Consider the following 47736-nt stretch of genomic DNA (forward strand, 5'->3'; position numbering starts at 1 on the left):
ATTGAATTCCACACGGTCCGTGCTGGCATCAGCTACAAGTTCAGCACCTACTAAAACCTGTCTTCTACAGAGACAGACAAGGCCCGGGCAAACACCCGGGCCTTTTGCGTTTCAGGTGGAGGAAAGAGGAAACGGTGCGGTCAGGCCCTCGAGAGGATCGCAGCAGCCAAGCGCCGGCGCGGGTATCGAAACGTGTGGGCGCCGCAGGCTCATGTGAGATGTAATGGAGCAGCGAGGGGCTCACGAACGGGTTAATGCTCCCAGTGAGGTTGCCTCAAAGAAAGAGCGCCCGCTCATGCGGCCGGGTGCTCAAGGAGCCGGCTCCTCTTGGGAAAAGCCAGTCTCCTCCTGCGAGAATATTTCGACGCCGTCTGTCCATTGAGCCAAATATTTACTCCACCAGGTCAGGATGCGCGGACCGGTCGTGCCCCGCATCAGACGGCCGGTCTATTGCCTCCAAGCATGGAAGTCGCCCTGGCTGAGTGTCCTGAACCGTCCTCGGCTGGGGCTTCTTACCGCCGTGCCCGCTGCCTACGTCTTAGATCCCAGCCGATCCGCCTTCCGGGCATCGTAGATGCTTGTGGCCGCGATAGTGAGCCCTGCCATCAGGCCGCACAGCAGCAGAAAGACCATAAAGCGGTTCTCGGCCCTTGTGCCCCAGATCCATGCAAGGTCAGCCAAATGTTGCATACGCCACTCGAACCAAGATGAGGGCAACGACGATAAACGGTTATCAGCCACTGGACAGGTAGACATCCGGGTCAGTAGTCTTTCGCCAGCCTGCTCATTGGGTAGGCCCATGTACTACCTTGAGGATCAAGAGCTAGCCGCTCTTGGTCCTACTTTTTGGCCCATGCCACTTGAGCCCGCTGCCCTTTTGAATATGCCGCTACTTAAGCTGCTCACGACAGGCGGTACTCATTTGATATTGAAGGTCTACGTCCGGCCAATGTCCGATACGTATGTAGGGATTATCGGTCATTGACGATATTTCGCAAACGCCACGATCTACGGGTCCATGACGTGATGAGTCTCGAGTAACACGATCAATCACAGGTAAGCTCGCCTTTGTGGCAAGGCGCAATCGTTGTGCCCAGGTCCAGGTCCTCATCTTGCATTCATGAGACCAATCCATGAGGAGTTGGCAGCGGCGAGCGCACGCTGGTACTCATGCATGCGCGTCATTTCAGGGCTGGGGCCGCTGCTCCTCTTGGGCCTCGTGCCCCCTGCGTTAGTTCGTTCCTTGTCATGCCGGGACCGGTACTGCGAGCCGCTCCTGAATGGCAGGACCTCAGAGCCCGAACAGCCTCTCAAAGAAGTTCTTCTGGCGCCTGGGGCGCCGCTGGGGTTGGCTCCTGCCGCTTTCGCCGGCATTGGCGTAGCGCGAATCCTGTCCAGCGCCACCCACACCCGGCAGGCCCACCGGCTTCTGATCCTTCAGGGCGATCTTCATGAAGTTGTGCCAGACGTCGGTTGGCAGGTTGCCGCCAGACACGCCCTTGGTGGGCGTGCTGTCGTCGTTGCCGAGCCAGACGCCAGCGACCAGATTGCCAGTGAAGCCCACGAACCAGGCATCCTTGTAGTCGTTGGTGGTGCCGGTCTTGCCCGCCATGGGCCATCCGGGCACCAGCGCCTTCTTGGCCGTGCCGATGACGAAAACGCTGTGCATCATCTTGTTCATCATGGCTACGACACTTGGATCGATGACGCGGCCCGGACTGTCCGACGTCGGGCGGCTGAAGAGGAGCTTGCCGTCTGTAGTCTTCACTTCAGTGATCACGTAAGGCACAACCCGGAAGCCCCCATTGGCGAAGGCTGCATAGGCGCCCACGAGCTCAAACGGCGTGACTTCCGAGGTGCCGAGCGCGATGGTGGGGTCGGTTTGGAGCGGGGAGGTGATGCCGAGGCGCTGGGCCGTTTGCACCACGGCCCCGGGCCCGACCTCCATGTTGAGCTTCACCGCCACGGTGTTGAGCGAGAGCGCGAGAGCATTGCGTAAGGTGATCGGCCCCCGATAGCCCCGGTCATAATTCTCGGGCTTCCAGCCGTTGATGTTGACCGGCGAATCCGTGCGCACGGTGTCGGGAGTAAGCCCCCGCTCAAGAGCCGTGAGATACACGAAGGGCTTGAAGGACGAGCCCGGCTGGCGGCGGGCGGTGGTGGCCCGGTTGAACTGGCTCGCCTCGTAGTCGCGGCCGCCCACGAGGGCTGTTACAGCCCCGTCTGGCCGCAGAGCCACGAAGGCGCCCTGGCTCACATTGAACTTCTGGCCCTTGGCGTTGAGTTCGTCCACCAGCACCCGCTCGGCTGCCGCCTGCAGGGACGGCTCAAGAGTGGTCGACACCACGATGTCGGAGTCGATGGTGCCGACGACGTCGTCGAGCACGTCCACCACGTAGTCAGCGGCATAATTGGCGGAACCGGCTCCTTTGGGACGCACGGGCTCGGTCGGTGCGCCGAGCGCTGTCTTGGTCATGTCCGGCGTGATGAAGCCGAGCTCGTTCATGGCCGCGAGCACGAGTTCGGCGCGGGCTTGTGCGGCCTCCGGGTTGCGGTTGGGGGCCAGGCGTGAGGGCGATTGCACGAGGCCTGCCAGAACGGCCGCCTCCGAGAGCGACACGTTGCGGGCCGACTTGCCATAATAGCGCTGGGCGGCCGCCTCGACCCCGTAGGCGCCGGCGCCGAAATAGACGCGGTTCAGATAGAGTTCGAGGATCTGGTCCTTCGAGTAGTTGCGCTCGAGCCAGAGAGCCAGGATCGCCTCCTGGATCTTCCGCGAGGCAGTGCGCTCCTGGGTCAGGAAGAGGTTCTTGGCGAGCTGCTGCGTCAGGGTCGAGCCGCCCTGCAGGCCGCCGCTGTTGCTCAGGTTGCGGTAGGCGGCGCGGCCGAGGCCCATCGGGTCGATGCCCCAATGGTCGTAGAAGCGCCGATCCTCAATCGCGACGAAAGCCTTGGGCAAGTAGGGTGGGAGTTCCTCTAGGGAAACCTCGCGCCCGCCCGTTTCGCCGCGGTTGGCAAGAAACGAGCCGTCGCTCGCCAGGATGGCGATGTTCGGGGGCCGTTTCGGCACGGTGAGCTGATCGATCGGCGGCAGATGTGAGGCGTAGTAGGCGACGATGCCGCCCAAGCCGATGACGCCGCACAGGCAGAGCCCGAGCCCGGCATAAACCACCTTGCTGAAGAACGAGCCGCCGCTTGTGCGCTGGGCCTTCTTGGGATGACAAGGCCCGTCATCGCCGGTTTGAGAGGCCCGCCTGGGCGCTACGGCCTCGCCCTCCCGATTCTCGGACGTGGGACAAGAATCCAGCTCCTGCGCTTCCGTAGCCGGCGCGTCGACAACCGGCTCGCGCCGGTCACATCCGTTCGCCACGTGTGATCAACCCCATTCATCCCATCGGTGCAATCGGGCGTTTCTGCCATAGGGGCTTGGCACAACCAAGCCCCGGAGGGGACATGCATGTCACTCCCCGAGACCCCACGCGTGAGGGCACGTTCAACTTAACTGAGTAAAGGCGGTATTCCGCTGTTCTCCGCTCTTCCGCGACTGGTCTAAGCTATTGAAACATCATGGCCTGCTTCGGACCGAAGCACCGGGAAGGGTAAGTAAGCGTAAATTGATGGTGCCTTGCAGGCCTCGCCCAGTGTCGCCATGTTCTTACTCCTAATCGAAGGGAAAGAACTTCCAGCGCACGGAAACGCCCCGGTGAAAAGCGTGACGGTCTTCAGCCGGGGCGTCTGTGGCTTTAGGGGGCTTATGCCACACCAGCTAAGCTAGGTTGTCCTGATCGACCCGCAACTGGACAAAAGAGGCGAGTCTTTATTCCTGCTTACGCACTCCGCATCGGGAGTTGCTCGGGCAAGGTAATGCCCTAATCGAGGGAGCCTTCCCCGACCTCTAGCTTAGGGCTTCAATCGCCTTGGCCGATGGATTAGGCTCGGCGCTTCAGCTAGGGGATCTATCCTGCCCTCGGTCCGCAGCTTGGGGTCGCCGAACAAAGGTCCGAGGAGTTCCTTGACGCGCCCGCTCAAGGTCTTGGCGCCGCCCCGATCCGATTTTGGTCCATCGCACCGCTCCTGAGATCTAGCCTGTTCCGAATTCGGATACCAGCAGCGGCTGCCTTCCTCTGAGATCCACACTCCTGCCGCAGTGCGCCATTAGCAAGGCTTTCCCGAGTGTAGGAGCGAGGAGAGGGATCAACGCGCGCTTACATCAGCTTCCTGTTTGATCCGCTGCTTCCGCTCTCCCGGCAAGTCTTGCTATGCGATCCGCCGCCTCAGGCAGGTAGTTGCAGATGCTGCTGCGCCCACATGGCGGCCTGGGTGCGGTTGCCCGCCTTGACCTTTCTCAGAATGCTCTTGATGTGGACCTTCACGGTCGCTTCTGCGAGACCGAGCTGACGCGCGATCATTTTGTTGGATGCGCCCTGCATGAGGCATCGCAGGATCTGGGCTTCCCTGTCCGACAGCCGCCCTACAAGCTCGACACCCGGGAACGGAGGACCTTCCTGAGCGTCCAGCCCGCTCCAATGGGGCTGCTGTTCGAGCAGAGCCAAGCCTATCTCAGCCGGAAGGAACGTCTCACCGTCGACAACCAACTCCAGAGCCTTGACCAGGCTGCTCCCACCCATGGCTGGGGAGCAAAGCCCGTTCAGGCCGGCTTGGAACAGACGGAGGACGGTGTTGGGCTCCAAATGGTCGGCCAGAACAACCACCCGGGCTGAGGGACACTGAGCCTTCAGCCGCTCAAGGGTTTCCAGATAAGCGTTGGGCGAGAGGCTCTCTCCCAGCAGGATGAGAACGCGGTCGCTCCCAGCAAAGATTGATATGTCCGACGTCAGATCGACGACATGATCCGTCAGAGCGAACGGCGTGTTGGATAGGATCAACCTGAGACCAGTGCGAAGAACAGTGTTGCGGCAGATCAACAGGGTCGTGGTACGCGGTACGGCATTATAGGCAATCGAGTGCGATTGCATCCTGACAACAACTTCTTGTCTCATAACTCAATGCCCCTTGGCCCCTTTAGCGGGTAACTCAATACTGTACCAAGAGCTTGCCCAGTGGTTTGTCCCGAACGGGGCAGCAACTGGGCACGGGTGGGTTAACTCTTTCGGCAGCCTGAACCTCAGAGGGTCACCGTCCGTAGGCTCATTGGCACCACAGGCCGCAATTTGCCAGGGTTAAGGAAGGCTCTAAGGCCAGCGTCTTAGAGCATAACGTACATCAGGATCACACAGCTCAGGCCGGAAAGTGCAAGGGCGAGCGTCACGATGGAGACAGCCTGGTTTCCAAACCGATCAAGCTCAGCCTGAGCCGCTTCGGGTTGGGCATGACGTTCCAGGTCAAGAAAGTTCATTGTGCCGCCTCAGGTCCGGATCCCCTCTGACATACAAACGCCGTGGTACTCCCTAAGGTTCAGCTTACAATGCTGAGAACGAACCTGAATGAGGGTTGGTTTCCGATCAACGCTGCGCCGCGTGATGGCACACCCGTAATTCTCTGGATGAGCGGCGAAGAGACCCCGCCGGAGGCCCCGGAGCCTGTCGGGTACTGGACGGCTAATCCGAATGCCGGCATCGGCTATTGGCGACTCTTCGGTGACCCACCCCGCTTTTGCGGGGATCGGCAGATCCGCGGCTGGCGCCCGCTTCTCCGGAGGGATGATACCCCGCGGTTCTCGGCAGAGCCTGGGAGGAACAGCACAAGACGGTGCGGCGGCACATAAGACGTTAACCCCGGATCATGAGGATTAGGAACGGCAGCCCATCTCCTTTGTTGGGGGTTCTATCAACCATTGGCAGATCTCAGCCCCATGTCTGTTTTCGAGCCTCGAATGGTGGTCCTCGTGGTCGAGGACGAAACCCTCGTACGCATGTTCATGGCCGACTTCCTGGACGAGGCCGGGTTCAAGGTCTTTGAGGCCGTCAATGCCGATGAGGCAATGACCGTTCTCAAAGCTCGTCCCGACGTTCAGGTCGTCGTCACCGACATTGAGATGCCCGCAGGGTCCATGAACGGCCTCACCTTGGCTCGGGCCATCCAGGAGCGTTGGCCGGAGATCGGGATCGTCGTCACGTCTGGTCGAGAGCGCCCCGGCCCCGACGACCTGTCGGACAGGGTTGCTTTCCTCGCCAAGCCCTACTTGCCCGACACCATCATCAACGTGATCCGGCAATTGGCCACCCCTCAGGTCGTGGAGCGGCAGTCTGCTCAGAGCGCCTGACGTCCCGTCTGCTGTCAGTGGACGACTGGATCCAGAGGGATCGACGCGAGGACTTGGCCGGATGGGGTTACAATGTCGAGCCGCCAGCCCTGATGCCATGACGCATCGAGGTCGAGCGCAGCCTTCCTGATGTCTTGGATGGCTAGGAGGGCCAGTTCCTGAGCCCTCTCCAAATCTAACACCTCAACGCCGACCTCATCCGGGATGATCTCGTGCTGGTTCACCAGATGGAAGTAGCAATGCATCGGATGCCTCTGGATCCATGCAGTCCCAGGCTGCTCAACCATGACTTTGACGGTATCGGTACTGCAAAGATATTGCTTTGGTAGCTACACACTGGCGAAGGGTCTGCCAATACCACTCCATGATGACCTCCATGGCGGGAATAGATGCTGGGCTCCCACCGTTAACGTAACTTGTGCTGGTCAGATCACTGGACGGTATGGCAGGGATGCTGACGACCGCAGCAGGTTGGAGACGTCGATCAAACTATGAAAACCGCAGCAGAATACAGCAAGCACGCTGAAGAGTGTCGGGTGCTCGCCAAGCAGATGCCCGATGGTGAGCAGAACAAGCAGCTTCTGGAGATGGCCAGAACCTGGGACGCCCTAGCCGCAGAGCGGGAAAGGTTGGTCCGAAACCGCTCCGAACTCGACACAGCGGAAGAGTCGAGCAAGGCTCGCATGTCCTCCATCCGCCAGTCTTAGGACTAGCTCATGTCGCGCTCCTTCTTCGAGGCTGGATGTCCGGGAACGAGATAGCTCTGACCTCAACCATTGTGATTGCGGCCTTTTCCATCCTGTTCGCGCTTGTCATGAGCCGGAAGAAACCTCCGCGTAAGGAGCCTTAACTTCGCATCGCAACAGTCTGGAACGCGCTTGCTGCTACGAAAAATTTACCATGGCTGCTTCAGGATACCTGCGCCGGGCGTGTTGCGTATCAGCCCGAAAGAGGCGGGGTTGTTTCGTCCTCCGCATGCGCCCTGGCTGAGGGTTCACGACTCCCCTTGGCCAGGGCCTCAGGCGCTCTCAGCCGGAGGTCGGCAATGACCCCTCGGTGAGGGCGCTTTCTCACGCGGATAGAGGCGAAACGGGCTCAGCTATTGCTACTCGCCTCTTGCTCTCCATATGGCCCTGCTTTCACCAGGTGTCTGATTGCTCATGATATCGGTCGCAGAGTACCGGCTACACGCCGCGGAATGCCGCAAGCTCGCCCGGCAGTTGCCTGTAGGCCTCCAGCGCGAGAAGCTTCTTGGGATTGCCGAGCACTGGGATGGGCTCGCACAGGCCCGCGAAGCACAACTGCGCAGGAGGTTAGACGCTAAGGCGGTTAAGCCGCCACCGAACGGGGAAACTTGAGGCTGGCGGCTCCAGGCCGGGGTCTCTATGGACAGAAGCAACCATTCGCCTGATCCCTGGAGGGACCGACTCCTCGACGATTAGGGGAGCATGAGAAAGCGTGAGGCTGCTTATCCAGCTGCACAGGGAGAAGAGGTTAGTGTCGGAGGGGATGGTCTTGGTAACCGTGGACGAGCCTCCCGACCCGCAGGCTGTCTAAGATGTGCCCCACGAAACCTTATGCTCTCGTCAGATAGGGACCAGAACAAGATCTGTATCCATTGACACGCTAAGGTAGCACGGATCGGTAACCCTTCAGATCGGGCTTGCGAGCTGAGCGCTCAAAACGAAGTAAGTTGATGCTCACGCGACCAGGTACCCGTTTGAAAGTATTGCATTAACCCGCCTTCTTGGACCGGTCCGGACAGTACGCTCTCTCAGGCAACACTTCGGAGAGCAGTACACTTCTCCATCGGTTGTTCAGCCCGCCATGATGGCTGTCGCTTTGCCCCTAAAGGCGAGATAAGGAACTCAACAAAATCAAGGGCAATCCTTGCCGCTAAATGTGAGATTTTGCCTATAAAATCGAGATTTTTCCCTCTAAAAGTGAGACAGCGTTTACAGGGGCGTGCGGCTGGCTGCGATGGAGATGAAACGGGACCTGACAGAGTTTGCCAAGGCCGCCTTGCTCCGGACCTATCACAAGGAAGCCCGTTTGCTCGCCACCGTCGATCGTATCGCGCGCCAGATACAGCACCGCGTTCACACGCAGGGATCAAAGAGCAGCGAACAAACCTGATCGGCATCTCGCCTTTAAGGGCAAAGAAAGTCGCTTTTCGACACCCAACGCGACGAATCTCAAAGTTAAAGGCAAAGTGACAGTCGCCCAACAGATCGACAGCGGGGTCTTTCGCATTGGGAACCGATCCTGCGGGGGGGGGCGTTTCCGCCATGCCCCCAAGGAAGGTGCTGTGGCCTGCATTCGCCTCATGCTTCGCTGCCTGCTCGTCGTGACGGTTGCCCTCGGCCTCGCGAGCGCCCCGCTGTATGCGGTCGCCCAGGCTACGGATGGGCCTGCGGTTGACCAGCCCCATCACGGGCATATGGTCATGGTCGACCAGGGATCCGCCGACCATGACCATGCGGCCCCAGCCCAGCCCCATGCAATGGGGCAGACCTGCTGTCACCCCGGCTGCGTCATGGCCGTCGTGCCAGGCTTTGCCGATCTGGCGACTAATCCTTTGCCGTGGGTCACCATTCCAATCCCTGGTGCCCCGGGTGTGGCACCGTTTGCTCCGTTGGGACTCGACCGCCCACCAAAACGGGCCTGAACCAGAGGCGGAGCCGACACACTCCCGTGATGGCTTCCGTTTGCCATAAGACCTGGCCTGCCGGCGCGTCGGGCGCCGTGCCTTTGCGGGCCGACAACTCACCGCGCCTTGAATTCAGGAGATCACCATGAACACTCGTACGCTTGCCCTTGCGGCCGCCTTCCTGTCCGCCGGCACCGCTGGCGCCTTGGCCCAGCAGACCCAGCCGCAGCAACAGATGCATCACCCCTCTGGCGGCCAGATGGCCATGTCGGCCGAGAGCCTGCCGGAGGAGTGTCGGACTGCGGTTCAGGCCAGCGGCCAGATGCAAAACATGCAGAACATGCCGGGCATGGACATGTCCGGCATGATGCAGAGCATGCAGGGCATGATGGCCAACATGAACGACGCCCAGAAGGGCTACATGCAGGCCATGATGAAGATGCACGGCCCGATGATGGCCGCCCACATGATCAAGGACTCCGACGTTGCCTTCATCTGCGGGATGATCGCCCACCACCAGGGCGCCATCGACATGGCCGATGTGGTCCTCAAGACGGGCGACAATGCCGAGGCGAAGAAGATGGCTGAGAAGACGAAGAAGGAACAGGGCCAGGAAATCGCCGAGATGAAGGAATGGCTATCCAAGAACGCAAAGAAGGAGGGCTCCCAATAGGGCAATTGAGCCCTGGCCGCCGATCGGCGGTGGCTCCTTTCCCATGCCGGGAAACGTGCAGGAGGGGCCGTTCGGCCCCTCTTGGTGTTGGCTTCGTCAATGATGGCTGGTTTGGGTGGTCCGGACAGCCTGAGGCCCGTGCGGATACTCCTTGTTGTGGGAGTGGGTCGAAAGCTCCGTCGCCTGAGCGGCTTCTCCGTCCGGGCCGTAGAAGACCCCGTGCAGGCCCCAGTAGCCAGAGACGAATACCACCAAGGCGACCGCCAGACCGGCTGGGACCCAAGCCAGGCTGCCAAAGCGCGGCAGGGAGCTCGGCACCTTCACGGTGATCGCCTTGGCCTCCCGGCAGGGATCGGCGGCCACCAGGAAGAGGGTTGCCATGATCAGGGCGTGTCCCACGAGGTCGATGCGGCCGAACGGGTACACCGCAGTGAAGAAGATCAGCAGCAGCGACACCGCCGAGAGACGGCGCACCAGCGGGGTCCAAAGCAGGCCGAAGCCCAGGGTGAATTCCGCAACGCCAGCCATCGGGATGAACACGTCACGCGGCATGCCGAAGGTCAGGAAGGGCTTCTCCTCGACAAGCGGGTAGAACCAGTTCGGATAGGCGAACTTCTCGAGCGACGACCACATGAGGGCGATCGCGATGCCCCAGCGCAGGGCTAGGAACCGGCGGGCCCGCCATTTCTCGTCGTTCGACGAAGCCATAACCAGATAAGCCGCGACACCGACGCCAAGCGCTAGATAGTCGAGCAGATGGAAGAGATCGTACTCGCGCAGCGCCACCACCCAGAGGGTAATGATGCCGGCGGCCGCGATCGGCATGGTCCGCCGCGAGAACACGCAGGCGGCGATCAGGAGCTGGGCCCACGAGATCAGCTCCGAATCCGTCTTGAGGTCAGGGGTGAGATAGATCCCGCCAACGGCGAAGATCGCGACGAAGAACGCCGCGGTGGACGAGCGCATGAAGTCGTCGGAGCGGCTCCAGAGAGGGGCGCTGATGCGGTCGAGGCCAGACAGGACCGCCTTGCCGGCAGCCGTGCGCTCGACCGCGAGGGTGGCGAGGAAGAAGGCCAGCACCAGGCCGATGCCCGTCCAGAACCACTGGTTCGTCAGCGTCGCGCTGATCGGCTGCGGCGAGGCGTCCACGATGTAGGGTGCGAACCACTTCACGTGGGCCTCGGCGGGCAGCGTCCAGGCCGCACCGGCGACCAGGGCGACGAGGCCAGACGCGGCCTTGTTGAGGGAAAATGGAACTCTTGATTTCGGCTCGTACGACACGGAGCCGCTCGTGGCGGTCACGGCAGGCATAACGTCCTCGTTACTCATGACTATTGTCTTCGAGCCGAGGGTGTAGGCGTGTTCGGCACCGCGGGAAATTCAGATCATGTCCCTAAGGTCACGCCCCTAAGGGATGTCCCGGAGCATGGGGCCAGCGGCAAGGAGGCCGCGTCAGATCGCACCCGTCAGGCGGCCCATGACGCCGGCCCCGAGGATGGCGAGGAGACCCCAGCACGTCCAGTAGGCCATCGGTTCCCACCAGACAGGCGGAGCGTCAGCTTGTTGCTCCAGACGATGCTTGTCGTACATGCCCCAGGCGTGGACCGCCGCACCGACGAGCAGGAGCGGAAGGCCGAGGGAACCGATGTGGCTGGCGGCCAGCGCCCCGAGACCGACTCCAAGGACGACCGCGCCGACACCCGACGTGAGCTCGGCCAGCCGCAGGCGGTCAGGCCTGGTGGCGGTCACTCGCTCTTTCCATGATGGCGGCCATGGCCCCCGTGCATGAACAGGTGCATCAGCGGGCAGGCCAGCAGCAGCAGGTACGGCAGGGCCGTCAGGATGTGGTCCGTGTGGGTTGCGAAGAGGTAGATCCCAAGGGCGGCCAGTCCGAGCGTGACGACCCAGCCTAAGGGTGTTCCGACCAGAAGTGTCCGCCAGCTTTTGGGCGACGTCGAAGACACGTTCGGTGTGGTGGTCATGGTAGGCCTCCCGATCAGGATAGGGCCAAGTCTAGGCCGCCTGCCGGGAACCTGCTTTGATCTCGCGCAAGTCCATGGCTCCAAGGGCCTCTTTGTCAGCTCGGTGGAGCCATGGACGACTGGATCAGGCGGGCATCAGGTCGATCACGCGCATGACCGCGGGTGAGTTGCTTTGGTTCTTGTCCTCCTCGAACGAGTCCTTGGCGCAGGCGAAGACGTGGCCAGCCTTGGCCGTGTACGTCTTGTCGCCCTGCTTGACCCAGACCTCGCCCTCCAAGATCTGGCAGATCATATCGTTCTTCATCGCCTCGTCCGGAAATCCGGAGCCCGGCGCGAAGACATAGTCGGTGACCACCGCCGTCTTGTACGCCCCGATGGCGATCGGCCACTTGCCGAGATCGACCTGACGGATGCCTGGCATGATCTCCTTGCCGGCATCCGGACCATACATCGAGGCCGCCGCTGCCGGACGCGACAGCCCCATGGCCGGAGCGAGGGCAACACCGAGGAAAAGAGCCGACCTGCGATTGAGGCTTTCCATGGCATCCTCCATCCCTGAGCCATGTGCCAAATGCACATGCAGCGGTCAGTTCACGCCCGGTCAGCCCAGCTGTCAAAACACATTCACAGGCGCACGGTCCGCAGCCGGATGGCATTGCCGATCACGCTGACTGACGACAGCGCCATGGCGGCGGCCGCGATGATGGGCGACAGCAGGATGCCGAAGAATGGATAGAGCACGCCCGCCGCGACCGGCACGCCGAGCGCGTTGTAGATGAAGGCGAAGAACAGGTTCTGGCGGATGTTGCCCATCGTGGCATGTGACAGCCGCCGTGCCCGGACGATCCCGGTGAGGTCCCCTTTCAGTAGGGTCACGCCCGCGCTCTCCATCGCCACGTCCGTGCCGGTGCCCATCGCGATGCCGACGTCCGCGGCTGCCAGCGCTGGGGCATCGTTCACGCCGTCGCCCGCCATGGCGACGACCCGGCCCGCCCGCTTGAACTTGTCCACCACGGCGCTCTTCTGATCCGGCAGGACCTCCGCCTCCACTTCATCGATCCCCAGCCGCCGGGCGACAGCCTTGGCGGTCGTCCAGTTGTCGCCGGTCAGCATCACGACCCGCACGCCCTCCGCCTTGAGGCCAGTCAGGGCTTCTGGCGTCGACGCCTTCACCGGGTCGGCGATGGCGATGGCCCCGGCCACCTTGCCGTCGACGCCGGCGAAGATCGCCGTGGCGCCATCCTCCCGCAGCCTGTCCGCCTGCTCCGCCAAAGGAGCGACGTCGACACCGTGCTCGGCCAGAAAGGCCTTGTTGCCGAGGACGATGCGGCGGCCGTCGACAGTGCCCAACGCCCCCTTGCCGGTCGGCGAGTCGAACTCGGTGACCGCTGCGGTGGCGATACCCTGCTTCTCCGCGGCGGCCACGATGGCTACCGCCAGTGGATGCTCGCTCGCCCGCTCCACGCTCGCCGACAGGCGCAGGACCTCGGCCTCGGTGAAGCCAGGGGCGGGCACAATGGCCGTGACGGCCGGCTTGCCCTCGGTGAGCGTGCCCGTCTTATCCACCACCAAGGTGTCGACCTTCTCCATGTGCTCCAGGGCCTCGGCGTTCTTGATCAAGACGCCGGCCTGGGCGCCGCGGCCGACGCCAACCATGATCGACATCGGCGTGGCGAGCCCCAGCGCACACGGGCAGGCGATGATCAGCACCGCCACGGCGGCCACGAGGCCGTAGGAGAACTGCGGCTCGGGTCCCCAGATCATCCAGGCGAGAAAGGCGAGCACCGCTACCCCGATTACGGCTGGCACGAAGTACCCGGAGACCTGGTCGGCCAAGCGCTGGATCGGGGCGCGGCTGCGCTGGGCCTCGGCCACGAGCTGGACGATCTGGGACAGCATCGTGTCGCGGCCGACCTTCTGGGCCTCGATCACCAATCCACCCGACTGGTTCATGGTGCCGCCGATCGCCTTGGCGCCGATCTCCTTGGTCACGGGCATGGACTCGCCGGTGACCATCGACTCGTCGACCGCACTGCGGCCGTCAACGACCACGCCGTCAACCGGCACCTTCTCGCCCGGCCGCACCCGGAGCCGGTCCCCGACCTGCACGGTGTCGAGCTGAACCTCCTGCTCGGTGCCATCAGGCATGATCCTGCGGGCCGTCTTAGGCGCGAGGTCGAGCAGGGCTCGTATGGCCCCGCTCGTGGTCTCGCGGGCCCTGAGCTCGAGCACCTGGCCGAGCAGGACCAACACTGTGATGACGGACGCCGCCTCGAAGTACACAGCGACGGCACCATCATGACCGCGGAAGGCCGCCGGGAAAACGTCAGGCGCCAGCGTCGCGACCATGCTGTAGACCCACGCCACCCCCGTGCCCATGGCGATCAGGGTGAACATGTTGAGGCTGCGGTTGACGAGCGACTGCCAGCCTCGCACGAAGAAGGGCCAGCCCGCCCAGAGCACGACCGGGGTTGCGAGCAGCATCTGGATCCAGTTCGACGTTTGCTGGCTGATGTAGTGGCTGAGGGCCGTCAGGTGGCCGCCCATCTCCAAGGCCACCACTGGGATAGACAGCACAAGGCCGATCCAGAACCGGCGTGTCATGTCGATGAGTTCGTGGCTCGGGCCGGTCTCGGCCGTTGCCACGACCGGTTCCAAGGCCATGCCACAGATCGGGCAGGATCCCGGGCCGACTTGGCGGATCTGGGGGTGCATCGGGCACGTGTAGATCGTGCCCTCCGGAACGGCTTCCGCCTTCCTCTCGGCTGCGGGCTCTGTGTATCTGGCCGGTTCCGCCATGAACTTCGACTGGCACCCGGACGAACAGAAATAATACGGCTTGCCTTCGTATTGGGCCCGATGGGTGGTCGTATGCGGATCCACCATCATCCCGCAGACCGGATCCTTCACCTTCCCAGAGTCTGCTGCGGGTTCATGGTGATGATGGTGCCCAGCATGGTCGCCATGGGCATGGGGATCATGATGATGCCCATCGTGGGAGTGGCGGTCGACGGCACGGTTGTCGGTCATGGCTCACCTCGCCTGATACGCTGGGACGGATGCTCGCCCTTGCCATCGTGGGAAGGTCAAGCTTCTCCAAGCACCGGATTACCGGCGGCTGCGCCTTGAGGCATTGATCCAAGGCAACGCGCGGCCGCCGATGACGGTCACTTTCCCTTCCGGATGCTGACGACGCTGATCTGGCCGTTCACGCGATCGGCCTGGAACCGAACCCGGTCGCCGGCCTTCACGCCCTTGATCACCGCCGGGTCCTGCGCCCGGAACACCATCGTCATCGCATCCATGTTCAGGTTCGGGATCGGCCCATGGTCGATGGTGATCTTCCCGGCGCCGGTGTCCACCTTCTCGATGGTGCCGGACACCATGGGAAGATTCGCCGCTGCGGCTGGCTGGGCCGAAGCCTGGGGTGCAGCCGATTGCGTTCCGCCGGTCCCGAACCTCACGACGGAAATCTTGCCGTTCACGCGGTCCGCCTGGAACTGCACCTTGTCCCCGGCCTTCACGCCTTGGAGGAGGGCAGGGTCTTGAACCCGGAACACCATGGTCATGGCGTCCATGTCGAGGTTGGGGATCGGGCCGTGATCGATCGTGACCTTGCCTGCGCCGGCATCGACCTTCTCGATGGTACCGGACACCATGGGGAGTTGGCTGGCGGAAGCCTGTGCGGCGGGTTGCGCCGGGACAGCAGCCTGCACCTGCGGGGCAGGGGTGGCAGTCCGCTGATCCAAGGGGCCGGATCCATGCGGCGGCTGGTCCAGCTTGGCGCGGTAATCCGCCTGGCGGTTGCGGACCTGCCACTCCTTCAGTTCGGAAATCTGCTTCTGTTGCTCGTCGATAATTTTCTGTGCGACCCGGCGGAGCTGCTCGTCTGCACCGTGCTCGAGCTGCGTCCGGGCGAGGAAGATCAGGTCCTCGTGGTGGGCGATGAGGAGGGCGGCGAAATCCTTGTCCGGGTCACCGACGAGCTTCATGTCCTTGAAGCGGTCGTCCATGACCTCGCGGACGCGCTCGTAGGCGGCCGGCGCCCCCGCGGCGGGCTGGGCCTGCGCAGTCCGGTCAGGGCCGATGGCGACGTTCGCCAGCATGGCCCCAAAGGCGGTGAGGGTGACGGTCAGGCGTTTCATGGCAGTCTCTTTCTTGAAGCGGGATGACCGCCTCGCGGAACGGCGGGTCTCGGACGCGTTCCGCAAGGCGGGGAGGGCCTTACGAGCCCTTCTTGATCGAGGTGACGGAGATCTGGCCGTTCACGCGGTCGGCGGTGAACTGGACCTTGTCGCCGGCCTTGATGCCCTTGAGCAGGTTCGGGTCCTGGGCGCGGAACACCATCGTCATCGGCTCCATGTCGAGGTTCTGGATGGCGCCGTGGTCGATGGTGATCTTGCCCTGGGCGGTGTCGACCTTCTCGACCGTGCCCGAGACCGTCGGCAGGCCCTGCGCGAAAGCGGTGCCGGAGAGGCTCAGGGCGGCGATCAGGCTGATGGCAATACGCTTCATGGGAAACTCCTTTTCGGATTGCGATGACGAGGGGATGGGAGACGTCACTTGACGACGACGGTGCCGTGCATGCCGGACTCGTAGTGGCCGGGGATCAAGCAGGCGAACTCGAAGGTGCCGGCCTTCGTGAAGCGCCAGACGATCTCGTTGGAACCCATTGGCGCGAGCCGCTTCCCGTTCGGGTCGTCGTGCTCCATGTCCGGGTTCTTCTGCATCTGGACCTTGTGCTTGGCATTGTTCTCGATCGAGTCGAGCATGAACTCGTGATCCACTTGACCGTGGTTCTTGAGCACGAACTTCACCTGCTCGCCGCGCTTGATCTCGACCTTGTTGGGCTCGAACAGCATCTTCGCGTCATCGGTCTCCTTCATGGTGACCTCGATCGTGCGGGCGACAGACTTCTTCGGGTCACCCGGCTCGCCGGCCGCGAAGGACTTGTGGGTGTGGCCGGGCTCGCCGGGAGCGGCAAGGGCCAGCCCGGTCGCCAGTGTTAGCGCCGCAGCGGCGCCCATGACGGTGGAAATGCAGGTCTTCATCGATAGCTCCTTTGGCATCGGTTTTGTCGGGATCAGTGATTGTCGTGGCCGCCGGCGGTGCGGACCGGGCGCTTGCGCGGATCGATGGCGCGGAACTCAGCCGCCTTCACACCGCTGTCGGGAGAGGTTGCACGGGCGGGTTCGGCGAGTTGCTCGCCCTTCCATTCGTAGGCGACCGTTCCTTCCGGGTGCTTGTACCAGCCCGGATCCTTGTAATCGTCGGCGGCGAGGCCGGGGCGCACCTTCACGACCGAGAACATGCCGCCCATCTCGACGGGCCCGAACTGGGCGAAGCCCGTCATCATCGGCAGCGTGTTGTCGGGAAGCGGCATCTCCATCGAGCCCATCTCGCCCATGCCGCTGTCGCCCATCGGCATGTAGCCCGGCGCCACCTTCTTGATGGCGGCTGCGGTCTTCTTCATGTTCACGCCGATGTAGGTCTTCACGTCGTGGCCCATGGCATTCATGGTGTGGTGCGACTTGTGGCAATGGATCGCCCAGTCGCCCGGCGCATCGGCCACGAACTCGAAGGCCCGCATCTGCCCGACGGCGACATCGACGGAAACCTCGGGCCATTGCGCGGTCTCGGGCACCCAGCCGCCGTCGGTGCCCGTGACCTTGAAGTCGTAGCCGTGCATGTGGATCGGATGGTTGGTCATGGTCAGGTTGCCGAACCGGACGCGGACCTTGTCGCCCTGGCGCACCACGAGCGGGTCGATGCCGGGGAACACGCGCGAGTTCCAGCACCACAGATTGAAGTCGGTCATCGTGTTGACCTTCGGCACGTAGCTGCCGGCCTCGATGTCGAAAGCGTTGAGCAGGAACACGAAGTCGCGGTCGACGCGGCGCTCGGCCGGATCGCGCGGGTGCACGACGAAGAAGCCCATCATGCCCATCGCCATCTGGACCATCTCGTCCGAATGCGGGTGGTACATGAAGGTGCCGGACTTCTGGCAGATGAACTCGTACACGAAGGTCTTGCTCGGCGGGATGTGCGGCTGGGTCAGGCCACCGACGCCGTCCATGCCGTTGGGCAGGAGCTGGCCGTGCCAGTGCACCGCCGTGTTCTCCGGCAGCCTGTTGGTGACGAAGATGCGGACCTTGTCGCCCTGCACCGCCTCGATGGTCGGTCCCGGCGACTGGCCGTTGTAGCCCCACAGGTGCGCCTTCATGCCGGGCGCAAGCTCGCGCACGACGGGCTCGGCGACGAGATGGAACTCCTTCCAGTCGCCGTTCTGCCGCCAGGGCAGGGTCCAGCCGTTGAGGGTGACGACGGGTTGGTAGTCCGGCCCGCTCTTCGGATAGAGCGGCGGCTGCATCGTGGCCTCGGTCATGATCGGCGCCTCGGGCAGGCTGGCGGCCTGCGTGCGTCCGCTGACCATGGAGGCGCCTGCGAGAGCCAGGCCTCCGGCGCCGAGAAAACCTCTGCGTGAGAGATCGGTCATTGCGTGTCTCCTTGTCAGTGTCCGCCGCCACCGCCGCTGGCGGCCGCAGCTGTGGTGGCTTCTCCGCCGCCTTCACCGCCGCCGGCCCCGCCGCCGATCAGGGCAGCCTTGAGGTCGGTAGACGCGATCCAGAAGTCGCGGCGGGCGTTGATGGCGTCGACGTTGCTGAGGATGCGGGTGCGGGCGTCGATGATGAGCTGGCTCACGTCGACGAGCATGCCGCTGTATTGGAGCAGGGCCTCGTCCTGGATTGTCTTCTGCAAGGGCAAGACCCGGCCCTGGTAGTGACGGGCGAGATCGTAGTTGCCGCGGTAGCGCAGGTAGGCCTCGCGGGCCTCCGAGCGCACGTTGACGGCCCGCTCCGCCAGGCGGTTGGCCGCGGCCAGGTAGGTTTCCTGGGCATTGCGGACGCCCACCGCGCCGAAGTCGAAGATCGGGATCGTGAACTCGATCTCCAAGCCCTTGCGCTTGATCCGTTCGCTCTCGACCACCGTCTGGCCGTCCTCGGTGAAGACGGACGTCGTGCGTTCGTAGCTGGAGAGGCCGGCGAGTTCGACGTCGGAGACGAAGCGGGTGGCATTCGTCAGGCCGAACTGGCGGGCGGTCGCATCCAAATCGTGCCGCAACGCCTGGAGGTCGACACGGCGTTCGAGCGCCCGGCGCTCGATGTCCTGGGCCGAAGCAATGCGGGCCGGCAGGGGCGGGAGCGAGTTGGGCAGGCGGAAGTCGATGTCCCGGCCCCAGAGACCGAGCTGCCGGATCAGGCGCTCACGGGCAACCTTCTGCTCGATGCGGGCGCGGGCAAGCTGGGCGCCGAGTTCCTGATAGAAGGCATGCTCGCGGGCCTGCTCCAGCTTGTTCAGCGAACCGCTTTCGCCGAGTTGCTTGGCAAGCTCCGAGGCGGTCTCGGCGGTGCCGAGCGCCTGCTGCATAAAGGCGATCTGCTGGTTGGCCGCGATCGCCCGGTAGTATTCCCGGCGGGTCTCGGCCGCGAGCCGGAGCACGGCCTCGGCGGTGCGGAACTGGGCGGCACGGAAGCGCTGCTCGGCAACCGCGGTCCGGGCGGGAAGGGTGGCCAGTTCAAACAGGCCGACGACGATCTGGCGTTCGATCTCCAGTTCCAAGCTGCCGCCCAGCCGCGACAGGGAAGCCGTCGGGCTCGGCGGCAGGCTCGTCTGGATGTACTCGGCCTCGGAGACGCCGAGCTCGTTGAACGCGACCTGGAGGCCCCTGTTCTTCAGCAGGGCGATCTGGACCGCACTGTCCGGGGTCAACGGACGCCGCAGCAGGTCCTCGACCCGCTGCTGGATGCCGATGGCCTCAGCCTCGCTGGTGATCTTGACGACGTCCTTACCCAATTCGCTGTAGGCGACCGTCTGCGCCGTCGACAGGCCACCATCAGCGGAGAACGAGACGCAGCCCCCAAGGAACAGGGTCAGGGCGATGCCCCCGAGCAGCCCCAGCCGGCGGGTTGGTCCCGCATGATTATGTTCAGTCATGATCGTGTTGTCCTTGGGCATGGATCATCGTCCCCGTCGGGCGGCGTCGTTGCTGTCGTCCCGTTCGGGGGCGGCGCCCGGCGTGACGCGTCGGTTGAGCTCGCGCCAGTCGAGGGGTTCGACGACGTCATAGGCGCGGACACCCGCGGTCACGGAGGCGTAGCCGGGGTTTCGAACGCCCACGGACGGGTCAGCGGGAGCCGCCAGATAGGCTGGAGGGGTGGTGGCGACGCAAGCGCCAAGACTCAGGGTCAGGACGGCGAGGCATATAGGTTTCAGCATGGTGTCGGTCTCGGGTCGACCACCGTCGCAGCAAGCAAAAGAACCAGCGGAACATCAGACAGACTCGGAGTCCGGGCGTTCAGATCTGTTTCGGGCTTTGAATGCGGAAAAGCGGCAGCCGGTTGAGCGTCGTCGGGCGGAACCGCTCAGGCGAGCGGACACGCCGGTTCGTGCGGGCGTCGAGCCGCCCGCGCCTGACTCAGACGGTTCGTGGCGGCCTGTCGAGGCCGCCTGCTGTGATCCCGCCGACCTGCTCGTCGCCGGGCATGGCAATGGGAAGCCGGGATGCCCCTGGAGAGTAGAGAACGGGAAGATCAGTGTCCTGGAAGGCGTGGCATGTGCCCATGCTGCAGCAGGCCGGGCCGGTGCAGTCCCGGGAGCTGCCGTCATGGTCGCTGACGTCAGCTGTCACGGTATTGCCGGGGGATGTCAGCACATCCCCGTGCTCGTGATCCCCATTGTCAGCATGCTCATGGGCGTGCCCGCGCTCGGCATCGGCTGACAGCGCGTGCTGATGTCCACCCGAGGCAGCCACCGGCGCCACGGAGATCGGGAAGATCGCCATGGTGAACGCAAGCAGAGCCACGATGAGGGTACCCAGCAGCCGCAACGGAGAATCGCTCCTGTTCGTCAGAATCGGCTGTCTCTCACGAAACAATGGCATGAACAAGGGAGGACGCATGACTGGTCACCCCCAGGGCAGGAGGACTGGTTCGGCGGGAAAGCCGGCCTGACGGAGAGCACGCAGGAGAGCGGATTCGAAGCGGCTGGAAATGATCCTCACGGTGCGGTCCAGCAGGTTGGCCTCGACGCGGACCTGCTGATCGATGTCCTGCAGCGCCCGGACAACAAAGCCCAGGCAGCCGCCACAATTCAGGGCGGGGACGTGAAAGACGTGAAGGAGGTGCATGGTCGGGTCGCCGGATTCGCGTGGATCCCTGCCTGTTTGAACCTTGCCATCATGGCAAGGTCAAGCGGGGCGGCGCTAGGGCTCCGGAACCGCCTCATCCAAGGCCTCGCGGTAAGCCAGGAGTTTGCTCTCACAGGTCTAATGTTTTGGAACAATCGTGATGACGAGAAACCCGTCAGCGCCCTGGTCGAAGGACAGTGAATAGTCGGCAAGGAGCCCGGCACCCGCACTATGTCCCGTGGTCAGGACCGTTTTGGCCCAATCTGCGAGAAGCTCGTCGCGCCGTGGGGGCTGCAGGTCGGGGTCATAACCTGCCATTGTCGCACTCAGCACGGCGAGGGCATCGCCCACGAGATCCTGCGGACTGATATGGGCCTCATCCCTGAGAAGGTCGGCAGAGATCGCGATCAGCGTGGTGCGGGGTGGCGTTGCGTGCCCCTCGACAGTGGCACTGACCGTGGGCGAGGAGAATCGGCATTCCGCTGTTCCTTTGCCCTGGCAGCCCTCAGGCTTCAGCCGAAGGGCGAGCCCGGCTTGAGCGAGGTGGCGATTGATTGATGTGCCATATCCGGCAGGAGGCCGGTCAAAAGGGTCGGCCGAGGCCGGCCCGCTTAGGCCCGCTGCCATGCCGAGAGCCGTAGCCACTGTCCTTGTCCGGTTCCACACGCAGCGGCACCCTCCATCGGGAGACTGTGGCCCCTTACTATGGCTGGAGCATGCTCCTAATGCTGGTCGTGCTGGCATTGGCCATGATCGGCCAACACCTCGATGATCCGGCACTCGGAGACTTTTCGGTGGTCGCAGGCGACCATGGCCTCGAGCTCGTCACGCAGGGCGGTGAGACGGGCGATCTTGTCCTTGACCTCGGCGAGATGGGCCTTGGTGATCTCATGCGCCTCGCCGCAGGAACGGTCAGGATGGCTGGCCAGACCCAAGAGTTGCCGGATGGCCTCGACCTCGAAACCAAGCTCGCGGGCGTGGCGGATGAAGTTGAGCAGGCGGACATCCTCGACACGGTACCGTCGCTGCTGGCCTTCCGTCCGGACGGGCTCGGCCAAGAGGCCGATCTGCTCGTAGTAGCGGATGGTCGGGATCTTCACCTGAGCCTGCCGCGACAGTTCGCCAATCGTCAGAGACATCGAAAAAAAGCCTCTTGAAGCTCTAGCCGCTAGAGGATGTAGGGTCTCCGCGAATCGAAGTGAAGCAGTTTTGTGAGCGTAGTGATGCGTGAGGCCTGCAATCTGCCCGGCGGCCACGAAGAGGAGCCCCAGACCATGTCATCGAAGGAGCAGCGCACCCGTTACCGGGTTTCCGGGATGGACTGCGCCTCGTGTGCGGCCAAGATCGATACGGCCCTCCGGCGGACGCCTGGCGTGGCCGACGTGAACGTCTCGGTCCCGGCAGGAACCGTAACGGTCGACCACGATGACACGGTTGTACCCGCCGCGCTCGCAAAGCGGATCTCAACGCTCGGGTACAAGGTCACCGGGCAGGGACCAGCGGGCCCCTCAAGAGCAAGGCAGCACGGCCACAAGGACAATCATGGACACGTGCATGGACCTGGTTGCGACCACGACCATGATCACGGCCACGATCACGATCATCATGGCGATAAGCACGCTCACGATGAGGAGGCTTCCGCCGGCCTGCACGGGCATCTGCACGATCATGGGCCCAGCGAAGGCCCGTGGTGGAAGAGCACGCGCGGGCTCCTGACCATCGCCTGTGGCTTGGCGCTCGTGGCCGCCTACGGGATTGGCCAACTCCTGCCCGAGACCGGACATTGGGCCTTCGTCCTCGCCATGGCCGTCGGTCTCGTTCCCATTGCCCGGCGCGCCATCGTGGCGGCCCGCTTCGGCACGCCGTTCTCAATCGAAATGCTGATGACCATCGCGGCCGTCGGCGCCGTGATCATCGGGGCGACGGAGGAGGCCGCCATGGTGGTCTTCCTGTTCCTTGTTGGCGAGCTTCTCGAGGGCGTGGCCGCCGGTCGGGCCCGCGCCAGCATCCAAGGCCTAACTAAGCTGGTGCCGAAGACGGCGCTGCTCGAACGCGACGGAACGACCGAGGAGGTTCAGGCCGACACCCTGATGGTTGGGTCGATCATCCTGATCCGTCCGTGTGATCGGGTTCCAGCGGACGGTCTGATCGTCTCAGGCGAGAGCGCCATCGATGAGGCCCCGGTCACGGGTGAGAGCTCCCCGAAGCGGAAGGGGACGGACGACACCGTGTTCGCCGGCACGATCAACGGCGATGGGGCGATCCGCGTCCGTGTCACTGCGGCGGCGCAGGACAACACCATCGCCCGCATCGTGCGCCTGGTCGAAGAAGCCCAGGAGAGCAAGGCTCCGACCGAGCGTTTCATCAACCGCTTTTCCCGGTATTACACGCCCGCCGTCCTCGTGGTCGGCGCCCTGGTCGCCATCGTGCCGCCGCTTCTCTTCGGCGCGTCCTGGGGCGAGTGGATCTACAAAGGCCTAGCGATCCTGCTGATCGGCTGCCCGTGTGCCCTGGTGATCTCGACCCCGGCCGCCATCGCTGCCGGCCTGTCGGCGGGCGCCCGCCGTGGCCTGCTGATGAAGGGTGGAGCCGTGCTGGAAAGCCTCGGCAAGATCACCATGGCCGCCTTCGACAAGACCGGCACGCTCACCGAAGGCAAGCCCAAGGTCACAGACGTCATCCCAGTGAGGCGTTCGGAGCGGGAGGTTCTCTCGCTCGCTGCGGCCCTCGAGACGGGTTCGAGCCATCCGCTCGCTACAGCGGTCCTGGCCAAGGCGGCGGAGGCCAAGGCCCCAGTCCCTCCGGCCGCGAATGGTGCCGCCATCGGTGGCAAGGGCGTGACCGGCAACGTCGGCGGCGTGTCGCTCTTCCTTGGTTCGGCCAAGGCGGCTGAAGAGAAGGTTCCACTTACGCCGGAGCAGACGGCCCGCATCACTGCTCTGAACGATGAGGGCAAAACGGTCTCGGTGCTTCTGGCCGGAGATCAGGTGGCCGGGCTGATTGCCATGCGTGACGAGCCGCGGCCCGATGCCAAGGAGGGACTCGACGCCCTTAACCGGGCGGGCGTGAAGGCCTTAATGGTCACTGGCGACAACCGCCGCACGGCCGAGGCCATTGCGACCGGGCTCGGCATCGAGCCAAGGGCCGAGCTGATGCCGCAGGACAAGCAGGCGATCGTGCGCGAGCTCCAGGCTAAGGGCCAAGTGGTCGCCAAGATTGGCGACGGCATCAACGATGCCCCCGGCTTGGCGGCTGCCGATGTCGGTATCGCCATGGGCGGCGGCACGGATGTGGCCCTGGAGACCGCCGACGCCGCCGTCCTGCACGGGCGCGTCCTCGACGTTGCCCGTATGGTCCGGCTGTCGCGGGACACGATGGCGAACATCCGCCAGAACATCACCATCGCGCTCGGCCTCAAGGCCGTGTTCCTGGTGACGACCATCCTCGGCATCACGGGCCTGTGGCCCGCGATCCTGGCCGATACGGGCGCGACGGTGCTCGTCACCGCCAACGCCATGCGGCTGCTCGTGGCCGGCGGACGGACCTGATGCCGTCGCTCCGTCGGTGTGGATCACGGGGAATGAGCGCCGCATGCCTCAATCCTGCCGGACTTGACCGCAAGCTTTGGTGTGACTGGCCGGCGCTGCGGCAAGCAGCCTTGAAGCCGAAAAATTAAGAGAAATCGGGGACTGTCCGGCCTCACTACCCGGGCAGATCACAACGCGGGGTCCCCATCATGAAGCGTATCGCATTGGCTGCGAGCCTCGTGCTCGCGCTTGCCGCCTGCCAGGGTGACAATCGGTCCACGCGCCATCTTGTGCCGATTCCGCAGTCCACCATGGCGCTGATGGACAGCAAGGGCATGTCCAAGAGCGACCCCATCCTGATTCGGGCGTTCAAGAAAGAGTCGGAGATGGAGGTCTGGAAGCGGGGAGCCAACGGCAAGTACGCCCTGCTGAAGACGTATCCCATCTGCCGCTGGTCGGGCCAGCTCGGCCCCAAGATCCAGACGGGTGACCGCCAGGCGCCGGAGGGCTTCTACACGGTCAGCCCCGGGCAGATGAACCCGAACTCGAACTATCACCTGTCCTTCGACACCGGCTTCCCGAATGCCTATGACCAGCAGATGGGCCGCACGGGCAGCCTGCTGATGGTCCATGGCTCGTGCTCGTCCGCCGGCTGCTTTGCCATGACGGATGAGAGCATTGCAGAGATCTATGCCATCGCTCGGGAGGCTTTTGCCGGTGGTCAACGTGGCTTCCAGTTCCAGTCCTATCCGTTCCGGATGACGGCCGAGAACCTGGCTAAGCATCGCCTCGACCCGAACATCGCGTTCTGGAACAACCTGAAGGAAGGCAACGACACCTTCGAGGTCACCCGCGAGGAGCCGCAGGTCGGGGTCGGCAGCGGGCGCTATGTCTTCGATGCGGGTGATCCGTCCGTGGCCGCTGCCGTGGCCCAGAAACAGCAGAGGGACGAGCAGCAGGTGGCCGCTCTGGTGGCCAGGGGCGTGCAGCCCGTCAGAGTGGTCTATGCCGACGGTGGGCAGAACCGGGTCTTCCGCGAAGCCCTGTCGCCTGGCGAGGACGGCTCGCTGGCGGTAGACGCCAGTACCCGGAATCGTTTGGGTGATGTCAGCCGCCCGGAAGCCCTGGCGGCCGGGCCGCGTGAAATCCTCCTGAACGCAAATGGGAGCCCGCGGCAAGGATCCCCGACCAGTACGTCGTACGCGTCACAGAGGGCATCCCAATAGAACCGGCACGGCGGGGCAGGGCCGATCAACCTACCCTGCCTTCTGCGATGCCTGACTGGAAAGAGGCGTTAGCGGCCGGCCGTGACGGTCGGTGAGACAAACGCTCCACCGAGCGAGGCCCAAGCCGAGCCGGTATCGCCCTCACGCTTGACGTAGGTGTAGCCGGTCTGGTGCCACGGCAGGACGGCGTTCTTCTTGTTATCGAGCACGAAGTCACCGCGATCGGTGCGGACCATCATCACGGCGTGCCCGGCGCCTTCCTCGTCGATGACCACGGTCATCCGCAGGGCGCGACGGGGAAAACCGGCCTCAACCAAGCGCTTGCGCTTGACGAGCTGGTAGTCCTCGCAATCGCCGTAGCCGTCCTCGGCGAAGTCCCAGCGGTCCTCGACACCCCAGTGGTCCTTATCGGTCTTGGCCTTGATCGCACCGTTCACCTGACGGTTGACCTGGACGATGGTCTTCCAAGCTTGGGGTGTGAGAGCGATGGTGGCCGGTTCGGAAGCGTCGACGGCACATTCCTCCGGCCTCTGCTGGCAGAAGCGGGTCCAGGCGGCGATCGGCTTGGCGGTGCCTACCTTCGCGACGGATTGTGATGAGGCTGGTGGGGCTGCCACGGTTTGCGCCTGAACAGCGGCAGCAATGACGGTGAACGACAGAGACACGGTGGCAAGGCGGAGCGTGTTCTGGGAAAAAGGCCGAACGTTCAGAAGCCCAAGAAGAGAGTGCCGCATTGCCCCCGCCGACGTGTCGTTAAGGAAGTGTTCATCTTCATGACACGGCGGGAATGGCGGATTCAAGGCAGAAGTTAAACAGAAGTTAACGGTCGGTCGTTAGCGTTCGTTCCCACCCTTCATTAGCAGGACTGGGAACGCGCCATGGCAGTACTCGTCATGGCGCGTCAGAAAGTCCCTTACCTCACCTTGTCCTGTGAGACGTCCATGATCAGCCGCGTGGTCAGATAGAGGCGTGGGGCAATGCTGCCGATCTGGATGTACTCGGCGTCATTGGAGTGGGACCCGAAGCCGCTCAGACCGAAGCCCTCGACAACCGCGCCCTTGGTCTTCAGTGCCGCGAAGGCCGCGTCGGTGCCGCCGCCGTTGGGAGCATCCAGCACCTTCATCGGCACGCCGATCTCGTCGTAGATCGACTTGGCGTGTGACGACAGCTTGCGGGAGGCGTCGGTGGCTTCCAGCGGCGGCCGACGCACCTCGAACTTGAGCTGCACCTTCGCCTCCGGCAGTAGCTGGTTCTTGATCCGCTCCTGCAGCGTCGCCTGGAGCTGGTCGAAATCAGAGACCTTCAGCGCCCGGGCATCAGCCTGCGCCGTTGCCTCCGCCGGGATCACGTTGCGGTTGGTGCCGGCCTGTGACACCGTCCAGTTGAGTTTCAGCCCACGGTCGTTCTGCGACAGGTCCTTCAACTGCAGCAGCTGGTGCGAGAGTTCGTAAAGCGCGTTGACGCCACCCTCGGGCCGGGCGCCGGCGTGCGAGGATTTGCCGTGCACGGTCAGGTACGCTGCCCCGATGCCGCTGGTGGCAAGGCGCACGCTGCCGTCGGTGCCGCCGCCCTCAAATGACAGGACGACATCCTGGTCGGAGGCGATCTGGGTGATGGTGCTGCGCCCGCCAGGGGAGCTGATTTCCTCGTCACCGTTGATCAGCACAGTGAGCGTGCCGTAGTCCTTGAAGCCGAGCTTCTGCAGCAGTGCAATGGTGTGCAGGATGGTGGCGATGCCGTGCTTGTCGTCAGCAATGCCCAGGCCATAAGCCTTGTCGCCGTCGATGCGGAACGGCTGCTCCTTGAGCATGCCAGGCAGGTACACAGTGTCCATGTGGGCGATGAGCATGATCTTGGCTTTGCCGGTACCCTGGAACTCGGCCTTCACCATGGCGCCGACCTTCTCGGGCGTGTCGTCCATGCGGTAGATGTCGGCCGGCTGGATCAGCTCGACCTTGCCCCCGAGCTGCTTCAGGCGATCGGCGATCAGGTCGGCGATCTTGGCCAAGCCTTCCAGATCCTTGCTGCCCGACTCGATGGAAACCAGATCGCGAAGAGTATCCAGCAGCGGCTGCTGTTCCTGCTTGGCGAGATCCTGGATGGCTGTAACCGGCTCAGCCAGGGAAGGGCCGGCGGCCATGGTCATGGCCATGGCGACAAGGGCGAAGGGCAGGCGACGGTGTTTGGAAGTCATGGATGTCAGTGGCCTTCAGACGGAGGGGAGACTCCGGACGCTCCGCCAACCTCTGAAGTCCGTTGGAACGCCCGGGAAAGGCAGCAACACGGCGGGGCGATTACCCCTTTGGGTTACCGCCTTAACAGTATGGCAGTCCTGGGAGTGGTCAAGGTGTTCGCCCGCCACCGATGGCTATCGCTGCAGGACCGACTTTTGCCATTAAGAGACCGGCAGCGGCATCGGTTCAGGCTACCCTAGCAGGATCACGAATGCGTGCAGACCTCGTGCCACGCCTTTTGCACCGTTGACGGGAAACCCTGTGAAGCGGTCGTGTAGTGTGCCGACAAGCCCGGTGCGGAGCCGGGTCTCGATCCCGGAGGCTACCCATGCGGTCACCCCTGCTTGGAGCGTTCTTCGCTCTGGTGGCAATCCCCGCCCACGCCCAAGCTCCCGAGGGAACACCCACCCGCATTCGCGGCACGGTCGAGAAGCTTGAGGGGCAGACCCTGACGGTCAAAACCCCGGCAGGGCAGGAGGTGCCGGTTACCATGGCGCCGAACTTCGCTGTCACCGGTGTCGAGAAGCGCAGTCTCTCCGACATCAGGACCGGCGATTACATTGCCTCGACCTCAGTCCGAGGATCTGACGGAAAGCTGCGGGCTCTTGAGGTGCACTTCCTCCCTCCGGGAGTGGGCGAGGGGCAGTTTGCCTGGGATCTCGCTCCGGATAGCCTCATGACGAACGCCACCGTCGCCGGGGTCGCGGCCGCTCCGCAGGGACAGGTGCTGCGGGTGACCTACAAGGGCCAGGAAGCGGAGATCACCGTTCCGCCCGACGTGCCGGTGGTCGCCTTTGTGCCTGGGGACGCGAGTCTGGTGAAACCTGGAGCGGCGGTTTTCATCTTTGGTCAGAAGAAGCCCGACGGATCCGTCTCGGCGACCCGTGCCACCCTGGAGAAGAATGGCGTGAAGCCACCCATGTGATCAGGACCGTTCAGCCCATCTGGAGAAGGCCATGCCTGAGCAAACCGCCCCATCCGATTAATTGGACTTGGACGCTTGTTGCAGCTTCAGTTGCGCCACCCGGGCACACTCCTCGGAGACTTTGAAGTAGCGACTAACGGCGTCAGCTCCGAGTTCAATCGGGCTGGGCTCCCCCGGCTTGCGGCCAGGGATCATCCTGATCTTGTTGACCGCGTTGTCGAACTCGGAATGGTTCGACATCACCACCGTCGCTCCGAGGCTTTTGGCCATGTCGACCATCTTGCGCTGCGAGTTGATGTAGGTCTGGAAGTTCTCGACCGTGTTGACGAAGTTGAACGCCGTCCCGCCCGAATAGGCCACCGTCAGCGGCTTGCCGTTGTCTTGCACCGGGAAGAACAGCGAGAACGTGCCCTCGGTGTGCCCAGGGGTGAAGACAAGGGTCACCGTCGTGTCACCCAAGGTGATCTTCTGCCCATCCTGGGCGACGATATCCCGCTTGGGCTTCACGCTGGTCTCGCCCTGGCCGTAGCGATTGACCGAGTTCTCGACGAAGCGCCAGTCGGGCTCACCCATCACGATGCGTGAACCAAAGCGGTCCTGCATCATCTTGGCGCCGCCGACATGGTCCCCGTGGCCGTGCGTGATGATCACGTATTTGACTTGCTTCGGATCGAGCCCGAGCTTCTGCAGGCCACCAACGATCAATTCCTCGGAATTGTAGGGATAGATCGTGTCGATCAGGATGATGCCGTCACTGGTGGTGAGCGCCCAGGCGGAGTGGATCTTGCCGCCGACGAAGTAGAGGTTGTCGAACACCTTCGCTGGGTCGGCGTACCAGGTCTCGCGGGCCGGAGGCGCACCCGGAGCGACATCAGCGCCGGGGCCGGTGGCCGGCAGGATGCAGAGCCGGCCGAGCGTGCCAAGGAAGTCCGTTCCCGCCGCCTCTTTGGCCAGCTTCAGATGGACGTCCGGGGTGTCTCCGGCTGGTGCGGTCTGAGCGTTTGCCGACGCAGCGCCGATGACCGTGGCGATGGCGAACGCGGCCAAGGATGTCTTTGAAATCGAAAACATCAAACCCTCCCTAAGTGGGCTCTGACGGGCTTCACCCAATAATCACCTCTGCTGAGGAGATCATGCATTCGCGGCAACCATCCGGCCTAAGCGAAACCCAACTTGGAGGGTAGCCAGGAGGCATTCGCCCGGACAAGCGGCCATACCTCGACATTGCCCGTTATCAATTCTTTCGAGAGCTGACGTTTGCCAAGGGGACCGCGTAGAGCTCCAGGCGGTGGCTGACGAGTTGATAGCCAAGCTCCCGGGCAACGAGTTCCTGCAACCGCTCGATCTCGGCATTCCTGAACTCGACGACCGCTCCCGTCTCGATGTCGATCAGATGGTCGTGGTGACCTTTTTTTGAGACCCCCTCGTACCGGGATCGGCCGTCCCGGAACGCCTGGCGCTCGACGATACCCTCGCTTTCCAGGCGTTTCATCGTCCGGTACACGGTAGCCAGATTGATGTGCGGATCGCGTTCGCTGACCCGGCGATGCAGTTCGTAGACGTCGGGATGGTCAGTCGCCGCGGCCAGAACCTGGGCGATCAGGCGACGCTGCCCAGTCAATCTCAGCCCATGCGCGCGGCATTGCGTTTCAATCCGGTTCGTCATGGTCGGCAGCTCCGACTGGGATTCCGCCGAACCCGAAGCCGGCTCCGTTGGGATCCGCAACCATCATATCACCACTCGACCATCACGAGAGCGGCTTGCCAATCGCCTCGAACAGGAGCAGGGTTGAAGTTGCAATTCGTTTGCAATTGCGAGAATGAGCTTGGCCATGGATACTGGTTCCGGACGCACGTTGGTGAGTTGGCGGCGCGAGCGAGGATCCCCGTCGCTCTCCGACGTCCATCGCAGCATCGCCGTGCGTTCGCATGCCTCCCCCTGGCGGAAGCTCGCGGCGTTCCTCGGCCCCGGTTACCTCGTGGCCGTCGGCTACATGGACCCCGGCAACTGGGCGACCTCGCTCGCCGGCGGGGCCAAGTTCGGCTACGCCCTCCTGGTCATCGCTCTGCTGTCCAATATCATGGCGATCATTCTCCAGCACCTGTGCGCCCGGATGGCGGTGGCGACCGAGAGGGACCTCGCCCAGGCTTGCCGGGATGCCTACCCGCGTCCGGTTTCCTACCCGCTCTGGTTCCTGGCCGAGATCGCGATCTGCGCGACCGACCTCGCCGAGGTGATCGGCACAGCCATCGGGCTGAACCTCCTGTTCGGCATTCCGCTTGAGATCGGGGTGCTGGTCACCGCCCTTGACGTGTTCCTGATCCTCTATCTCCAGAACAAGGGCTTCCGGTGGATCGAGGCCTTCGTCATCACCCTCTTGGGGGTGATCGCCGTCTGCTTCCTCGTGCAGATTGCCATGGCCGATCCCGAGTGGGGACAGGTCGTCCGAGGCTTCGCGCCGACGACCGAGATCATTTCCAACCCCGACATGCTCTATCTTTCGCTCGGGATCATCGGCGCGACGGTGATGCCGCATAACCTGTACCTGCACTCCGGCATCGTGCAGACCCGGGCTTTCGGCGAGAGCCTGCCGGAGAAACGGGAGGCGATGAAATACGCCACGATCGACAGCACCCTGGCCCTGATGTTTGCCCTGACCATCAACGCATCGATCCTCATTCTTGCGGCGGCCGCCTTTAACCGGACGGGCAACACGGGCGTCGTGGATCTGGACAAGGCGCACATGCTGTTGTCTCCGCTGCTGGGCTCGGCGATGGCGCCGACGCTGTTCGCCGTCGCGTTGATCTGCTGCGGGCTGAACTCGACCGTCACCGCCACCATGGCCGGCCAGATCGTCATGGAGGGATTCCTCGACATCCGGCTGCCGCCATGGCTGCGGCGACTGGTGACGCGGGCCGTCGCAATCGTTCCAGCAGCTCTAGTCACCATTGCGTATGGGGCCAGCGGGTCTACGAAGTTGCTGATCCTCAGCCAGGTCATCCTGAGCCTCCAACTTCCGTTTGCCATCATCCCGCTCGTGATGATCACGGCCAGCCGCAGGAAAATGGGAGAGCTCGTTGCACCACGATGGCTTACCGGGGTTGCCGGGGTGGTGGCCGGCATCGTCATCACGCTCAATGTCAAGCTGATCGTGGACTTTCTGACGGGAGCCTAGCGTCTTCAGGATCCTGACCGTGAACATTCAGGCAGGCCGCTTGGACAGGTTTAGGCAGAATGAAAGCGGTAGCCGGAGTGTAGCCGACATCCGTCACGATGGCTTGGTCAAGGGACGACGCCGGGCTCGTTGGCCGGTGCTCGCTTCGGCGGGATTCCTGCCCTGGAGATTCTGGGCCACCGCGGTTCCCTGACGGCCTTCCGCAGGAAGTATGAGAAATCCACATGGGGCGAACGTCAGCTCGCCCCATGTGTGGACCTCGATCACGGGAGTCCTATGACAGGGCGGTCGCAGGTGCTGCGAGATCAACGAAGCCCTGCACGAGCATGATGGCCCCGAGCACGCCGACGAGGCCGGCCGAGGCCAGCGGCAGGCGCCGGAGCAGGCGGTCGGAGAAGTTGATCTTTTTTGAGGCATGCTGAATGCCCCACGCGGCCGCGACGCCAATGGACACCATCGTGATCGCTAATCCGAGGCTGAAGGCGGCCACCGTGGCGGCGCCGAGGGTGAACTGGCCGAGCTGGAGGCAGATCAAGAGTACGGTGATCGAGGCCGGGCAGGGGATCAGGCCACCGGTGATGCCGAAGAGAGCGATCTGGACTGTGGTAACGTTGCCGCCGTTGGCTGCAAGCTGACGGGCGATCTGCTCAGCGTGCTCGCGCTCGTGGGCGTCCTCATCAAGGTGGGCGTGATCGTGATGATGGTCATGATCATGCTCGGCGAAGGTGACTGCGTAGGTGTGGGCATGGTCGCCGTGGGACAGCCGCATCCGGGCTGTGAACGCATGCGGCTCCGGAATCTCCTCGACGGATTCCAGATAGCTTCCCTGATCGACGAAAGCGAAGGCCTGGCGAGAGCCGTCCGGGCGCTCGGTCTCGGCGGTCACGTCCTGAGGCGCCCAGCCATGGCCGCTCAGGGTCCGCAGACGCCAGCGGGGCGGCACGCCGTCCTCAAACACCGACAGCTCGACGATGCCATGTCCGGTATCGATGGTCCGGACCTCGTCATGGTGGTGGCCGTCATGATCATGGTTGTGATGGTGATGATGGCCATGGTGATGGCGCCGGAACCAGCCGATGCTCTGGCCGGTGCGCCAGAACATCCAGGCGGCGATGCCGATGATGATCACGCCCGAGGTGATCAGCAGCCAAGCCTCGAAATGCGAGTTCAGGATCTCTCGGCCGAACGACAGGCCAGCCATCGCCACGATCCAGACCACGAGCGAGTGGGAGAGGGCAGCGCAGACGCCGAGTAGGATGGCTTGGCCGATGGTGCCGCGGATCGCCACGATGTAGGCGGCCATCATCGTCTTGGAGTGGCCGGGCTCCAGCCCGTGCAGGGCGCCGAGCAGCACGGCAAAGGGAAGATGCAGCCAGCGGTTGCCGCCGGACTGAAGGAGTTGAGCAATATCAGGCATTGGTTATCCAGAGATGTCTTCTGGCGACAATCAGGATGTTCGGCCGCTGCAAAATGGGTTCATTTCAGGTAGGTGCGGACCACCTCGATGAGCTCGGCGGCACCCTTGGCCCGTTCCGGGTCCGGCTCATGCGCCGGATCAACGACGTGACTGCGGATATGATCCTCCATCAGCTCGACGGTCAGGCCGTTCACAGCCCCGCGGACGGATGCGACCAGCATCAGCACGTCGGCACAGCCGAGTTCGGCCTCCAGCGCCCGCTCGATGGCTTCCACTTGACCCTTGATCCGGCGAACCCGGGCCAGAAGCTTGGTCTTCTCTTTGATCGTGTGGGACATGCGGCCTCCTCGCTGATGTCTTGCATCATATAGGGGGCTACCCTATTTGATGTCCACCCCATCGTTTGCCGCAGGCGAGGAGAAAGCGTGAAGAAGGACAATCCCTGCATCTCCGAGTGCGAGTTCGACGGGTGCACCGGCTGGTGTCTCGGCTGCGGGCGGACGATCCCGGAGATCCGGGAATGGCGGAAGTTGACGCCATACCGGCGCACGGCACTGCTGCGAGAGCTGCCCCGGCGCGTGAAGCAGGTCCGGACCGACAACGAGGCATCCACAGATCGGGTTGCCCGGCAGGTACGCCGCACGTTCCGGGTTCTGTCCGGGAGCGGACAGCCCAACTGATGGAGCATCTTCTCGAGTATCTCGGCTTGGCCGGGACCGCGTTCCTGTCCGCGACGGTGTTCCCGTTCCAGTCGGAGGTGGTCTTGGCCGGCATGCTGCTGGCCGAGCACTACCATGTCTGGCTGCTGGTTCTAGCCGCCAGCGTCGGCAACATCCTGGGTTCCTGCGTGAACTGGTATCTGGGGCGCTTCATCACCCGGTTCCAAGGCCAGCGCTGGTTCCCGCTCACGCAGAAGCAGGTCACCAAGGCGGAGGGATGGTATCGCCGCTACGGGCGCTGGTCTCTGCTGCTGTCGTGGATGCCTGTCATCGGGGATCCGCTCACCATTGTGGCGGGCGTCCTGCGCGAGCCCTTCCCGGTGTTCCTTGCCTTTATCGTGGTGGCCAAGACCGCCCGCTATCTTGGGGTCGCGGGATTCACCCTGGGTTGGATGTAGGTGCGAAATTCCGAGCCCCGGTGTCTGGCCCCTCAGAAAGGACTGCCCTTCGAACGAAGATACGCGATCAGATCGGCGCGTTCGTCCTGCGCCTCGACGCCGGGGAAAGCCATGCTGGTCTTTGGAACCAGCTTGTAGGGAGCAGCCAGATAGCGGCCCAAGAGGGACTCGGTCCAGCGCTCCTCCTGTTGGGCGAAGGCACGCAGGGCCAGGGAATAGGAGAACCCCTCCTGCGACGCGATCCTGCGGCCGACAACCCCGTGCAGGTTTGGCCCCTGCAGGGTTGTTTCATCGGGCTGCACGGAGTGGCACGAGTAGCAGTATTGGAACACCTTCTCGCCCCTCACCGGGTCGCCACCATCTGCGTGTGCGCTGACGACGGTGACGCCCAGCAGAAGGGCTGCCGCAGGAACAAGTCGCAAGATCACTGTGACCGCCGGGCTGTGCGGATCACCATCAGCCGGTCTGCCCCCGACTCCGGGAGCCAGACCTCGCCGGGGCGCCCGAGGATTTGGCGCACGTTGGCGTCGGCCTCTGACATCGGATAGCTCGTGAACTGTTCGGTGGCCGGATCAAAGGACACGATAGCGTCGGCGCCCCAGTCGGACACCCAGACCATGTCACTCTCATCGACATAGACGGCGTAGGCTTGTGGCTTGTCACCCGGCAGCTTCCACTCCCGCCAGGCGTTCGCCTTTGGATCGTACAGCCCAATCTGACCGGCATTCCACTCCGATACCCAGATGCGCCCCTTCGAGTCGACCAGACGCGGCGGGCACCTTGGCCTTTCGTTGGCGGTTCGATCACGGTCGCCTCGCCAGTCGCCTTGTCTATGCGGGCAATGTGGTTGCCGGCGAGCGAGGCATAATAGACGTCGCCCTCCGGCGTGGCGGTGATGCCATAGGGACCGCGACCGCGTGGTGCCTTCCAGACGTTCAGCTCGCCGCTTCTCGGATCAAGTCGGCCGTAGAACCCGTTCTGCCCTGTGAACCAGTGAAGTCCGTCCTTGTCGAACACGGCGGTGTTCAGGTTGGTGTAGCCGGTCTCGTCGGGAAGCTTCCAGACCTTCACCTTCTCGGTCTGAGGATCGACCCGCACGATGGCATTCTGTCCGCCGTCGGTGAGCCAGGCCGCGCCGTCGGGTCCTTGGATCACGCCATGCGGAGCCGATTTCGGCCCAAGCTTGATCTCGCGGCTTTGGCCTGTGCTCGGATCGAAGATGCCGAGGGCGCCATTGCGCTGGGCCGAGTACCAGACCTTGCCGTCTGGGGCGGGCGCCGCGTCGTGCGCGTAGGCGCCTTCGGGCAGCGGGAAGACCTGTTGCGACTGCTGGGCGGATTCCGAGGCGCTGAATGCGAGAAGGGCCAAGAGGGTGAAGGCGGTGCGGCAACCCGGCAACATGACGGGATTCTCCTGATTTCCGAACATTGCTCCGGATTTATGTCACCATTGCGCTGGCGCCGGGTTCGATGGAGCAGCCCAATGTCTGACGCGCGGCAGGAGCACTGGAACAGCATTTTCACAACCAAGGCCGGGAACGCGGTGAGCTGGTTCCAGGCGATTCCGGAAACCTCCCTGCGCCTGATCCGGACCTGCGGCCTTCCCAAGGACGCGAGCATCCTCGACGCCGGGGCAGGGGCCTCGCACCTGCCGGACGCCCTTCTCGCCGAAGGGTTCAGCAACATCACCGTGCTCGACATTTCGGCCGCCGCCCTGGCGAAGACGAGGGCTCGCCTTGGTGACAAGGGGCAGACAGTCCGCTTCATCGTGGCCGACCTCGCCGCCTGGAAGCCCGATCTCACCGTCGACCTTTGGCACGACCGGGCGGTCTTGCACTTCCTGACGGAAAAGCGGGACCGGGCCGCCTATGCCGACGCCCTCCGGCGAGCGGTCAGACCGGGCGGCTTCGTCGTGATCTCGGGCTTCGCCCCAAGCGGGCCCGAGCGATGCAGCGGATTGCCTGTCCTTCGGGCTGACCAAAATGCCATTGCCACCCTTCTTGGCCCCGACTTCGATCGCCTCGACGCGTTTGAGGAGGACCATCAGACGCCCTCGGGCGGACGCCAGCGCTTCGTGTTCACCAGATTCCGGCGGCGTGGCAGCCAAAGTCTGTGACGTCGGAAAGCGCTTCGTTACATGCTCGTGAGGATGTGGAGCGCCTGACCGACGATGCCGAGGAGATCAGGATTGCCGCCGAGTGAAGAGAGGGGGACGCCATGATGCACGACCTGATGAGCGGAGGGAGGATGTGGAACATGGGCCTGTTCGGGCTCCTGGCCCTCGTCGTCGTGGTCCTCGTGATCGCGGTGCTCGTCAAATAGGTTTTCTTCCGATGAGGCGTATCATGTTCACCAATCCTATTCCGAAACACAGGAGAGCGCCATGCGCACCGCGTTTGCATGCACCCGGCGGGCCTTCATCGCCGGGCTGGCCGGAGCCGCCGTTGCCGGCCCGCTCCGGGCCGCCGAGGGCTTGCCGAAGGTGACGGTCACCAAGGATCCGAGCTGCGGTTGCTGTTCCGGATGGGTGGACCACCTGAAGCAGGCCGGATTCCCGGTCGCCGTGATCGAGACCCCCGAGATCAACCGTGTGAAGACGCGCCTGGGCGTCCCCAAGGCGCTCGCGTCCTGCCACACCGCCGAGGTCGGCGGCTACGTGATCGAGGGGCACGTGCCGGCCGCATCGATCAAGCGCCTGCTGACCGAGAAGCCGCAGGCAGTCGGGCTGGCCGTTCCGGGGATGCCGGTCGGATCGCCCGGCATGGAGGTCGAGGGCATGGAGCCCGACACCTACGAGGTGGTCCTGTTCGGGCCGTCGGGCCAGCGAACCTTCGCGCGGTACCGGGGCGGCCAGCAGGCCTAAGGGGTTCCGGGGCCATCACAGGGCATGATGCGGAGGCGTAAGATGGGTTTCTACAACGACGTCGTGCTGCCCCGCCTTATTGATCGTTCAATGAGGAACAAAGAGCTTGCCAAATATCGCCGACGGATTGCCGGGGCGGCTCACGGCCGAGTACTGGAGGTCGGGATCGGCTCGGGCCTGAATCTGCCGTTCTACGGTTCCACCGTGACCGAGATTATCGGCTTGGAGCCGTCACAATCTCTCATCGAGATGGCATCGCAGCGGGCGAAGGCGGGCAACAGGCCAATTTCCTTTTTGACGGCATCCGCTGAGGCGATCCCACTCGACACAGGCAGCGTGGATGCGGTCGTGACCACCTGGACCATGTGCTCGATCCCGGACGCCAAGGCCGCCCTGGCCGAGATGCGGCGGGTCCTCAGGCCTGGCGGGGATCTCCTGTTCGTCGAGCATGGCCGGGCGCCGGATCCCTGGGTCATCCGCTTCCAGGATTGGCTCACACCCGCGTGGAGGCCGCTTACTGGGGGCTGCCATCTCAACCGCCCAATAGCGGATCTCATCACGGGGGCCGGGTTCAGGATGGACGATCTGCGGACGGGCTACGCACCCGGGCCGAAGCCTTTCACCTTCCTCTACGAAGGGTGCGCGAAAAGCGCCTGAGCGGATGCTGCCGGGAGGGCTGCGCAAGACGAGGTCAAAGACCCGATCGGTTGAGGGCGAAGCCGGACCCCCGATGTCACCAACACGCTCCATTGAGCGCCTGACGCCAAAGAGGACCCCACGATGATGACCACACTGTCACGCACAGCCGCCTTGGCCATGATGATTGCCGCCGGCATGACGACAGCGGCCACCGCGCAGACCACCGCAGCCGATACACACCATTCTGGGGTGATGGCCATTCACAAACGGATCTTCGATAGGGTCGGTGCCGACAAGGACGGCAAAGCGACGCCCGAGGAAATCCAGACATTCCTGCGAGAGTAGCCCATGTTGATATTCTATTGCCTATGAGGTCGTGAGGCCAGTGGAAATCGGACAACCGTGATCAGTGTTCAGATTTCACCTTCTGGAACCTGACCTTGTCACGCCTTCGCCAACCGATAGGCGCTGCCCAGAAGATCAACGAGGTCCAGCAATCGTGCTACGTAAGGATCGCGGGCGGTAAAACCAGCTTCCGCCCGCTCAGCCTGCCATTGACGCCCCAAGGCATCGATCAGTCGGAACAGCCGACGATGATGCAGGCCAAGCTGCCGCTGGATCGGGTCGGCCACAATGCCGGCGAAGGCTGATGCGATGGAGCTGACCGCCAGGAGACCGCCCGTGACCCCGCCGATCAGCACCGGCGATACGGCCGCCGGGAAAAAGCCATACCACACACTGCCCAGGCCTGCCCCCAGAGGAAAAGACGCGATCGCCGCCTGCTGCGCCAGCGTGGTGGCGAGGACTGGCCCGAGCGTCATCACGCCAGGCGTGGCCTGCTTTACGGCAACGGCTCCGGCTCCAACTGTCATCAGTGCCGTCGTGATCTCGGCGGCCGCGGCCCGTGTTTCGGCATAGATCGCCATGGAATCCTCGAGCCGCTGCCGGAAGGCGGGATCGTCCCCGCGCCGTCCGATCGCCAGGAGCGCTTCTCTCAGCGTTTCCTGAACCTCTGGGGCGGACAAGATGATTCCAGCCAAGGCATCCTTGCGGGACTCTTGCTCACCCTGTCGGAACGGGAGCTCCAGGAGCTCAGTCATGATGAGCCACTCGATCTCCTGGCCGACAGCCGTGTCGAACAACAGTTTTCTCGAACCGAGATAGTCTGCGGCTCGCCTGGCGCCGACGGCTTGAGCGCCAGCCGCCGCAAGCCGGGTGGCCAACTGCGGCACCGCAAGCGTGATGTTGACGGGCGCTTTCAGCATGTCCCATCCCACCGCTTTGCGGTGGATCGCGGCCGAGCCGGCAAGTGAGAAGTGACGGTCGACGAACGCATCGACACGGGATCGGCGGCTATCGAAGTAGCGGCGCCCAGCATCGGCAACGATGCGGCCTGCCTGTTCGGGTGTCAGCCGGCCGTTCTCCTCAGGTTGCACGGTAAGGTCGTCTACCATCGAGCACGCTGCTTTTAGGGAAGGGTGAAGCCTGCCTGCATCAACGGTGTGGCGAGCATCAGGGTTCTCGACCGTCAGAGGGGAGGCTTCCAAACGCTATCGGTGAATGATGACCGTGTAGTCGGCGTCGATCACACCGCTTTGCGAGCGCTGCTGGGCCTGATGTACGCGACGGCGTAAGTAGACATATGACGCGATGCCGCCGATCACCATCAGCGGGAGCACGACAAAGAAGCCAACGAGGACAAGAGCCAGCAGAACAGCGCCAGCGGCTGCCAGAACGGCCAATCTGATGACGATGGCCAGCAGACGGTCTGCGGGTTTAGGGCCGGTGGTTGTCCGAAAAGCAATGTAGTCCATGGTGGATCCCCAGTTGCGGTCGCGCTCGTGGGCGCAAAGGCAAGAGAAGAAGTCCGACATCGCGAGCGGCGACCCGCTCGCCAGAGGGGCCCGGACCCTAAGGCTAGGCTGACGTGGGGATTGAGCCAGCGCGATACAAGATCGGGGGCAAGGACCCGGTGTAATCCCACTCTGCCCCGCCTCGGAATGGCTATCGGCTTCCACGCTCTGGACCGTTTCCCTGAGCAGGATGATGGCTCTCTCGATAGTAGTGAGTTCCATCGCCGATGAGGACCTTGGCCAGACTGTCGATCTCCTGCACCACACCATCGATCTGGCGGTATTCCGGACCTCCGATCTGGATGTCCGCTAACGCCCGCGTGAGGAGGTGACGGGTCGGCCGCAGGGACTCCAGCAGCCTGTCGGCGACCTCACGGGTCATGACCCGCCGGGACCGCCTCGAATAACCGTGTCGCATGGGATTGAAGCCTCAAAGTTCTCTATGTTGGTTCTCGGCCTGGGGCGGCGATGACAGAGATGGGCGAACCCGCGCTCGAAGGCATCATGATTGGATTGTTCCACAATGACCCGAGCCGGAGCGGTGCGGCGTCGCATGGATCCTTCCGCGGACATGCCCGAACGACAGAGCCGCAGCCAATCGTTCAATCCGTTGCTCCTGAATGCGCTGCTCGACGAGCAGGACTTTGATCTCGGCTCTCGGATCGCCTCCGCAAGCCTCAATCACGGCCGTGACGTCAGCTTCGACCGGATAACCGGCGCATGCCGCCAGAACCTGTTCGGTCATCGTGCTCTCCTGTGTGAGCTGTGACGCTACCGATTCGAGATCCTGCCCGCCACAGAATTGTTGACTGTTTGTTCCGACCCTGTGGAATGTGTGGACACCTCTATGAGGGACGCAGTCAGTTGTTGTCCCAGTCGGCGATTACACGCGCTCGTTGGATGGAGCCTCGTGGCCCGATCGCTATGTGTGGCAACGAATGGCGAAACGCGGTACCGTTGGTTCAAAGATGCGGAAACGTTCTGGTAGATTGCAATCCGGCGGAGGAGCATATTTGCCAACAGGCTGTTGGCAAATATCCGCGGAACAAGATGCTCCCGAAGCGTCCATCGTTGGCAGAACAGACCTACGCCAAGGAGGGTGGCCCCGAGGCTATGATCGATCCCCAAAGCCCGAATGGCGCCGCCAGGAAAGCGGACCTTCAAATCCGAAGGGATCTGCTCGATATGCTCGGTGCACCGAAGGGTGCAGCGACCGTCGCCCGCCGCCCCACACCAGAGGGCGATCTTCTTGTGGTTCGCCTGACAGCACCTGGTGTTCTGCCGGCCGACCAGAGGCCTGCGAGGTTCCGCGGATTTCCCGTCACCTACGAGGTTGTGAAGCCGGTGAAGATTGGGCGGCTTTAAAGAGACGCAGACTTGTCGGTTCTCACGGAGGCGGAGCCCTTTTGTTGGACAAGCTGTTATAGAGTGAGACCCGACATGAGGAGGGTTGGTCATGGCCACCCTCGTTGTCGCGATCCGGCGGGAGGCACGGTCGGACACCATGACGGCCGAGGAGTGGGTCTGCCAGGTGTCTGGCGTCGTTGTGAAAGCGGCAGGCAATCCAAGCTGCATTGTCATCGAGGCCTCGCCCTAAGCGGCGTCCGAGCTCGAGCGTCGCTTCGGCGACAAGCTCATCGTCGAGGCAGAGAGCCGTCACAAGCGACTGCTGTAACCTGATGGGCGCCCGCAGGCGGAGTGTGCATTGAATTGCACGCATGGGTGCATTGACAACATAGAATTCCAGAATCAACCGCTCTGTCGTCACTATCTTTCGCATCGGCGCGTTCTGGACGAGGGACGCAACGGTTCTCTGGAAAGAGGGTTTGCCCCTCTCAACTTAGGGCCGCTGGGAACAGCGGTCTTTTTCTTGACCGGGCACCACGTCAGGGCGTGAGTGGAATGGCGAACATCGGACCAGATCAGGTGGAAGCGGAAGCGCGGGCGCTGCTGAAGGAAGCCATTGAGCGCTCGGGCTGGTATCCCATCCTCTCCGGTGCGGAGCGAGACAAGCGCATCGAGCAGGATGTCGAACGCTACTGGCATCTGATGGCGCAGGAAGCGGCACGGCGCCTCCTCGACCGCTTTGAGGCGTGCTCTCGCGTTGCTTATCACACAGTGGGTTCGGCGCAGGGCATCGGTTCTGGAGCAGGTCGCGGGTCTTAGGGCAGGGGGATTAACTCCTGGTCATCGTTTAGCGGCGGATGAAAGCGCCCGTCAAAAGGCCGACGCGTGACCGACATTGCCATCGAGGAGGCAGGAGACTGGCCCACAAGCCAGGGCATGTGGTCTGGGTCGGCCTGCACAAACTTGCCATGGAGGATGCCCTGAAGGCGCATCAGCGGCCCAAGGTGGAGCAATAGGGCGAGGCGCTGTTCGTCCTTGCCCGCACCGCTCAGATGGTGGAGGGCGCGGATCGCCTTTGGCGAAACCCACCTGCTTCTCGGGCGCGGCTATGTGGTCTCCCTATGGGGTAAACGCGTAGCTTCCCAATGTGCGATCTCGGTGACGGTTCCGACTGCCAGGCTTACGAGGAGGAGGCTACTCCTGCAGTGGGTACATCGGATTGCTCAATCTGGTGCCTTGTTGAGCGAGGATTGCGGTGACGACAGACCTGGCCTGCTCACTATCCTTGGAACAGCCAGGGTAAGCCAACGTTGACGCCCGGCGCCGGCATGGTGCGCCGCACAACGAGGATCCATGAAGTTCGCCCCCGATGACTACCTCGCCTTCTTCCCGCTCCACCATGAGGTCGAGGATCATCTTCCGCTTCGCCTCCGGTCCCAGCGCAATTCTGTTGCAAGCAAACCTGCTGCAAAGAAGAGGCGCTTGTCCTTGGCCCTCCAAGGCGGCGGGTCCTTCGGGGCTTTCACCTGGGGCGTGCTCGATCGCCTGCTGGAGGACGAGAGCATCACGTTTGATGCGGTCAGCGGCGCCAGCGCCGGTGCCGTGAACGCGGTTCTGCTTGCATCCGGCTTGGCTCAGGGCGGTCCCGAGGCAGCAAAGGAAATCCTTGAACGCTTCTGGCGGCGGGCCAGCGAGGCGGCGCCCAGAGGTCATGCTCATGCCGGCCTCGCCATGGAGGTCGCAGTCCGCCACCTCTCGCCCTACCAGTTCAATCCGTTCAACCTGCACCCCCTGAAGACGCTCCTGGCAGAGGAGGTCGACTTCGAGGCGCTACGGCAGCATTCGAAACTCAAGTTGCTGGTCGCCACGACGCGGGTGCGTGATGGGCGTTTACGGATCTTCCGCGAAAAGGCCCTGACGCTCGACGTGATCCTAGCTTCGACCTGCCTGCCCGTCCTGCATCATGCGGTGACCATCGACGGTGAGGCGTACTGGGACGGCGGATACTCGGCCAATCCACCCTTGCTCCCGCTCGTTTCCGCATCACGGGCCACGGATGCATTGGTCGTGCAGATCATGCCTTCTGTTGGAGCTGAGATGCCAACCTCCGCGTCGGAGATCCGAAAGCGCATCGAGCAGATCACATTCGCCAGCTCCCTAGCGCGAGACATGGACGCGCTGGCTGCGATGAAGAAGCTTGCCGGTCCCCATGAGCAGGGCTCCCGCCTCGCCCGCAAGCTGCAGAAACTGCGGCTCCACCACCTCACGGCGGAGGTGGAGTATCCGGCCTTGAGCGAGGCCAGTGCACTCAACCTGGATTGGGACTTCCTGCTGGCCCTACGAGATGCCGGTCGTAAGGCAGCGGATCGTTTGGATCGCGGGGTTTGAAAAGGCCTCGGTTAATCCTTGCCGAAGTGCTCCGAGCTGGAAGCGAACAGGCGCAATGGGCTGCCGGGGGCTATCCTGGGGCCCGATACTGTTGTAGCGCGAGGATTGTTTCCAACCCGGAAGGGCGGCTCTTAGCACGGTCCAGAAGTTACGCTTTGGTCTGCTCAGTGAGTGACAAGCGGACGTTCTTCACGGAAGCTACATCAATCGGGTGTCAGCCATCGGCCAGCCACATCCTCCATGGATCATCAGCTATCGCAGGCTCGATCATCTAGAGCAGTTTGGAGTTGCACGGAATCGAGGTGTCTGATTCCCTAGTGCGTGGGGGCGTGAGCAGCGAGGCTCACCATGACCGCACCACTTTCTCAGGACCTTCGCCGACGCATTGCCCGGGCTGTTGAGAAGGGCAGCTCGATCCGCCAAGCCGCTGTGCGTTACGAGATCAGCCCGTCGGCAGCCGTGAAGCTGATGCAGCGGGTGCGCAAGACCGGCTCTCTTGCTCCTGACCGGGTTGGTGGGCATCGTCGCCCGGTGCTTGAGCCACATGAGGATCTGCTGCGCAGTCTGGTCGCCGCCAAGTCTGGCATCACGCTCTCCGAGATCCAGGCTGAGTTGAAAGCCCGCGGGATCGTGGTGGCGGCTCTCTCCACCATCCTGCTGACCCTGCGCCGTCTCGGCCTGCGGCACAAAAAAAGTCGCTCCGGGCGGCCGAGCAGGACCGGCCGGATGTAGCGCGCGAGCGTCAGCGCTGGCGTGTGTGGCAGCGCTACATGGACAGCACCCGCTTTGTGTTCCTGGATGAGACAGGCACCACCACCACGATGACGCGCCGCTATGGCTGGGGTCCTAAGGGCGAGCGCGTGGTCGATGCCACGCCGTGGGGGCACTGGAAGGTCACCACATTTGTAGCGGGCTTGCGCGCCAGCGGTCTCATCGCCCCGATGGTGCTCGACGGCCCGATGACCGGTGAGGTGTTCCGCGCCTATGTCGAGCAGGTGCTGATCCCGGAACTCTCGCCCGGTGATGTGGTGGTGCTCGACAACCTGGCGGCCCACAAGGTCGCGGGCATCCGGGAGATGATCCAGGCGGCAGGAGCGAGTCTGCTGTACCTGCCGCCGTACTCGCCGGACCTGAACCCGATCGAGCAGGTGTTTGCGAAACTTAAGGCACTGCTGCGCAAGGCCGCGGCGCGGACGAAAGAAGCTCTCTGGGCCACCATTGGCGCGCTGCTCGATGAGTTCTCGCCCGAGGAGTGCCAGAACTATCTCACCAACAGCGGCTATGAACCCGTGTAAGTCGAAAATGCTCTAGAGGATCCGAGATGCCTGACCTCCATGTCCTGACACCCGATCAGAAACCGATAGATCAGGACAACAACATCGTCTTGACGGAAGTGGTGCGGCCCGGGCATGGGATAGAGTACACGGTGACGGTGTTGATCGATGGGACTGCCATCGCCGTGAGTGGACCATTCCTCACCTTGGATGAAGCTGTCGATCAGGCCAACGAGCAAGCCAGGCATTATGCGCTCGACCCAGTTTACTTTAGAAGAGAGCAGGCCTGAGGAGTTGAGGGGAGGGGCTCTGTTCCCTCCAGCCAAGCATGGGTGGCAGCCTCGCGGGCGGTCTGCTCGTCCTCGAACCCTCGATCGGTGGGCTTCTCAAATCCGCAGACGTGGCACTGAACAGCGGCGGCGAAGCACCCGTCATTCGTGGCGAAGCTCAGGACAGATGCTGCATCGCAGGAACACTGTGGACAGAAGCTCTGGCCCATTTAGCTCTTCCTTTTCCCAGCGATTGCTGCGGGCTGACGTGAAGTTAACGCATCTGCCGCATTCAAGCCAGGAAAGCTGTGACAAATTTGTGCGGTGCAAAATGAATTCAGATCCGGGCAAGAGCAGGTTTCTGAAATCTTCTACCCGCGTTCAACGATCTCCTGCTGTCTGACATGCCTTGCTGCAGACGCAGAGTGTAGGGCAGCCTTAGTGGGTCGGCGACGCAGCAAACACCGATGTTTTCGTCCGCGCTTCGATCCAGGGTGTATAATCGTTAGGCCGACCCGAGATCCGCTTCGGGTCTCCGGGTCGCATAGCGAAGGAGGGTGCTATGCAGACCAATGTCGAACTGGTGCAGATGCTCTATAGGGCGTTCGGCGACGGGCGGATCGACACCATTCTGGAGCACTGCTCGGACACCATCGCATGGGACTGCGTCGGCAATCCAGCCTGGGTGCCACTGGCTGGAACCCGCAGCGGTAAGGACGCGGTCCGGCGCTTCTTCGAGGACTTGGCTCGCGGCTTTACGTTCGAGGAGTTCTCCCCCGACAGCTTCCATGACGCCGGCGATCACGTGTTCTGCTTCGGACACTCGAGCTCCCGCGCGGTTGCGACCGGGCAGACCATCGACGACCGCTTCCTGCATGCCTTCCGGATCGAGAATGGCAAGGTGGCCGCGTTCACCGAGTTCATGGACACCGCGGCAGTTGCCGTCGGATGCGGAACTCTTCGGGTGGCCGGAGAAGGGGCTAAGGCTGCCTAGGGTCAAGATGGGAATGGCGCCGAACCAAGCTTGGACGGAGGCGAGCATGCTGGATGTGAAAGTCCCTGACGATCTGTGGGCCACGGCGACCCTGCCCGAAGGCGTGCTGGAGCGGTGGCTCGTGCCCGATGGGTCCACCGTCGCCGCCGGGGATCCCGTCGCGGCCATTCGGCTCGAGGAGGCGCTGCACGAGGTCATCGCCCCGGCACCAGGCCGGCTTGCCATTGCGGCGGCTGAAGGCGCGGTGATCGAGCCGGGAACGCTGCTGGCCCGTCTGGATGCCGGAAGTATTAGCGGTGGTGGTAGTTGATCGCCCAGTAAGAGGCGAGACGATGATGAACACAACATCTGACCGGGGCGCCTGGAGATGAGAGGAGGAACTCATGAAAGTCAGTGAAGTCATGACACGGGATGTTCGGCTGATTGAGCTCACCCAGACCATCCGGGACGCGGCGAAACTGATGGCCGAGATGGATGCCGGCATCATGCCGGTGCGTGAGGGTGATCGGCTGGTCGGCATGATCACCGACCGTGATATCGCGGTTCGCGCGGTGGCCGAGGGTAAGGGCCCCGACACACCGATCCGCGAGGTGATGACCCAGGACGTGAAGTATTGTTACGAGGATGACGACACCAACGACGTCGCCCGCAATATGGCCGACATCCAGGTCAGGCGCCTGCCGGTGCTCACCAGGGACAAGCGCCTGGTCGGCATCATCTCGCTGGGTGACATGGCCATGTCGGATGGCTCCGGTCGCGTTGGTGAAGCCGTGGCCGGCATCTCGCAGCCGGGTGGCCAGCACAGCCAGACCGGTGGATCCCGGACCTGAGGTGGGATGTAGGGGAGGGGCCCGACTGTGGCCCCTCCTCCACAAGAGTTCACTTAGGTTGACGGGGTCGGGCCGGGGGACGCCTCATGATCTGGGTTCGCAGGATCATCGCCCCGGCCGAATGGAGCGAGGTTCAGGATCAGTTCGAGAGCGGGTTCGTGAAGCTCGGATGCCCGGGCCAAATGATGCTGGTGGCCACGACCGGCCCCGGTCCGATCATGCTCTTCGCCAGCCTGCCCAATCCGGGCCCTCTGCATGCTTTGGCAGGCTTTGAGCGGATCGAGGACAGCGAGTTGCCGTCGCAAGCTTCGCTTCTCGTCGGTCATCCCCAGGCCTTCGAGAAACGCTTCACGTATCCAAAGCGGAGGCCATCAGCCTAGAGCATCGGACGGTTAAACGGACGCATAGCCGGCAGCTTTGAGGTAATTCCAACATTCTTGCGGCTCAAACAAATCGCAGATGCCCCCGAGCGCTCGCCAAAGCGCATCGAACGTTCGCGCCTCGGCCTTGCGCAAGTGGGCTTTAATCTTGGCGAAGGCCTGTTCGATTGGATTAAGATCGGGCGAATAAGCCGGCAGGAACAGGAACCAGGCGCCGCGTTGCTTCAGACACTGCGCGGCCTTTTCACTCTTGTGGACCGCCAAGTTGTCGAGGATCACCACGTCACTTTCGTGCAGCGTCGGCGCGAGCTGCGTCTCGATGTAAGCCTCGAACGCCGATCGAGTGATCGGGCCGTCGATGATCCAGGGCGCGCTCAACTCGCTGCAACTCAGCCCGGCCACAAAGGTATGCGTCTTCCAGTGTCCAAAGGGAGCGCTCATCCGCAGCCGCTGGCCTTTGCGCGAGCGCCCCCGCAGGCGGGTCATCTTGGTGTTGACGTAGATACCGTCTGAGCGGTCAAGTCCGATGGGCAAGCGGAAACTGGTAAACGGTCCCGCTCCTA

54 protein-coding genes and 1 pseudogene are annotated in these 47736 nt (G+C 63.3%); 24 read left to right on the forward strand and 31 right to left on the reverse strand.

The features are described 5' to 3' along the window. Nucleotides 1-1291: 1291 nt before the first annotated feature. From KBI52_RS16940 to KBI52_RS16950, 3 genes are all read right to left on the reverse strand, one after another. Nucleotides 1292-3370, reverse strand: a complete 2079-nt coding sequence (locus KBI52_RS16940; protein WP_262265637.1) for a transglycosylase domain-containing protein — start codon at nt 3368-3370, stop codon at nt 1292-1294. A 904-nt stretch (nt 3371-4274) separates the two neighbouring features. Continuing rightward, nucleotides 4275-5000: a LuxR C-terminal-related transcriptional regulator gene (locus tag KBI52_RS34195; RefSeq protein WP_371823182.1), complete on the reverse strand. Its 726-nt coding sequence runs from the start codon at nt 4998-5000 to the stop codon at nt 4275-4277. 206 nt (nt 5001-5206) lie between these two features. Next, complete coding sequence (locus KBI52_RS16950; RefSeq protein WP_210808863.1) at nt 5207-5356, reverse strand: hypothetical protein; 150 nt, start codon at nt 5354-5356, stop codon at nt 5207-5209. A gap of 456 nt (nt 5357-5812) precedes the next feature. On the opposite strand from KBI52_RS16950, the gene KBI52_RS16955 reads away from it, so the two are divergent. After that, nucleotides 5813-6223, forward strand: coding sequence for a response regulator (locus KBI52_RS16955; protein ID WP_247654455.1), 411 nt, complete (start codon nt 5813-5815; stop codon nt 6221-6223). A 14-nt stretch (nt 6224-6237) separates the two neighbouring features. On the opposite strand, the gene KBI52_RS16960 is transcribed toward KBI52_RS16955, so the two are convergent. Next, nucleotides 6238-6510, reverse strand: coding sequence for a hypothetical protein (locus KBI52_RS16960; protein ID WP_247654456.1), 273 nt, complete (start codon nt 6508-6510; stop codon nt 6238-6240). Nucleotides 6511-6714: 204 nt separating this feature from the next. Between KBI52_RS16960 and KBI52_RS16965 the strand changes: the two genes are divergently transcribed. Then, nucleotides 6715-6930, forward strand: coding sequence for a hypothetical protein (locus KBI52_RS16965; protein WP_210808865.1), 216 nt, complete (start codon nt 6715-6717; stop codon nt 6928-6930). A gap of 2088 nt (nt 6931-9018) precedes the next feature. Further along, complete coding sequence (locus KBI52_RS16970) at nt 9019-9546, forward strand: DUF305 domain-containing protein (protein ID WP_210808867.1); 528 nt, start codon at nt 9019-9021, stop codon at nt 9544-9546. Between the two features lie 96 nt (nt 9547-9642). On the opposite strand, the gene KBI52_RS16975 is transcribed toward KBI52_RS16970, so the two are convergent. The 15 genes from KBI52_RS16975 to KBI52_RS17045 form a co-directional block, all read right to left on the reverse strand. Beyond that, nucleotides 9643-10875, reverse strand: a complete 1233-nt coding sequence (locus tag KBI52_RS16975) for a hypothetical protein (protein ID WP_247654457.1) — start codon at nt 10873-10875, stop codon at nt 9643-9645. A gap of 123 nt (nt 10876-10998) precedes the next feature. Beyond that, nucleotides 10999-11295 carry a hypothetical protein gene (locus tag KBI52_RS16980; RefSeq protein ID WP_210808869.1) on the reverse strand — a complete coding sequence of 99 codons (297 nt, stop codon included), beginning with the start codon at nt 11293-11295 and terminating at the stop codon, nt 10999-11001. Next, on the reverse strand, nt 11292-11528 hold the full coding sequence (locus KBI52_RS16985) for a DUF2933 domain-containing protein (protein WP_210808871.1): 237 nt from the start codon (nt 11526-11528) through the stop codon (nt 11292-11294). The genes KBI52_RS16980 and KBI52_RS16985 overlap by 4 nt, the downstream gene beginning before the upstream one ends. Before the next feature lie 124 nt (nt 11529-11652). After that, nucleotides 11653-12069: a cupin domain-containing protein gene (locus tag KBI52_RS16990; RefSeq protein WP_210808873.1), complete on the reverse strand. Its 417-nt coding sequence runs from the start codon at nt 12067-12069 to the stop codon at nt 11653-11655. An 83-nt stretch (nt 12070-12152) separates the two neighbouring features. Next, a complete protein-coding gene (locus KBI52_RS16995; RefSeq protein ID WP_210808875.1) occupies nt 12153-14558 on the reverse strand; it encodes a heavy metal translocating P-type ATPase in 2406 nt (801 codons plus the stop codon). Nucleotides 14559-14695: 137 nt separating this feature from the next. Further along, on the reverse strand, nt 14696-15673 hold the full coding sequence (locus KBI52_RS17000; RefSeq protein WP_247654458.1) for a copper-binding protein: 978 nt from the start codon (nt 15671-15673) through the stop codon (nt 14696-14698). A gap of 79 nt (nt 15674-15752) precedes the next feature. After that, nucleotides 15753-16043, reverse strand: a complete 291-nt coding sequence (locus KBI52_RS17005) for a copper-binding protein (protein ID WP_210808877.1) — start codon at nt 16041-16043, stop codon at nt 15753-15755. A 44-nt stretch (nt 16044-16087) separates the two neighbouring features. Then, nucleotides 16088-16579 (reverse strand): plastocyanin/azurin family copper-binding protein, encoded by a 492-nt coding sequence (locus KBI52_RS17010; RefSeq protein WP_210808879.1) that lies wholly within the window; start codon nt 16577-16579, stop codon nt 16088-16090. A 32-nt stretch (nt 16580-16611) separates the two neighbouring features. Then, on the reverse strand, nt 16612-18024 hold the full coding sequence (locus KBI52_RS17015) for a multicopper oxidase family protein (protein ID WP_210808881.1): 1413 nt from the start codon (nt 18022-18024) through the stop codon (nt 16612-16614). A 14-nt stretch (nt 18025-18038) separates the two neighbouring features. Continuing rightward, a complete protein-coding gene (locus tag KBI52_RS17020) occupies nt 18039-19523 on the reverse strand; it encodes a TolC family protein (RefSeq protein WP_210808883.1) in 1485 nt (494 codons plus the stop codon). A gap of 24 nt (nt 19524-19547) precedes the next feature. Further along, on the reverse strand, nt 19548-19805 hold the full coding sequence (locus tag KBI52_RS17025) for a hypothetical protein (RefSeq protein ID WP_210808885.1): 258 nt from the start codon (nt 19803-19805) through the stop codon (nt 19548-19550). A 199-nt stretch (nt 19806-20004) separates the two neighbouring features. Continuing rightward, a complete protein-coding gene (locus KBI52_RS17030; RefSeq protein ID WP_210808887.1) occupies nt 20005-20415 on the reverse strand; it encodes a hypothetical protein in 411 nt (136 codons plus the stop codon). A 78-nt stretch (nt 20416-20493) separates the two neighbouring features. After that, complete coding sequence (locus tag KBI52_RS17035) at nt 20494-20715, reverse strand: heavy-metal-associated domain-containing protein (protein ID WP_210808889.1); 222 nt, start codon at nt 20713-20715, stop codon at nt 20494-20496. A 138-nt stretch (nt 20716-20853) separates the two neighbouring features. Further along, nucleotides 20854-21360 carry a hypothetical protein gene (locus KBI52_RS17040; RefSeq protein ID WP_210808891.1) on the reverse strand — a complete coding sequence of 169 codons (507 nt, stop codon included), beginning with the start codon at nt 21358-21360 and terminating at the stop codon, nt 20854-20856. Nucleotides 21361-21437: 77 nt separating this feature from the next. Beyond that, a complete protein-coding gene (locus KBI52_RS17045; RefSeq protein ID WP_210808893.1) occupies nt 21438-21854 on the reverse strand; it encodes a helix-turn-helix domain-containing protein in 417 nt (138 codons plus the stop codon). A 135-nt stretch (nt 21855-21989) separates the two neighbouring features. Here KBI52_RS17045 and KBI52_RS17050 point away from each other — a divergent pair, with 135 nt between their 5' ends. Both KBI52_RS17050 and KBI52_RS17055 read left to right on the forward strand, forming a co-directional pair. Continuing rightward, entirely contained in the window at nt 21990-24263 is a 2274-nt protein-coding gene (locus tag KBI52_RS17050; protein ID WP_210808894.1) for a heavy metal translocating P-type ATPase, read from the forward strand. A gap of 188 nt (nt 24264-24451) precedes the next feature. Then, a complete protein-coding gene (locus tag KBI52_RS17055) occupies nt 24452-25468 on the forward strand; it encodes a murein L,D-transpeptidase family protein (RefSeq protein WP_210808896.1) in 1017 nt (338 codons plus the stop codon). Between the two features lie 68 nt (nt 25469-25536). Here the strand turns inward: KBI52_RS17055 and KBI52_RS17060 are convergent, their stop codons facing one another. After that, nucleotides 25537-26202: a transglutaminase-like cysteine peptidase gene (locus KBI52_RS17060; protein WP_210808898.1), complete on the reverse strand. Its 666-nt coding sequence runs from the start codon at nt 26200-26202 to the stop codon at nt 25537-25539. Between the two features lie 179 nt (nt 26203-26381). Then, nucleotides 26382-27662: a M20/M25/M40 family metallo-hydrolase gene (locus tag KBI52_RS17065; protein ID WP_210808900.1), complete on the reverse strand. Its 1281-nt coding sequence runs from the start codon at nt 27660-27662 to the stop codon at nt 26382-26384. A gap of 368 nt (nt 27663-28030) precedes the next feature. On the opposite strand from KBI52_RS17065, the gene KBI52_RS17070 reads away from it, so the two are divergent. Continuing rightward, entirely contained in the window at nt 28031-28627 is a 597-nt protein-coding gene (locus KBI52_RS17070) for a hypothetical protein (protein ID WP_210808902.1), read from the forward strand. Between the two features lie 57 nt (nt 28628-28684). On the opposite strand, the gene KBI52_RS17075 is transcribed toward KBI52_RS17070, so the two are convergent. Further along, nucleotides 28685-29698 carry an MBL fold metallo-hydrolase gene (locus tag KBI52_RS17075; RefSeq protein ID WP_210808904.1) on the reverse strand — a complete coding sequence of 338 codons (1014 nt, stop codon included), beginning with the start codon at nt 29696-29698 and terminating at the stop codon, nt 28685-28687. Nucleotides 29699-29861: 163 nt separating this feature from the next. Further along, nucleotides 29862-30293, reverse strand: a complete 432-nt coding sequence (locus KBI52_RS17080) for a Fur family transcriptional regulator (protein WP_210808906.1) — start codon at nt 30291-30293, stop codon at nt 29862-29864. A gap of 166 nt (nt 30294-30459) precedes the next feature. Here KBI52_RS17080 and KBI52_RS17085 point away from each other — a divergent pair, with 166 nt between their 5' ends. Then, nucleotides 30460-31803, forward strand: a complete 1344-nt coding sequence (locus KBI52_RS17085; RefSeq protein ID WP_210808908.1) for an Nramp family divalent metal transporter — start codon at nt 30460-30462, stop codon at nt 31801-31803. A 274-nt stretch (nt 31804-32077) separates the two neighbouring features. On the opposite strand, the gene KBI52_RS17090 is transcribed toward KBI52_RS17085, so the two are convergent. Both KBI52_RS17090 and KBI52_RS17095 read right to left on the reverse strand, forming a co-directional pair. Further along, nucleotides 32078-33220, reverse strand: coding sequence for a sulfite exporter TauE/SafE family protein (locus KBI52_RS17090; protein ID WP_210808910.1), 1143 nt, complete (start codon nt 33218-33220; stop codon nt 32078-32080). 59 nt (nt 33221-33279) lie between these two features. After that, complete coding sequence (locus KBI52_RS17095) at nt 33280-33558, reverse strand: metal/formaldehyde-sensitive transcriptional repressor (RefSeq protein ID WP_210808912.1); 279 nt, start codon at nt 33556-33558, stop codon at nt 33280-33282. Nucleotides 33559-33645: 87 nt separating this feature from the next. Here KBI52_RS17095 and KBI52_RS17100 point away from each other — a divergent pair, with 87 nt between their 5' ends. Together KBI52_RS17100 and KBI52_RS17105 are read left to right on the forward strand one after the other, a co-directional pair. Beyond that, on the forward strand, nt 33646-33900 hold the full coding sequence (locus KBI52_RS17100; protein ID WP_210808914.1) for a DUF1289 domain-containing protein: 255 nt from the start codon (nt 33646-33648) through the stop codon (nt 33898-33900). Next, nucleotides 33900-34337 carry a YqaA family protein gene (locus KBI52_RS17105; protein WP_210808916.1) on the forward strand — a complete coding sequence of 146 codons (438 nt, stop codon included), beginning with the start codon at nt 33900-33902 and terminating at the stop codon, nt 34335-34337. Before KBI52_RS17100 ends, KBI52_RS17105 begins: the two co-directional genes overlap by 1 nt. A gap of 32 nt (nt 34338-34369) precedes the next feature. Here the strand turns inward: KBI52_RS17105 and KBI52_RS17110 are convergent, their stop codons facing one another. Beyond that, nucleotides 34370-34765, reverse strand: coding sequence for a cytochrome c family protein (locus tag KBI52_RS17110; protein ID WP_210808918.1), 396 nt, complete (start codon nt 34763-34765; stop codon nt 34370-34372). A 28-nt stretch (nt 34766-34793) separates the two neighbouring features. Beyond that, nucleotides 34794-35738: a hypothetical protein gene (locus tag KBI52_RS17115; RefSeq protein ID WP_210808920.1), complete on the reverse strand. Its 945-nt coding sequence runs from the start codon at nt 35736-35738 to the stop codon at nt 34794-34796. 81 nt (nt 35739-35819) lie between these two features. Between KBI52_RS17115 and KBI52_RS17120 the strand changes: the two genes are divergently transcribed. The 4 genes from KBI52_RS17120 to KBI52_RS34200 all read left to right on the forward strand — a co-directional run bounded on the left by KBI52_RS17120 (nt 35820) and on the right by KBI52_RS34200 (nt 38183). Further along, nucleotides 35820-36452 carry a trans-aconitate 2-methyltransferase gene (locus KBI52_RS17120; RefSeq protein WP_210808922.1) on the forward strand — a complete coding sequence of 211 codons (633 nt, stop codon included), beginning with the start codon at nt 35820-35822 and terminating at the stop codon, nt 36450-36452. 267 nt (nt 36453-36719) lie between these two features. After that, nucleotides 36720-37199: a DUF411 domain-containing protein gene (locus tag KBI52_RS17125; RefSeq protein WP_210808924.1), complete on the forward strand. Its 480-nt coding sequence runs from the start codon at nt 36720-36722 to the stop codon at nt 37197-37199. A gap of 42 nt (nt 37200-37241) precedes the next feature. Continuing rightward, entirely contained in the window at nt 37242-37856 is a 615-nt protein-coding gene (locus KBI52_RS17130; RefSeq protein ID WP_210808926.1) for a class I SAM-dependent methyltransferase, read from the forward strand. A gap of 123 nt (nt 37857-37979) precedes the next feature. Further along, on the forward strand, nt 37980-38183 hold the full coding sequence (locus KBI52_RS34200; protein ID WP_371823183.1) for a hypothetical protein: 204 nt from the start codon (nt 37980-37982) through the stop codon (nt 38181-38183). Between the two features lie 98 nt (nt 38184-38281). Here the strand turns inward: KBI52_RS34200 and KBI52_RS17140 are convergent, their stop codons facing one another. The 3 genes from KBI52_RS17140 to KBI52_RS17150 form a co-directional block, all read right to left on the reverse strand. Beyond that, the gene (locus KBI52_RS17140; protein WP_210808928.1) at nt 38282-39385 is read right to left on the reverse strand and encodes a DUF6635 family protein; all 1104 of its coding nucleotides are present in this window, start codon (nt 39383-39385) and stop codon (nt 38282-38284) included. A gap of 3 nt (nt 39386-39388) precedes the next feature. Beyond that, nucleotides 39389-39652: a hypothetical protein gene (locus tag KBI52_RS17145; RefSeq protein WP_210808931.1), complete on the reverse strand. Its 264-nt coding sequence runs from the start codon at nt 39650-39652 to the stop codon at nt 39389-39391. A 190-nt stretch (nt 39653-39842) separates the two neighbouring features. Beyond that, nucleotides 39843-40073: a hypothetical protein gene (locus KBI52_RS17150; RefSeq protein WP_210808935.1), complete on the reverse strand. Its 231-nt coding sequence runs from the start codon at nt 40071-40073 to the stop codon at nt 39843-39845. Nucleotides 40074-40214: 141 nt separating this feature from the next. On the opposite strand from KBI52_RS17150, the gene KBI52_RS17155 reads away from it, so the two are divergent. The 11 genes and pseudogenes from KBI52_RS17155 to KBI52_RS17200 all read left to right on the forward strand — a co-directional run bounded on the left by KBI52_RS17155 (nt 40215) and on the right by KBI52_RS17200 (nt 47173). Then, nucleotides 40215-40460 (forward strand): hypothetical protein, encoded by a 246-nt coding sequence (locus KBI52_RS17155; protein ID WP_210808939.1) that lies wholly within the window; start codon nt 40215-40217, stop codon nt 40458-40460. A 687-nt stretch (nt 40461-41147) separates the two neighbouring features. Further along, a complete protein-coding gene (locus KBI52_RS17160) occupies nt 41148-41288 on the forward strand; it encodes a hypothetical protein (RefSeq protein WP_210808941.1) in 141 nt (46 codons plus the stop codon). A 305-nt stretch (nt 41289-41593) separates the two neighbouring features. Beyond that, nucleotides 41594-41857, forward strand: coding sequence for a hypothetical protein (locus tag KBI52_RS17165; RefSeq protein WP_210808944.1), 264 nt, complete (start codon nt 41594-41596; stop codon nt 41855-41857). Nucleotides 41858-41914: 57 nt separating this feature from the next. After that, nucleotides 41915-42160: pseudogene (locus KBI52_RS33025) on the forward strand (magnesium transporter); the annotation flags it as partial. Between the two features lie 231 nt (nt 42161-42391). Next, complete coding sequence (locus tag KBI52_RS17170) at nt 42392-43426, forward strand: patatin-like phospholipase family protein (protein WP_210808946.1); 1035 nt, start codon at nt 42392-42394, stop codon at nt 43424-43426. A 348-nt stretch (nt 43427-43774) separates the two neighbouring features. After that, nucleotides 43775-44721 (forward strand): IS630 family transposase gene (locus KBI52_RS17175; RefSeq protein ID WP_210808949.1). Its coding sequence is split into 2 segments (ribosomal slippage): nt 43775-44107 and nt 44110-44721, totalling 945 coding nucleotides; the frame shifts between segments, so codons are not numbered across the junction. Nucleotides 44722-44747: 26 nt separating this feature from the next. Continuing rightward, complete coding sequence (locus KBI52_RS17180; protein ID WP_210808950.1) at nt 44748-44990, forward strand: hypothetical protein; 243 nt, start codon at nt 44748-44750, stop codon at nt 44988-44990. Between the two features lie 541 nt (nt 44991-45531). Beyond that, nucleotides 45532-45963, forward strand: coding sequence for a nuclear transport factor 2 family protein (locus KBI52_RS17185; protein ID WP_210808953.1), 432 nt, complete (start codon nt 45532-45534; stop codon nt 45961-45963). A gap of 46 nt (nt 45964-46009) precedes the next feature. Beyond that, nucleotides 46010-46273 carry a lipoyl domain-containing protein gene (locus KBI52_RS17190; RefSeq protein WP_210808956.1) on the forward strand — a complete coding sequence of 88 codons (264 nt, stop codon included), beginning with the start codon at nt 46010-46012 and terminating at the stop codon, nt 46271-46273. A gap of 73 nt (nt 46274-46346) precedes the next feature. Continuing rightward, entirely contained in the window at nt 46347-46793 is a 447-nt protein-coding gene (locus KBI52_RS17195) for a CBS domain-containing protein (RefSeq protein ID WP_210808959.1), read from the forward strand. 86 nt (nt 46794-46879) lie between these two features. Then, nucleotides 46880-47173 carry a hypothetical protein gene (locus KBI52_RS17200; protein WP_210808962.1) on the forward strand — a complete coding sequence of 98 codons (294 nt, stop codon included), beginning with the start codon at nt 46880-46882 and terminating at the stop codon, nt 47171-47173. A gap of 12 nt (nt 47174-47185) precedes the next feature. On the opposite strand, the gene KBI52_RS17205 is transcribed toward KBI52_RS17200, so the two are convergent. Further along, nucleotides 47186-47736 (reverse strand): IS630 family transposase (locus tag KBI52_RS17205; protein ID WP_247654459.1); only part of this gene is annotated, 551 nt, incomplete at its 5' end.

The sequence above is a fragment of the Microvirga sp. HBU67558 genome (assembly GCF_018069605.1).
GTDB lineage: Bacteria > Pseudomonadota > Alphaproteobacteria > Rhizobiales > Beijerinckiaceae > Microvirga > Microvirga terrae.

What these genes read in the sequence shown, in the direction of transcription:
- KBI52_RS34195 (WP_371823182.1), bottom strand. Translation starts at nt 5,000, where the DNA reads ATGAGACAAGAAGTTGTTGTCAGGATGCAATCGCACTCGATTGCCTAT.
- KBI52_RS16950 (WP_210808863.1), bottom strand. Translation starts at nt 5,356, where the DNA reads ATGAACTTTCTTGACCTGGAACGTCATGCCCAACCCGAAGCGGCTCAG.
- KBI52_RS16955 (WP_247654455.1), top strand. Translation starts at nt 5,813, where the DNA reads ATGTCTGTTTTCGAGCCTCGAATGGTGGTCCTCGTGGTCGAGGACGAA.
- KBI52_RS16960 (WP_247654456.1), bottom strand. Translation starts at nt 6,510, where the DNA reads ATGGTTGAGCAGCCTGGGACTGCATGGATCCAGAGGCATCCGATGCAT.
- KBI52_RS16965 (WP_210808865.1), top strand. Translation starts at nt 6,715, where the DNA reads ATGAAAACCGCAGCAGAATACAGCAAGCACGCTGAAGAGTGTCGGGTG.
- KBI52_RS16970 (WP_210808867.1), top strand. Translation starts at nt 9,019, where the DNA reads ATGAACACTCGTACGCTTGCCCTTGCGGCCGCCTTCCTGTCCGCCGGC.
- KBI52_RS16975 (WP_247654457.1), bottom strand. Translation starts at nt 10,875, where the DNA reads ATGAGTAACGAGGACGTTATGCCTGCCGTGACCGCCACGAGCGGCTCC.
- KBI52_RS16985 (WP_210808871.1), bottom strand. Translation starts at nt 11,528, where the DNA reads ATGACCACCACACCGAACGTGTCTTCGACGTCGCCCAAAAGCTGGCGG.
- KBI52_RS16990 (WP_210808873.1), bottom strand. Translation starts at nt 12,069, where the DNA reads ATGGAAAGCCTCAATCGCAGGTCGGCTCTTTTCCTCGGTGTTGCCCTC.
- KBI52_RS16995 (WP_210808875.1), bottom strand. Translation starts at nt 14,558, where the DNA reads ATGACCGACAACCGTGCCGTCGACCGCCACTCCCACGATGGGCATCAT.
- KBI52_RS17000 (WP_247654458.1), bottom strand. Translation starts at nt 15,673, where the DNA reads ATGAAACGCCTGACCGTCACCCTCACCGCCTTTGGGGCCATGCTGGCG.
- KBI52_RS17005 (WP_210808877.1), bottom strand. Translation starts at nt 16,043, where the DNA reads ATGAAGCGTATTGCCATCAGCCTGATCGCCGCCCTGAGCCTCTCCGGC.
- KBI52_RS17010 (WP_210808879.1), bottom strand. Translation starts at nt 16,579, where the DNA reads ATGAAGACCTGCATTTCCACCGTCATGGGCGCCGCTGCGGCGCTAACA.
- KBI52_RS17015 (WP_210808881.1), bottom strand. Translation starts at nt 18,024, where the DNA reads ATGACCGATCTCTCACGCAGAGGTTTTCTCGGCGCCGGAGGCCTGGCT.
- KBI52_RS17020 (WP_210808883.1), bottom strand. Translation starts at nt 19,523, where the DNA reads ATGACTGAACATAATCATGCGGGACCAACCCGCCGGCTGGGGCTGCTC.
- KBI52_RS17025 (WP_210808885.1), bottom strand. Translation starts at nt 19,805, where the DNA reads ATGCTGAAACCTATATGCCTCGCCGTCCTGACCCTGAGTCTTGGCGCT.
- KBI52_RS17035 (WP_210808889.1), bottom strand. Translation starts at nt 20,715, where the DNA reads ATGCACCTCCTTCACGTCTTTCACGTCCCCGCCCTGAATTGTGGCGGC.
- KBI52_RS17045 (WP_210808893.1), bottom strand. Translation starts at nt 21,854, where the DNA reads ATGTCTCTGACGATTGGCGAACTGTCGCGGCAGGCTCAGGTGAAGATC.
- KBI52_RS17050 (WP_210808894.1), top strand. Translation starts at nt 21,990, where the DNA reads ATGTCATCGAAGGAGCAGCGCACCCGTTACCGGGTTTCCGGGATGGAC.
- KBI52_RS17055 (WP_210808896.1), top strand. Translation starts at nt 24,452, where the DNA reads ATGAAGCGTATCGCATTGGCTGCGAGCCTCGTGCTCGCGCTTGCCGCC.
- KBI52_RS17060 (WP_210808898.1), bottom strand. Translation starts at nt 26,202, where the DNA reads ATGCGGCACTCTCTTCTTGGGCTTCTGAACGTTCGGCCTTTTTCCCAG.
- KBI52_RS17065 (WP_210808900.1), bottom strand. Translation starts at nt 27,662, where the DNA reads ATGACTTCCAAACACCGTCGCCTGCCCTTCGCCCTTGTCGCCATGGCC.
- KBI52_RS17070 (WP_210808902.1), top strand. Translation starts at nt 28,031, where the DNA reads ATGCGGTCACCCCTGCTTGGAGCGTTCTTCGCTCTGGTGGCAATCCCC.
- KBI52_RS17075 (WP_210808904.1), bottom strand. Translation starts at nt 29,698, where the DNA reads ATGTTTTCGATTTCAAAGACATCCTTGGCCGCGTTCGCCATCGCCACG.
- KBI52_RS17080 (WP_210808906.1), bottom strand. Translation starts at nt 30,293, where the DNA reads ATGACGAACCGGATTGAAACGCAATGCCGCGCGCATGGGCTGAGATTG.
- KBI52_RS17085 (WP_210808908.1), top strand. Translation starts at nt 30,460, where the DNA reads ATGGATACTGGTTCCGGACGCACGTTGGTGAGTTGGCGGCGCGAGCGA.
- KBI52_RS17090 (WP_210808910.1), bottom strand. Translation starts at nt 33,220, where the DNA reads ATGCCTGATATTGCTCAACTCCTTCAGTCCGGCGGCAACCGCTGGCTG.
- KBI52_RS17095 (WP_210808912.1), bottom strand. Translation starts at nt 33,558, where the DNA reads ATGTCCCACACGATCAAAGAGAAGACCAAGCTTCTGGCCCGGGTTCGC.
- KBI52_RS17105 (WP_210808916.1), top strand. Translation starts at nt 33,900, where the DNA reads ATGGAGCATCTTCTCGAGTATCTCGGCTTGGCCGGGACCGCGTTCCTG.
- KBI52_RS17115 (WP_210808920.1), bottom strand. Translation starts at nt 35,738, where the DNA reads ATGTTGCCGGGTTGCCGCACCGCCTTCACCCTCTTGGCCCTTCTCGCA.
- KBI52_RS17120 (WP_210808922.1), top strand. Translation starts at nt 35,820, where the DNA reads ATGTCTGACGCGCGGCAGGAGCACTGGAACAGCATTTTCACAACCAAG.
- KBI52_RS17125 (WP_210808924.1), top strand. Translation starts at nt 36,720, where the DNA reads ATGCGCACCGCGTTTGCATGCACCCGGCGGGCCTTCATCGCCGGGCTG.
- KBI52_RS17130 (WP_210808926.1), top strand. Translation starts at nt 37,242, where the DNA reads ATGGGTTTCTACAACGACGTCGTGCTGCCCCGCCTTATTGATCGTTCA.
- KBI52_RS34200 (WP_371823183.1), top strand. Translation starts at nt 37,980, where the DNA reads ATGATGACCACACTGTCACGCACAGCCGCCTTGGCCATGATGATTGCC.
- KBI52_RS17145 (WP_210808931.1), bottom strand. Translation starts at nt 39,652, where the DNA reads ATGGACTACATTGCTTTTCGGACAACCACCGGCCCTAAACCCGCAGAC.
- KBI52_RS17150 (WP_210808935.1), bottom strand. Translation starts at nt 40,073, where the DNA reads ATGACCCGTGAGGTCGCCGACAGGCTGCTGGAGTCCCTGCGGCCGACC.
- KBI52_RS17155 (WP_210808939.1), top strand. Translation starts at nt 40,215, where the DNA reads ATGACCCGAGCCGGAGCGGTGCGGCGTCGCATGGATCCTTCCGCGGAC.
- KBI52_RS17160 (WP_210808941.1), top strand. Translation starts at nt 41,148, where the DNA reads ATGGCCACCCTCGTTGTCGCGATCCGGCGGGAGGCACGGTCGGACACC.
- KBI52_RS17165 (WP_210808944.1), top strand. Translation starts at nt 41,594, where the DNA reads ATGGCGAACATCGGACCAGATCAGGTGGAAGCGGAAGCGCGGGCGCTG.
- KBI52_RS17170 (WP_210808946.1), top strand. Translation starts at nt 42,392, where the DNA reads ATGAAGTTCGCCCCCGATGACTACCTCGCCTTCTTCCCGCTCCACCAT.
- KBI52_RS17180 (WP_210808950.1), top strand. Translation starts at nt 44,748, where the DNA reads ATGCCTGACCTCCATGTCCTGACACCCGATCAGAAACCGATAGATCAG.
- KBI52_RS17185 (WP_210808953.1), top strand. Translation starts at nt 45,532, where the DNA reads ATGCAGACCAATGTCGAACTGGTGCAGATGCTCTATAGGGCGTTCGGC.
- KBI52_RS17190 (WP_210808956.1), top strand. Translation starts at nt 46,010, where the DNA reads ATGCTGGATGTGAAAGTCCCTGACGATCTGTGGGCCACGGCGACCCTG.
- KBI52_RS17195 (WP_210808959.1), top strand. Translation starts at nt 46,347, where the DNA reads ATGAAAGTCAGTGAAGTCATGACACGGGATGTTCGGCTGATTGAGCTC.
- KBI52_RS17200 (WP_210808962.1), top strand. Translation starts at nt 46,880, where the DNA reads ATGATCTGGGTTCGCAGGATCATCGCCCCGGCCGAATGGAGCGAGGTT.